The 41,927-nt window shown below is 55.0% G+C and carries 32 protein-coding genes and 2 tRNA genes; 14 read left to right on the top strand and 20 right to left on the bottom strand.

The window, feature by feature from the left end:
- On the top strand, nt 1–343 hold a 343-nt coding region (locus tag ACNKU7_RS04510), incomplete at its 5' end, for a transposase (protein ID WP_418295777.1).
- Between the two features lie 61 nt (nt 344–404).
- On the opposite strand, the gene ACNKU7_RS04515 is transcribed toward ACNKU7_RS04510, so the two are convergent.
- Complete coding sequence (locus tag ACNKU7_RS04515; protein ID WP_418295778.1) at nt 405–5,492, bottom strand: hypothetical protein; 5,088 nt, start codon at nt 5,490–5,492, stop codon at nt 405–407.
- A gap of 744 nt (nt 5,493–6,236) precedes the next feature.
- Here ACNKU7_RS04515 and ACNKU7_RS04520 point away from each other — a divergent pair.
- On the top strand, nt 6,237–8,378 hold the full coding sequence (locus ACNKU7_RS04520) for a M4 family metallopeptidase (RefSeq protein WP_418295779.1): 2,142 nt from the start codon (nt 6,237–6,239) through the stop codon (nt 8,376–8,378).
- A gap of 268 nt (nt 8,379–8,646) precedes the next feature.
- A complete protein-coding gene (locus ACNKU7_RS04525) occupies nt 8,647–10,149 on the top strand; it encodes a metallophosphoesterase family protein (protein ID WP_418295780.1) in 1,503 nt (500 codons plus the stop codon).
- Between the two features lie 81 nt (nt 10,150–10,230).
- Here ACNKU7_RS04525 and ACNKU7_RS04530 read toward each other — a convergent pair whose 3' ends face one another.
- Together ACNKU7_RS04530 and ACNKU7_RS04535 are read right to left on the bottom strand one after the other, a co-directional pair.
- Nucleotides 10,231–10,434 carry a hypothetical protein gene (locus ACNKU7_RS04530; RefSeq protein ID WP_418295781.1) on the bottom strand — a complete coding sequence of 68 codons (204 nt, stop codon included), beginning with the start codon at nt 10,432–10,434 and terminating at the stop codon, nt 10,231–10,233.
- 468 nt (nt 10,435–10,902) lie between these two features.
- A complete protein-coding gene (locus tag ACNKU7_RS04535; protein ID WP_418295782.1) occupies nt 10,903–12,096 on the bottom strand; it encodes an MFS transporter in 1,194 nt (397 codons plus the stop codon).
- Between the two features lie 93 nt (nt 12,097–12,189).
- Between ACNKU7_RS04535 and ACNKU7_RS04540 the strand changes: the two genes are divergently transcribed.
- Entirely contained in the window at nt 12,190–13,077 is an 888-nt protein-coding gene (locus ACNKU7_RS04540; RefSeq protein ID WP_418295783.1) for a LysR family transcriptional regulator, read from the top strand.
- A 123-nt stretch (nt 13,078–13,200) separates the two neighbouring features.
- On the opposite strand, the gene ACNKU7_RS04545 is transcribed toward ACNKU7_RS04540, so the two are convergent.
- Complete coding sequence (locus ACNKU7_RS04545; protein WP_418295784.1) at nt 13,201–13,779, bottom strand: hypothetical protein; 579 nt, start codon at nt 13,777–13,779, stop codon at nt 13,201–13,203.
- Nucleotides 13,776–14,846 (bottom strand): hypothetical protein, encoded by a 1,071-nt coding sequence (locus tag ACNKU7_RS04550; RefSeq protein WP_418295785.1) that lies wholly within the window; start codon nt 14,844–14,846, stop codon nt 13,776–13,778. Before ACNKU7_RS04550 ends, ACNKU7_RS04545 begins: the two co-directional genes overlap by 4 nt.
- 538 nt (nt 14,847–15,384) lie before the next feature.
- Between ACNKU7_RS04550 and ACNKU7_RS04555 the strand changes: the two genes are divergently transcribed.
- From ACNKU7_RS04555 to ACNKU7_RS04575, 5 genes are all read left to right on the top strand, one after another.
- Nucleotides 15,385–16,584, top strand: coding sequence for a zinc metalloprotease (locus ACNKU7_RS04555; protein WP_418295786.1), 1,200 nt, complete (start codon nt 15,385–15,387; stop codon nt 16,582–16,584).
- A 641-nt stretch (nt 16,585–17,225) separates the two neighbouring features.
- Nucleotides 17,226–17,729 (top strand): type VI secretion system amidase effector protein Tae4, encoded by a 504-nt coding sequence (locus ACNKU7_RS04560; protein ID WP_418295787.1) that lies wholly within the window; start codon nt 17,226–17,228, stop codon nt 17,727–17,729.
- Nucleotides 17,726–18,115 (top strand): hypothetical protein, encoded by a 390-nt coding sequence (locus tag ACNKU7_RS04565; protein WP_418295788.1) that lies wholly within the window; start codon nt 17,726–17,728, stop codon nt 18,113–18,115. The genes ACNKU7_RS04560 and ACNKU7_RS04565 overlap by 4 nt, the downstream gene beginning before the upstream one ends.
- Before the next feature lie 170 nt (nt 18,116–18,285).
- On the top strand, nt 18,286–18,579 hold the full coding sequence (locus ACNKU7_RS04570; RefSeq protein ID WP_418295789.1) for a hypothetical protein: 294 nt from the start codon (nt 18,286–18,288) through the stop codon (nt 18,577–18,579).
- Between the two features lie 477 nt (nt 18,580–19,056).
- Complete coding sequence (locus ACNKU7_RS04575) at nt 19,057–19,731, top strand: hypothetical protein (protein ID WP_418295790.1); 675 nt, start codon at nt 19,057–19,059, stop codon at nt 19,729–19,731.
- Here ACNKU7_RS04575 and ACNKU7_RS04580 read toward each other — a convergent pair whose 3' ends face one another.
- From ACNKU7_RS04580 to ACNKU7_RS04635, 12 genes are all read right to left on the bottom strand, one after another.
- Nucleotides 19,732–20,913, bottom strand: a complete 1,182-nt coding sequence (locus ACNKU7_RS04580; RefSeq protein ID WP_418295791.1) for a hypothetical protein — start codon at nt 20,911–20,913, stop codon at nt 19,732–19,734.
- Nucleotides 20,910–21,842: a serine/threonine-protein kinase gene (locus ACNKU7_RS04585; protein ID WP_418295792.1), complete on the bottom strand. Its 933-nt coding sequence runs from the start codon at nt 21,840–21,842 to the stop codon at nt 20,910–20,912. The genes ACNKU7_RS04580 and ACNKU7_RS04585 overlap by 4 nt, the downstream gene beginning before the upstream one ends.
- A gap of 164 nt (nt 21,843–22,006) precedes the next feature.
- Nucleotides 22,007–22,083, bottom strand: a tRNA-Pro gene (locus ACNKU7_RS04590).
- A 127-nt stretch (nt 22,084–22,210) separates the two neighbouring features.
- Nucleotides 22,211–22,576 carry a MerR family transcriptional regulator gene (locus ACNKU7_RS04595; protein WP_418295793.1) on the bottom strand — a complete coding sequence of 122 codons (366 nt, stop codon included), beginning with the start codon at nt 22,574–22,576 and terminating at the stop codon, nt 22,211–22,213.
- Nucleotides 22,557–22,862 carry an integration host factor subunit alpha gene (gene ihfA / locus ACNKU7_RS04600; protein ID WP_043315900.1) on the bottom strand — a complete coding sequence of 102 codons (306 nt, stop codon included), beginning with the start codon at nt 22,860–22,862 and terminating at the stop codon, nt 22,557–22,559. Before ihfA ends, ACNKU7_RS04595 begins: the two co-directional genes overlap by 20 nt.
- Before the next feature lie 129 nt (nt 22,863–22,991).
- On the bottom strand, nt 22,992–25,370 hold the full coding sequence (gene pheT, locus ACNKU7_RS04605) for a phenylalanine--tRNA ligase subunit beta (RefSeq protein WP_418295794.1): 2,379 nt from the start codon (nt 25,368–25,370) through the stop codon (nt 22,992–22,994).
- A 129-nt stretch (nt 25,371–25,499) separates the two neighbouring features.
- A complete protein-coding gene (pheS, locus tag ACNKU7_RS04610; protein ID WP_418295795.1) occupies nt 25,500–26,513 on the bottom strand; it encodes a phenylalanine--tRNA ligase subunit alpha in 1,014 nt (337 codons plus the stop codon).
- A gap of 199 nt (nt 26,514–26,712) precedes the next feature.
- Complete coding sequence (gene rplT / locus ACNKU7_RS04615; RefSeq protein WP_010131381.1) at nt 26,713–27,072, bottom strand: 50S ribosomal protein L20; 360 nt, start codon at nt 27,070–27,072, stop codon at nt 26,713–26,715.
- 33 nt (nt 27,073–27,105) lie between these two features.
- A complete protein-coding gene (gene rpmI / locus ACNKU7_RS04620; protein WP_248215837.1) occupies nt 27,106–27,300 on the bottom strand; it encodes a 50S ribosomal protein L35 in 195 nt (64 codons plus the stop codon).
- Between the two features lie 147 nt (nt 27,301–27,447).
- Nucleotides 27,448–27,975, bottom strand: a complete 528-nt coding sequence (gene infC / locus ACNKU7_RS04625) for a translation initiation factor IF-3 (protein ID WP_418295796.1) — start codon at nt 27,973–27,975, stop codon at nt 27,448–27,450.
- Between the two features lie 56 nt (nt 27,976–28,031).
- Complete coding sequence (gene thrS, locus ACNKU7_RS04630) at nt 28,032–29,966, bottom strand: threonine--tRNA ligase (RefSeq protein WP_418295797.1); 1,935 nt, start codon at nt 29,964–29,966, stop codon at nt 28,032–28,034.
- 133 nt (nt 29,967–30,099) lie between these two features.
- Nucleotides 30,100–30,176 (bottom strand) — tRNA-Val (locus ACNKU7_RS04635).
- Between the two features lie 215 nt (nt 30,177–30,391).
- Between ACNKU7_RS04635 and ACNKU7_RS04640 the strand changes: the two genes are divergently transcribed.
- A complete protein-coding gene (locus tag ACNKU7_RS04640; protein ID WP_418295798.1) occupies nt 30,392–30,604 on the top strand; it encodes a hypothetical protein in 213 nt (70 codons plus the stop codon).
- An 8-nt stretch (nt 30,605–30,612) separates the two neighbouring features.
- A complete protein-coding gene (locus ACNKU7_RS04645; RefSeq protein WP_418295799.1) occupies nt 30,613–31,605 on the top strand; it encodes a DMT family transporter in 993 nt (330 codons plus the stop codon).
- 103 nt (nt 31,606–31,708) lie between these two features.
- Here ACNKU7_RS04645 and ACNKU7_RS04650 read toward each other — a convergent pair whose 3' ends face one another.
- Nucleotides 31,709–31,948 carry a hypothetical protein gene (locus ACNKU7_RS04650; RefSeq protein ID WP_418295800.1) on the bottom strand — a complete coding sequence of 80 codons (240 nt, stop codon included), beginning with the start codon at nt 31,946–31,948 and terminating at the stop codon, nt 31,709–31,711.
- Nucleotides 31,949–31,981: 33 nt separating this feature from the next.
- On the opposite strand from ACNKU7_RS04650, the gene ACNKU7_RS04655 reads away from it, so the two are divergent.
- The 3 genes from ACNKU7_RS04655 to ACNKU7_RS04665 are packed head-to-tail and all read left to right on the top strand — an operon-like array spanning nt 31,982 to nt 38,223.
- Nucleotides 31,982–34,036 (top strand): hypothetical protein, encoded by a 2,055-nt coding sequence (locus ACNKU7_RS04655; RefSeq protein ID WP_418295801.1) that lies wholly within the window; start codon nt 31,982–31,984, stop codon nt 34,034–34,036.
- Nucleotides 34,037–34,073: 37 nt separating this feature from the next.
- Entirely contained in the window at nt 34,074–36,008 is a 1,935-nt protein-coding gene (locus ACNKU7_RS04660; RefSeq protein ID WP_418295802.1) for an NAD-binding protein, read from the top strand.
- Nucleotides 35,989–38,223, top strand: coding sequence for a tetratricopeptide repeat protein (locus ACNKU7_RS04665; protein WP_418295803.1), 2,235 nt, complete (start codon nt 35,989–35,991; stop codon nt 38,221–38,223). Before ACNKU7_RS04660 ends, ACNKU7_RS04665 begins: the two co-directional genes overlap by 20 nt.
- 85 nt (nt 38,224–38,308) lie before the next feature.
- On the opposite strand, the gene trhP is transcribed toward ACNKU7_RS04665, so the two are convergent.
- Together trhP and uvrB are read right to left on the bottom strand one after the other, a co-directional pair.
- On the bottom strand, nt 38,309–39,625 hold the full coding sequence (gene trhP / locus ACNKU7_RS04670) for a prephenate-dependent tRNA uridine(34) hydroxylase TrhP (protein WP_418295804.1): 1,317 nt from the start codon (nt 39,623–39,625) through the stop codon (nt 38,309–38,311).
- Nucleotides 39,626–39,684: 59 nt separating this feature from the next.
- The gene (uvrB, locus tag ACNKU7_RS04675) at nt 39,685–41,694 is read right to left on the bottom strand and encodes an excinuclease ABC subunit UvrB (protein ID WP_418295805.1); all 2,010 of its coding nucleotides are present in this window, start codon (nt 41,692–41,694) and stop codon (nt 39,685–39,687) included.
- Between the last annotated feature and the right edge of the window lie 233 nt (nt 41,695–41,927).

The raw sequence follows: 41,927 nt of genomic DNA on the forward strand, positions 1-41,927 counted from the left end.
GTTCTTGACCAACAACTTGAGGCTGTCAGCGGCCACCATTGCCGCCATTTATAAAGACCGCTGGAAAGTGGAGCTGTTCTTCAAGGCGATAAAGCAAAACCTCAAGATTAAAGCCTTTGTTGGTACTTCAAAGAATGCAGTTTTAACGCAGGTATGGATTGCCCTCATCGTGTACCTGCTGGTGTCATTTGCACGCCATAGCGCCAAGCAAGGTTGGACGGTACATCGGATGTTGAGGGTACTGCAGCTCAACTTGTTTGAGCGAAAGGCGCTGACAGAGATATTGAATCCGAGCCCACCGCCGAATCAAAAAGACCAGCCTCAAATGAGGCTGGTCTCATGACTGTCAAACTGTGGGACAGCAGTGCCCAAACGGGGCCCTTTTTTCTCATTCAATCGGAAGATTATTGAATGATCAGGTATGCCACCTGTTCGTCTGTGTGGGAGCGCTCCTGATTGGAAAAACGGTCCTCGTCCACCATCAGGGAAATGTTGTTGCTGGTGGTTACATCGGTCACGACCGCCCAGCTACCATCATTCCCATCCATGGCCGACTGGCTCAGGATCGTGGCCTGCGGCGCCGCAGGCCCATCATAGGCATAGCTTGCACCAGATCCCGGGCCGCGCACCGAGTCCGCACCAAGCCCCGCCACAAGCGCGCGGTCATTCACGGTTGCGCTGCCACCTTCCATCACCAGATAGGCAATGGTTTCATCAGCACGCAGTTTCTCAGAATCCTCACCCACGTGCTTGCCCAGATATATAGCTGCGGCGGATACCGGTGCAGTATGGCTGGAACCACGACTCCAGAATACGGACCAGCGGCTGTCATTGAATGAGGCGACCTGGCCGAATACTACGGGGTTGCTGTAGCTGTTGCGGGGCGTGAGAAGCTCCGCCTGCCAACTTCCCTTGCGATCAGTAACCGTGCTATTGAAGTACCCGGCCTCCATAGTGACGCCATGCTTGGCTTCGGTATATGTACCGGCTTCGACCACAACAAAGTGTACCGGCATCGTTACAGGGGCAGCGCTGGTGTCGGCGCGCTGCAAGCGGATATCAAACCGGTTACCGGCTACATTCCGTAAACGGACGACCACCGGCGGCGCATCGGCAGCATACTGCGGGGTGGTTACCACAACTGGTGCAATGTAGGCACGGGGCAAGGTCACCGAGAGCCAGGTATCGCTACCCACAGAAGGGAGCATTTCTGCATGTAGAAATGGATTACCCGGATCAGCGGCATCACTTGGATCGGTACCCTGCTGGAACTCCTCCAGATTACTGAGCCCATCGGCATCAAGATCAAGTACAGCATCGCCGGCGTCCAGCGGATTCAGGGCGTACTGCGCTTCCCAGCCGTCGGGCAGAGTATCGTTATCGTCGTCCAGATCCGCGTTATTGCCAACACCATCCCCATCACTGTCCAGCGCCTCGGAGTCATCGAGCGGGAAGGCATCAGCGCCATCGAAGATTCCATCAAGATCGCTGTCCGGATTGTCAGCAAGGGTTCCAAGGGTAAGCTCTTCGCTGTTACTCAGACCGTCACCATCGTGATCCAGGTTCTGGCTGCCATCATCAACCCGCGGGTCGTAACCCAGGGTCACTTCAAGGCCGTCGGGCAGGCCGTCACCATCAGAGTCAGCGTTAGTGGGATCGGTTTGCTGCTGATATTCGCTCAGATTGTCCAGGCCGTCGCCATCTGCATCACCACCCCCATCCGGGAAATTGGGGTCCAGTGCATACTGAAGCTCCCACCAGCTAGGCATGCCATCACCGTCTTCATCCGCATTGGGATTCTGCAGTGGATTAGTGCCAGCAAGAAATTCATAGCGGTTGCTGACACCGTCACCGTCAGGATCCTGGGCGGCATCACTGGCACTGTAGGGACTGAACCCATAGAGCTCTTCATAGGCATTCGGCATTCCGTCGAGATCGTCATCGCGGGAATACATCGCATCCAGGGGATAGCGGTCGTAACCGTCGGGGACCAGATCACCATCGGTATCAAAGTTCAGCGGATCAGTACCAAGCTCGAATTCCCGTAACGGGGTCAACTGGTCATCATCACCGAAATACAAGTCAAAGCCATCGGCCTGGTCATAGGGATTCAGGCCATACTGCGATTCCCACGCGTTCGGAATTCCGTCGCGATCACTATCGTACCGGTAAGCAGGATTTAACGGGGCAACATCATTCGGATCAATGACACTGTCATTGTCCGTATCGCTATTCGTCGGATCGGTACCCGCAGCAAACTCCTCAAAGTTATTCAGATAGTCCTTATCACAATTCTGCTGCGCATCAGCTGCAACATGATCCGATAAGCAGCCGGGGAATTCGGCCTCAAAAGCAGCTGGCAAGCCATCGCCATCCATGTCGACAGAATATTCTGCCTGTGCGGGCCACGGATCGTTACCATCGAGAATGCCATCCCCATCGGTATCCGGCAGGTCAACCCGCGTGCCTGCGGCGTATTCCAGCCTGTCGCTCAGGCCATCCTGATCAAGGTCATCCACATCGCTGGCCGGAAAATACGGCGAGAGACCATGACTCTCCTCCCACGCATCAGGCAGGTCATCCCCGTCGCTGTCGCGCGCACGGCTTGGATCCAGAGGCCACAGGTCAACGCCATCCGGGTAGGAGTCGTTGTCAGTGTCGGTGTGATTGGGGTTGGTACCGCTGATGAACTCCTGATAAGCAGTCAACCCGTCGCTGTCGAAGTCGCTGGCACCATCGTAAAGATCTTCGTCGTGTAGACCATAAAGCTGCTCCCACTCGCGCGGGATACCATCGCGGTCGTAATCCATCGAGTAGCGTGCGTCCACAGGGTAACGATCGACGAAATCATCCGTGCCATCATTGTCTGTGTCCGCGTCATACGCATCGGTGCCCAGCTTGTACTCGGCGAGATTGGCCAGACCATCACCATCCATATCACGATTGGCATCGCTCGGGTCGTAGGGATTAAGTCCATTCATGTCCTCCCAACGATCCGGCATCCCATCGCGATCTTCATCGTAACGGAACTCCCAATTGCGCGGCGCAACGTCATATCGGTCAGAAACACCATCGCCATCCGAGTCGATACTCATCGGATCAGTGCCAAGGGCAAATTCTTCCGCATTCGTGAGACTGTCGCCGTCCATGTCCCCAGTGGAATCACCCCATTCATAAGGATCGAGAATCGGGCTTGCAATTTCATAGGCGTCCGGCAGGCCATCACCGTCGGTATCATGCTGGTAGGCCGCATTGGCCGGGAAGCGGTCTTCACCGTCCGCCACACCATCACCGTCACTGTCGCGAGAATCAGGTCGAGTGCCGGCCAGGAATTCGGCCAGGTTAGTCAAGCCATCGGCATCCAGATCCTGCAAGGCATCGCCTGGGTACTGGTCGCTGAAGCTGTAACGCACTTCAAAATACAGTGGCATCCCATCGCGATCGTCGTCAATGGCCTTGCTCGGATCCATGGGCCACAAATCATAACCATCAGGAGCACCGTCAAAATCTGTATCCGGCCTCATTGGATCCGTGCCGGCATCAAACTCCTCCCAGTTGCGCAGCGCATCACCATCTGTGTCCGTAACACTGTCATCCGGGTTATCGTCCATAAGACCGTGCTGTTCCTCCCATTCCCGCGGCATGCCATCCCGGTCGTCATCACGGGTATAACGCGCATCTGTTGGATAGCGATCGTGGGCATCATCCAATCCGTCGCGATCAGTATCCGGTTGAGACGGATCGGTGCCGAGGACGAACTCCCGCAGATTGATGAGCCGATCACCATCGAGATCCTGCAGAGCGTCAACTGGATCCTGGTCAAAGAGTCCCCACTGCAGTTCCCATCTGAGGGGCATGCCATCCCGGTCCATATCGTCGGCAAACTCAGGATCCAATGGTGCAAAATCGTCAGCGTCGGGAACCCCGTCAAAATCTGAGTCCATGGCATCAGGCTTGGTGCCAGCAATAAACTCGGCGAGATTGCTCAAACTGTCTCCATCGAAATCCCCTTGGGCATCCTGAGGGTCAGCGGGATTGAGAAACGCTGGAAAAGCTAGTTCATATGCATTGGGCATGCCGTCACCATCCATGTCGTCTCGATACCGGGCGTCCAGGGGATGGGGATCCTCACCGTCAATGACGCCGTCCCCATCTGTATCAGGCCTGCTGGGATCTGTACCGGTCGCAAACTCCCGCCAGTCGGTCAAACCGTCGCTATCAAAATCGTCCCCTGAGTTGCGATATCGCAATTCCAACATGCCATACCGCCGCTGCCATTCGTCAGGCAGAGTATCGCCATCCCAGTCAAACGCCCAGGCGGGGTTCAGGGGCCAGCGGTCATCGAAATCAGGTATATCATCCGCATCAGTATCAAACAGTCGTGGACTCGTTCCCCAATGAAATTCATCCAGCGGTGTTATGCCGAGTGAATTAAGTTCTGTGGCGGCGTCATCGGGATTCAGCCCGTCGTAACCGTACGCAAACTCCCAACTGTCTGGCAAACCATCGCGGTCCTCGTCAAAGCCAAAAAGCGGGTTTAGTGGCCAGTGATCCTGATAAAAATCAATTGAAAAATCACCGTCGGTATCGTCGTTATTCGGATCAAGGCCCAGCTCAAACTCCCGCAACGGGGTCAGCAGATCCCAGTCTCCTGCTTCGCGGTTAATGGCATCAATCGGGTCTTCTGGAGAGAGGCCGTATTGCGTTTCCCACGCGTCCGGCAATCCGTCATCATCCTTGTCTGTCTTGTAGCGCGAGTCGGTAGGTGCAGTATCGAGACCGTCTTCCAGACCATCGCCGTCCGAATCGAACAGCTCCGGGTTGCTGCCGAGAGCAAATTCCTGCAGCGCGGTGAGACCATCACCATCTATATCACTACCAGCATCGGTGGCCTCACGCTCATTCAGAGAGGCATACATGTGCTCGAAGTTGTTAGGCAGGCCATCGCCATCGAAATCCCAAATATAGGCGGGATTGGTCGGCCAGAGATCGTCGTAATCCGGGACTTGGTCGCCATCGGTATCCCATTGGCGAATATGAGTACCGAGTGCAAACTCGTCCAGAGCAGACAGGTAATCATTATCCTCGTCTGAGTGGGCATCCAGTGCGTTAAACGGATCCAGCCCCCGACTTGTCTCCCATCGATCCGGAAGACCATCTTTGTCAGAATCCTGTGCATAGCGTGGGTCACTGGGCCACAAATCTTCGCCATCGTAAATGCGGTCACCATCGGACTCCGGGATATTCGGCAGGCTACCTGCAGTGAACTCCTCAAGGTTACTCAAGCCATCCCGATCGGGATCGAGCTTTGCATCTTCCGGTGAGTTTGGATCGAGTGCATACAAGATTTCCCAGTAATCCGGTATTCCGTCGCCATCGGAATCTGCGGTATACGCCGGGTTGGCTTGCGTGGATGTGTTGAGCACCAGCCCAAGCGCTGCACTGCCCAGCAGGAGGTGATGCTTCCCGCGTTTCTTACATGAAATCCCCATGAAATTCCTTATTCATTTCTGGAGTGTGTGTGAAGTTTCAGTATTACTGCGCACTGAAACAGGTGGATGCTTTATTTTTTATTCTTCCCTAATAAGAACCTTTAAGGAGCGATTTCATTATCCACATGAAATTCCTCGTTGGTTTACGACGGGAGGGACGGAAAAATTGTCGCGGATTTTATTCTGAAATTTGCCGAAGTTGCGGTACATGTAATTACTTGTAATTTCACATCGCGCTCAAGCCGCAACGATCAAGTGACCCTAGAGAAAAATTTTCAACCGACAATTAACACGGACGTACTATCCACACACAAAATACAGCGCCACCAACCCATGGGACGAGAGTACTATGTGACTTTGTGAGGCGGGACAGTCAGCGAGTTTTTGAGACTAATCGCTCAATACAATTTAAAAAAGACCTAACCTTTAGTCTCTTCATCACCGCTTAATTGTAAATGTGAGTACACGGAGTACTATCCAGACCGTTCGGCAACCCCGGACACCTCCGGTTTGAGAAAGCGGTGTGCACCTTAGCGGCGGGCAGTCTCACTTGCCATCATCCTTGCCTCGCTTGCGAGCTCCCTGCACTCCGGTTCGTCTTCTGCAGTCCTACCTTTCATGTCTTCGAAACCGAATGGCAGTGCGCACGCACGCGCCGTGCATTTGTATGGTGCGCACCGCAGAGGCGATCCCTCAGGAATTCGGCTTTCGGAACGCAAACAAAAAAATAAGGAACCATTTGCAATGACGCGTTTTCTAGGAATCACTTGCACCCTTGCACTGGCAATCAGTGCGCATGCGGCAGACCGCGTGCCGGCGACCCCGGATATGCTTTCCCCGCAGGCACTGGCCGCTACCAGTGGCACCGACATCGCACTTGAGGAGATCCGTTCACGCACCCTGCCAAACGGCAAGGTCATTACCCGGTATCGCCAGACCCACCAGGGCATCCCGGTATGGGGACAGACCGTCACCAGTTCTGGCCAGGGAGTATCCGCTCAGGTACAGGGCGACGTTCTGATGGGGCTGACACTGGATGTACCTTCGACCAAGCCAGCCATTGAGGCCTCCAACGCTATTCAGCGGGCAATGGGTCACAAGATCAACCAGCGCGCACAACAGGGGCAAATTAACGGTGCCCTATCAATGCCTGCGTTAAAGCTGGCAGCCAAGAACCAGACACAGCAGCTGTTCATTCATGTAGACAACCAGAACAACGCCCGGCTCGCCTACCTGGTCAGCTGGGTAGAGTATGGTGATGAGCCCTCGCGCCCCTTCTACTTTATCGACGCTCTCACTGGCGAAGTCATCGAGCACTGGGACGGACTCGCCCACCAGGATGCAACTGGCCCGGGCGGCAACCAGAAAACCGGTCGCTACGAATACGGTACAGACTATCCGGCGATGCAGGTCGACAGCAGCTGTCGCATGAATACGACCAACGTCGAAACCGTCAACATGAACCACGGCACCAGTGGTGGCAGCATCTTCTCGTTTACCTGTCCTTACAATGACTACAAAACGATTAACGGCGCCTACTCGCCACTGAACGATGCGCATTTCTTCGGCGGCGTGGTATTCGGCCTGTACAACGACTGGTACAACACCGCACCGCTGACACAGAAACTGCGTATGCGCGTGCACTACAGCAACAACTACGAAAACGCATTCTGGGATGGCAGCCAGATGACGTTCGGGGACGGCGGTAATACCTTCCACCCCCTGGTCAGCCTCGATGTTTCTGCTCATGAGGTCAGCCACGGTTTTACCGAGCAGAACTCCGGCCTGCAGTATTCCGCCCAGTCTGGCGGCATCAATGAGGCCTTCTCCGATATGGCCGGTGAGGCGGCTGAGTTCTATATGCGCGGCAGCAACGACTGGCTGGTAGGTGCCGATATCTACAAGGCCAATGGCGCCCTTCGCTATATGGAAGATCCCACACTGGACGGCAGCTCGATCGGCCACGCCTCCAATTACTTCTCCGGCATGGATGTGCACCACAGCTCCGGTGTGTTCAACCGCGCGTTTTACCTGATTGCCAATACCAATGGCTGGGACACCCGCAAGGCGTTCGATATCTTCGTGCTGGCGAACCAGATGTACTGGAACTCCACCTCCAACTACGTCAATGCCGCCTGTGGCGTGATGTCGGCAACAGAGGATCTCGCGTACGATCTAAACGCAGTCGCTACCGCGTTTAATACCGTAGGCGTTTCCACGTCCAGCTGCGGCGGTGGCGGCGGCAACCCGGGTGGCGGTGCACTGGAAAACGGCGTTACCGAGAGCAGCCTCTCCGGCAGCACCGGTGAAGAGCTCCACTACACCCTCGACGTGCCGGCCGGCGCCAGCAACCTGAGCTTCCGGATCTCCGGCGGCAGTGGTGATGCCGACCTCTACGTGCGCTTTGGAGCAGCACCAACCACCTCCTCCTACGACTGCCGTCCCTATATTGGTGGCAACAGCGAAACCTGCAATATCTCCAATGTGCAGGCCGGCACTTACTACGTGATGGTAAGGGCCTACAGCAGCTTCTCAGGCGTGAACCTGGTCGGCAGTTTTGATGAGGATACTGGCGGTGGCAGCGGCGACGGCTGGGTAGAGACCAACCTCTCCGGCAGCCGGAGTTCCTGGCAGCACTTCACCCTGGACGTGACATCCGGCATGTCGTCACTGAATGTCCAGATGTCTGGGGGCAGCGGCGATGCGGATCTGTATGTACGCTACGGTGCGCAACCGACGACCAGCAGCTACAACTGTCGCCCCTATACCTCGGGCAACAGTGAAAACTGCACGATCAGCAACCCGCAGTCAGGTACCTGGTATATCAGCATTCGCGGTTACCGCGCCTACTCCGGCGTAACCCTGGAGGCACAGGCCAATCCCTGACCCTCACTGTACACAGTAGGAATGGCGGCCATTGGCCGCCATTTTTCGTACCTCATCAAAAGCCTTCTATGTCCCGTCACATCACTTAGCACCCGTCCTGCCATTGACAGTGGCTTTCACCACTCACCTGCTGGATATGGCTGTAAAGCCTCGGTACGATAAGTCCAAACCATCGGTACCGCTCGGTGAAATGAACCGCGCCTGTCTTTCGAGCCGTTAGACAGCATGCCGTGAAAGAGAAAATAAATCTGACCAAAGGGAATTCGTCGTGAGAAACAACTATTCCGTTGAGGGGCTGGAAGCCGGCTGGAACCTCGCATTCTTTGACCCCACTACTACCTCCTTCAAGGTATGGCTGGGCGTGCTGAAGACAAACAGGAAGAAGAAAGACAACCTGCTGATAGAGATTCTTGATACCGAAGGCAAGCTCATACAAAGCATCAGCTCCGGCACGATACAGTGGCGCAGGCCATTCCAAGGGCATGAGCGCGGCTTTTACTCCCTGCTCACCATCAATGACCTGACACCCAATACCCGCTATCAAGTCCGGGTTACTGAGGCATTTACACAACCGGACAGCAATGCGCCCATCACCGATCCGGGCTCCGGTGAGCCAATGGTCGACACATTGATTGACGGTCAATGCAAAACCCTGCCTGTGAGCCTGCCGAATAATGCCGAGACACCCTTCTGTGTTCTGTTGGGCAGCTGCCTAAGCCAGAAATACGATGGCCACAGTGCCAGCAATGCGGTGCATGCGCTGTGTGACAAAGAAAGCGAAAAATACCACCCGGATATCTCAGTGCTGGCGGGCGACCAGGTTTACCTGGATCTCGGCATCCGGGGCATCTCCACCATCCCTGAAGAAATTTCCGAGTATGTAGGTGAAAAATACGCGGAAGCCTGGATGTCGCTGGAAGGCTTCTTGCGCAATTCCGCCTGCGTCAACCTGGCTGACGATCATGAATTCTGGAACAACTACCCCGATTTCAGCACCAACGAGGCCGTCTACCTCTACCCGCTGCGTGACAAGCAGGTACGCTCCGCGTTCACGGCTGCAGCGCTCGACGGGGTGCGAAATGTACAGCAGGTTAAGCCGGTAAGAATCATAAAGCTGGGTAATGACCTCTCCTTCTGCTTTGCCGACATGCGCTCGGATCGCACCATCAAACCTAGAAAGCTCATGAACGAGGATCACTTTTCGGAAGTGTTGAACTGGGCTGAACACCTAACCACGCCCGGCGTCCTCGCCATCCCCCAGGCGCTCTTTGTCGAGAAAGGTAATGGTTTTGACTACAACCTGCCGAACTTCAAGGATGATTATTCCCGCCTGTTGGCAGCACTGGCCAAAACCGGCAACGATATACTGATACTGACGGGCGACGTCCACTACGGCCGGGTAGCCAAGTCAAAACTTGGTAACGCCAACATCTATGAAGTGATTGCCTCCCCGCTCTCCAATATCCCCGGCTTCTCGGGTACGCTCGCGACAGCAACACCGCCCACAGAAATCCCCCGTTTCCCCCAGATCAGCGTTCCCGGGCTCCCAGGCAAAAGCAAGGTGACAACCATTGCAGAAATCGAAGAGGTTTCTGACCCCTTGGACTTTCGCTACCCGGATACGAGAACCCGCGAGCATTTTGCTACCCTTGGCTTCTCAAAAACCGAAGGCGCAGGAATTCAGGTCGACATAAACTATTGGGCCGTTCGAAAGTTCTACAAATCCGGATCTCCCAAGAAGCTGGAGAGCTGTACGATTTACCTAAAGTGAAACCAAAATCGAATAATCAGCGTCGATAATTGGCTGACGATCAGCCTCTACGCTTCCCAGAGCATAAATTAGAGATTCTGGTCAGAAGCTACAGCCGCGGGAGCTGTCCCACTCCCGCGCTGCTTTCCTGGTTTGTTGTTTGCTGTCAAAGCGATCGGCAGATTTTGCCCGGACATGAGCACCGCCTTTACGTAACAGCGGGTTTTGCGCAACCGGATTGCCCGGGGTGCGCCGTTCTTTTACGGAAATATTGATGGATATTTTCCGGTCCGCTTTTTTCTTCAATAACTTCTCCCTATAGAGTTGGTTAACCCTTGATACAGATGACCTGCTTGATTGCTGTAGAGAACCACTTTACAGGCATAACTGGCTCCTGGATTTCTCCACGTAAATCGTCAAATGCCTTTCAGAAAACCGGGAAGTAAAAAACAAAAAGCCCCGGCAATAGCCAGGGCTTCAGAGAGATCTGGCTTGAAAGGCGGTATCACCTTTCAAGCGCGAGCACATGAAAGGCGGTTCAGTAAGAACTCAAGTTGCTACTCTGTAATGACATTTCATGGCTCCTGTATTTGGTGTGTGAATTAAGCTGCGAAGGATATTGCCTGATTTATCTGTGTCAACACATTTTTATATTTCTTGAACCTCAGGCTTACCGGTTGCTGCAACCCACGCTGCTGCGCATATCCCATGTGGCGCTGCAAGAGATGGGGAGGTCGAATTGAGTCAGTTATACAATCGCCTCCCCTACCCGCGTCAGGTGCACTCGGCAACGGATACCGAATGGGCAGATTGCCGGCGGTCGAGAGAGCCCGAGAGCCGCGTTAATCCCAGAGCCATCAATACAATCAGTGCACCGATCCAGGGCGTATCCATCAGCGTCAGGTGTTCGATCACGGCGCCGCCCAGTACAGAACCGATCGCAATACCGATATTGAACGCGGCGATGTTCAGGCCAGATGCCACATCCACCGCCTGCGGTGTGTGCTTTTCTGCCAGCTGCACCACATACACCTGCAGGCCCGGCACATTGCCAAATGCGAATGCTCCCCACACCAGCACGGTCAGCACTGCGGCCACCGGGTTACCGGCCGTCCATGTAAACAGCATCAGCACCGCTGCCAGCGCGGTAAAGATAATACTCAACGCCGGTACCGGCCCACGGCGATCCGCCAGCTTTCCACCCCAGATATTGCCGACGGCAACCGACACACCGTATACCAGCATAATCAGCGCCACCGTGCCGGCGGCGAAACCGCTCACCTGCTGGAGAATCGGGGCAAGGTACGTAAACGCGGTAAAGGTACCGCCATAGCCCAGCGCGGTCATTGCGTACACCAGCAGCAAGCGCGGCTCGGTGAGGACCGCCAGTTGCTGCCGCAGGGTCGCCGGTGGTGACTGCTTCAGGTTTTTGGGCACCAGCAGCGCGCTGCCAACCAGTGCCATCAGGCCCAGCGCCGACACAATCAGGAAGGTCGCGCGCCAGCCAAAATGCTGGCCGATCCAGGTTCCCAGGGGCACGCCGGTCACCAGTGCCACCGTGAGGCCAGTGAACATCAATGCTATCGCGCCAGCCTCTTTGTCCTTGCTAACCAGACTGGTGGCAATCGTCGAGCCGATCGCGAAGAAGACACCGTGGGCCAGGCCCGTGAGCACCCGCGCTACTACCAGAGAGCTATAGCCCGGTGCCAACCAGGCGAGCAGATTACCGAGGGTGAACAGCGCCATCACGCTCAGCAATACCGTCTTGCGGTTCCAGCGCCCGGTGAGGGCCGTCAGCACCGGCGCACCGACCGCGACCCCAAGGGCATACAGGCTCACCAGCAAGCCCGCCGAGGGCAAGGTGACGCCTAGGTCATGGGCGATGGTGGGTACAAGTCCGACAATCACAAACTCGGTAGTGCCGATGGCAAAAGCGCTGAGCGCAAGCGCCAGCAGTGCAATGGGCATAGAGATTCCTCCGCAATAGTTCCAGTTGCGGCGGAGTATGTAGGCGGCTAACTTTTACAAAAACCGCAATAGAAGCAAAAGAGCTTTGCAGAAATGACAATAGTCTCCCGCACCGAAGACCTGGAAATCCTGCTCGCCGTCATCGACAGCGGCGGCTTTTCTGCCGCCGCAAGATTGCTGGATATCCAGGTGGCGCGGGTATCCCGTGCAGTGAGCCGGCTGGAATCGGAACTGGGCGCCACACTGCTGAACCGCACCACGCGCCGGCTCGAACTGACCGACGAGGGGCAGCAATTCGTCAGCGCCGTGCGGGAGGGCTTGCGCCAGCTGGCATCCGCCGAAGACGGCCTGCGCGCGCAACGGGGCCGGCCCAGTGGGCGCCTGCGGGTCGATGCGGTCACGCCCTTCCTGCTCCATCAACTGGTGCCACTGGTACCGGCTTTTCGTGCGACCTACCCGGATATCCAGCTGGAGCTGATGGCCAACGAGCGCATCATCGACCTGATCGAGCGCCGCACCGACCTTGCCATCCGCATTGGCGCTCTTGAGGATTCCAATCTCCACGCGAAACTGCTCGGGCACAGCCCACTGCATCTGGTGGCAAGCCCCGACTATCTGGCAAGCAATGGCAAACCCATGCAGATCGAAGATCTGGATCAACACACCTTCATTGGCTTCGCCGATGCACCCCACCTCAACATACTGCCGTTCAAACAACCACGAGCGATGCAGCCAAAAATTGCGTCCAGCAGTGGCGAAGCAATAAGACAAATCGCGCTGGCCGGTCAGGGCATCGCCCTGCTGTCGAATTTCATGATCCGCCAAGACATCGAGCAAGGCCGACTGATCCCGCTGCTGGGCAGCCAGTTACAAAGCCCCAATCCCAGGGAATCGGTACAGGCGGTGTATTACCGCAGCGATGCATTGCCGCCGCGGATTGCGGCTTTTCTGGAATTTATATCGAAGCGAATACGGCTGTGAAATCGATGTGCTTGCGCACAAGAAAACTTGGGGCTATTAAACCTAAGCGATATAAGTTGACCAAGCTGGATGAGTGGGTAATCAGGAGGTGGTGCAGGTGTTTCTACACCACCATCACCTCAGCTACTGCATGACGTAACAGCTGACTTTGTCGCCGGTGCTGACATTACCAGTTTTGCTATCGAAAACTTTTTCCACCGCCCGCATCACGGGCATTCCCATTTGCGCCCACTGCGTCAACACATCTTCAGATTGGGGACACTGGCTGATATCCGCCGCGTCACGTGTGGGCTCGAAAAAATGGATCATTTTTTCGCTAAATTGCGGCTGCCCAACATACCAAAGGGCCGCGCGACGCTCACCCGAATCGGTGGCAACAAGGTAAAGCTCATGATCTCCCGCACCTGTACCACTATCCACCAGCAGAAGGTCCTGCCACAGGCCGGCAAAGCGGGCATCCATATCGTAAGTCTGCTCGAAGGCTTTCGCCTGCGTTGGGCAGTCCGGGCTGTTAAAGACACGCAGGCGCCAGTCATACTCGCCTTCGACAACCTGGGCAGACAAGGCAGGCCAACTCGCGCAGTCGCCCGCTTGTGTGCCCGCCGCGGTATTTTCAAAAATCGGCTCAAAGGGCCCCGCCACAGAGGCATCACAAGCAGTCAGAGACAGCATTAATCCCAAGCTCAAAATTCTGATGGTCATTTTTTATTCTCAGCAACACTAGTTTTCAGCGTGACATACCGCACCACGCGGTAGTTTTTAACGTTTTCAGGGGTAGTGTCGATAAAGCTGCTGGCGCGACCGTAGAGCAACACATGGGATTTGGCTTTCACACCGCCATCCGGTGTCGTATACAGGGCCAGAGCCTTGCCATAGGCTGGGTCAATGGCCACATATTCGCCGTTAGACCTCTTCTGGGTGATCAGGATCCAATGGTCTCCCACCCAATCCTTCTTGTAATCCACATGGGCCAGCACCAGACCACCCTCCTTCAGGCAGGCATCAATCGAGTGTACCGCTTCCTGCGCCAACTCTTGGCCAATACCCGAGTCCTGACCGGTCATACCCAGTGCCTTCGCACCGCCGACAATCCACAGTATGTAGCTGCCCTTGGTAAAAGCGTTGGAGGATTTCAAGATGTTGTTGACGATGAGTGGAGTCAACTTGTCCGGCTGCTGGCCGGCAGGCCAGTACTTAGTACGGGAACCTAGATACGTAGCCGCCATTGTGAGGCTGGTCATGGCACAACCATAGCCGTGAATAGTACCACCGCCAAAGCCCAGCGGCTTCTTGCCCCAACGCTCATCACCCTGGCGGAAGGGGGTCACAGCCGGGGCGACAGCCGCACTATTTCCCTGTACTTCGTCCCCACTAAACAGATCCAGCAGGCTCCGCTCAAAAAAGCTGTACTGGTCGATTACCGACTGTGGAACCTGCTCATCCAGCCACTTCACGACACTCTGGAAATTCCAGCTCTGACTGCTGTTGGTGACCTGCTGTGGCGACTCGATATTGGCATTGAGTTTCTTCCAGGTCTTGCCGCCCGGATCCACCACCCTATCGGGGTAGTTAAAATGCAGCACCTTGCGCTGGAACGCCTCGATCGCATTCAGCGTCAAAGCGCCACAGTCGCCATCCACGGCCAGCGCTCCACTCCCGCCGTTCAGCACAGGGAAACGCCTGACGGCGCTGTTTAACAACTCCTGAACAACAATGACGTCGTTACGCCGATTCGCTGCCCGATGCCCTACTTTTGCACTAATACCCATAGCTTTTTAATCCGCTCCCTGGAAAAAACGGAAAATAACATGAACTTTATAAATCGTGTGTGACAGGCTTTTTCTTTTGTAGACCGAAACTGGTACACGAGTTCAAGTTAGCGCAAGTAGATCAATACCGGATGTAGCTTACTCGCTCTTTGAGGAAGACATTGCGTAAACAACGCAATCAACAGGCAGCAATAAAGGCACGATCGTACCAAACAGAAAATAAAATATCGCTACCGCGATCACCTCCCCGGGCGTCTGCTCGGGCGGTTAGAGTCATGCGAAGAGGCAGACATAAGGGCTCAGCCTATTTCCGTGTCGCCCTTTTCACTTGCGGACTTACCCATCACCGCCTCAAACAAATATCTCCAAGTCAGCTCACAATAGCGAGAATACTACAGCGCCTTGCGAAAATATTTTGGCGTAGGTTTCGCAACCATCTCATCCACACTGGAGTTAAATAGCCACACCGGACTAACCGCCATACAGAGGCGCCCCGATACTTCAACCTCAATAAAAACCAGATGAGACGAAACCAAAAATGAAAAACTTTTTACGACAAAAAACTATTATCTATCACACCTTGATTGCCATAGCTGCAACCTTAACGTCCCTTACAACCAATGCTTTAGTCATAAGAAAGCCCTATGTGGATGACTTTTTCCAATCACACCCAGGATTCGATTGGGGCCGTCAGGCAGGTAAAGTATCTGTAGATGTATGCTGGCAGAACGTAAATAACAAACCGAAAACAGGGGACTGGGGCCCTACGCACTATTCAACCGATGGAGCACTCCAGCACGCTCTGGATGAATGGAATTCCCACATGGGCAACACCGTGAAGCTGAATTATCGAAATAATTCATGCAAGAACATTAGCGGACTCACCGGGTATTACGTCAAGATTACTAACAACGGTACAAATTCACAGGACATGAAAACAAGCCATGACGGAGACCATGCAACAATCTATGTTTGTGACGTGAACAAAGGGGCTTATTGCGATTGGTGTGCCGACAGCAACGACTCAAACTGCATTGATGCACAAGGCTATTTTACCCACGAACTGGGGCATGTCCTTGGAGCGCGCGAAGAACATGATCGTACCGATGCAGCGTGCCCGGATTCTCCGCACACTGATAATGTTTTGCGCAATCTTACGCGCTATGTCACAAGCGATGATTCTTGTTACTCAACGATGTCGTATAAAACCAAAGATAAGGGCGAAAACAACACAAAAGAGAGATATGCATGGCGAACCATTACAACCAAGGATGCCAGGGGCATGCGGACCTTCTGGGGTAATCGCGCCAATGCCGCATGGGCAAATCGATCAGTGGTTACCGCGCCTAACGGAAATTTTGACATTTCAGTGGGCGAGGGAAACCATACCCTTGGCTATGGCGCACTGCAATATAGCACCTCCCTAAAACCCAGAAATGTCTCTTACCACGCCCTTTCTTTTAGTAGCGACGCCAATGACCGGCAGTTGCTCATAAACATCAGCGGAATCATTCCAATAGATTTCGACGCCCAGGCATTTCCTATTTGCATTCTCAGTAAGGAGGCCGATGATCGAGGGTTTCCAATCCTCGAGAGCTGCCAGACTCCGAACTCACATTCGCCCCAAATATCTTTTACCCTGACAATCCCGAGCGGAATAAAGATGGATTATTGGATAGAAGTGAACACCAGTGGCGCGAGCGACTATGACTTCAATGGTTCTTACCATGTCCAATAATGCCGTTTAACTCAGACGATATATTTCTAAATAGGTAAAAGGTTCCCAGACGCTAGTTGCAGTTCGACTTATCCTTTGTTGTGGTTGCTTCTTTGCAGCTTGTTTAACAGGAACGTTGTTGAGCTTCATCTGGTGAACCTTTGCACTATTTGGCAAACGACATTCGAGATTGCGAAATCTCCTTCCACCGTAAGACACTTAGCCCTCCCCCGCCTTCCATACCGGCTACAACCACAGCTCCGCAGGTTTCTCTGACTAAAAATACCTATTTTTCTAAAAAACGCGCACCTCGAACGCTCTCCTATTCATTACCGCTTGTGTCAGGTTTAGTGATGTACCACCCCGAGTGTTGCGGCCTTTAATGGGACTTGTGCTGGACAGAATACGGCTGCAAGGTCGCCATAATTGAGTGCTAGCAACCCAGGCAGGATCCTGCCTGCGGGAACCCCCTCTTACCGAAAATTTACCAACTTTATCGCACAAGTACCGCCACCTAAAATCTTCCTATTCAAGTTTGGCTACAACAAACTTAAAATGATTTATACGCCTATCTAACTCAAATGGCACTGGCGTCAAGCGACTAGCTTTCATATGACGTGGTAATTTTACCGCCTCACTTTAAATCTACATAAGGAAATGTAATGAAGCGCCCAAATATTGAGGACGCATGGAAATCATTCCAGGAGGTATATGCTGATATCGGGAAATCCGTACCTGCCGTAGGAACTAAAATTGGCGGCAAGGTCGATTACAACATCAATGTCGTTCCTCGCGGGCAAGGCCGCTTTGAAAATGCCTGCGCAATCCGCATGAGCTATGTACTCAATGAAAACGGGATTAAGATACCGTATATTAGTGGCCAGACTGTTTCCGGTGCCCAAGGCCGTTGGTATATTTACAAAGTTAAAACGATGATCGCCTATTTGAAAAAAATCTTTGGCGAGCCGGAACATACCTTTAAAGATCCCAATGAGATTTCCTTTACCACCCTGAAAGGTATCCTTGTATTTGAAGTTGACCAATGGAGTGACGCATCGGGTCACGCCACTATCTGGAATGGCAATGCCTGCTCCGACAAATGTTACTTTCCGATTTCCAAAAAGGCCTATTTATGGGAACTCAAAAGCAAACACTCCTCGTTTTGAGCCTCACCCTGCTCTCCGCCTGTGCTCAAGGCACTGCTTCGGGTGAACAGAACGATACCAAGGAGGCAAAAGACTTCCGTAAGTATGCCACTGCGATCTGCCTGGGAAGCTCCTTTAAGGAAGAGTCGGTGATAGCGGATGCCAATCGGTCGGCTAACGTCTATTTAGGAAATGTGGATCTCGCAGCGTACGAAACCGTGAGAACCCTGCTAAAGAGCTGGAAACCTAATGGCTTCACAACCAAGCAAGGCCCACAAGCCGCCATTGCCCGCTGTATTGAATTCTCTGAGTCAGACGCTGTTCACAATGTATTCAGGCAGTTCGACCCGTGCACCAGTGCGGATGCCTGGCTCGACCCGGAAGATTTCAAAGCGCAGTGTAAATAGCCGCGTAGTGACCTGAATAGCCAGGGGGAATCAACTTCTGGCTTAGCATACTGCCCGGAAACCGCTGATCCCTATCAACCACTCTTTTATCAATAAGCGATTTACTGCCGCTAGCGAGCATCGACACCCCGTAGAGCTGACCCCATTCACCGGCAATCCCCCGGAAGGTGATGCCAGAAGGAATTCCCTTCCAACTGCAAGACTACCTGGAACTGGTGGACTGGAGCGGCCGTTGCCTGCGTGAAGGTAAGCGCGGAGCTATTGATGGCCAACTGCCACCAATCCTCGAGCGCCTACAGATAGACCCCAGGCACTGGCTGTACCTCAACCGACACTTTGAGAGCCGCTTCAAAAGCCTGGTGGGAAGCGCCGAAGCTGTACGTGGAACATGCGATAAGCTTGGCAAGCGCTGGGCCCAAGGTATTCGAGACTGCGAGCGCCTCCTTTCACCGCCAACTACTTAGCCCACTTGCCCTTTCGAACCGTCGACCACAGCAACGCTGTATGCTTCCTGCGTCTGAAAAGCCCCTTTTGACGCAAAAAGCACACTCCGGACATCCTTCTGATCAAAACAACGCTTATCCTACGTAGAGATACCAACGGAAAGACCTCAGAGCCCGACACAATCAGTAAGTGGGTGCCCTTTCTATTAGCTCCTTAAGTTCCCTGTGCCTGGAAATACCGACTTGACGCCCAAAAGGCACCCGACAAAAACCCTTCTGATAAATTCAACCCTCATCAAGCATGTTGATCCCAATGGGTAGACCTCAGAGTTCGATATATCCAATAAGTGCGTGTTGTTTTTAGTGGGCCCAAGGAACAGATATTCGTTACCTGGAGTTTATTGCGATATTTCCCCGGAAAACATAGAATTGCAAGGACTTGCATTGAATTCATAACCGTTCAATCGTCATTCAGCTATCGAGTTAATGGTTAGGAACATGGAAAACTTCTTTGAATCCGAAAAAGATTTAGTTGCCGCCTATACGAACTCCCTTGCACGATCTAGAAGTAAATCCAACTCCTGGACCCAAGAATTTGATTGTGCCAATGGCATTGCAGATGTCGTCCTATTTAGCCTTAGAAAGGATTGGAAAAGGCAGTCAGGTTTAGGAGCGATTTCTCCGCGCTGGGCATTCGCGCTTTTTAGCCTACCTTACAGAAAACAGTTCTCTACAAGCTATCTTGCCGAGAGGTCGGGGGCGACCATACGCACAGTTACAAACATTTTAAAAGAGTTCGAAAATGCCGGTTACTGTCAAAGATCTAACAAGACATCTGAATTATGGATTAAGTATAAACAACCAACAATGACAACTAATAGAGTAGTTGCCATCGAAGCTAAGCTCAAAAACTGGCAGCGAGCATTAAAACAAGCTTATCGATATTTGGATTACGCAAACCAGTCATGGGTCTTACTAGACAAAAAACATAGTCCAGCTGCAATTAGAAATATTGAAGAGTTTAAGCGGTTAAATATCGGCCTCAAAATAATATCCACAGATCAAAAAATAGAAATAATTTGGACCCCAAGTCAACGCAGTCCAAAATCTAAGATATCAACCTGGCAAGCCAGTGCCAGCCTAACAAAGCTGGCACTACAAGAAATCTATTAGTTAAATAATATAGTCTCTCGCATATTTATTAATAGCGGAGAGCCATGGTTGGATATGATCACCACTGCCGTGCAACTCTAAATCTATTCTCGCTGATTCAATTTCTGAGTAGTAATGTTCAGCAGACCTTAACCAATTACGAAGCAAATCATAGCGGCCTGCAATATCGAGAGATGCCAATTCATCAACCTGCCTTGAAAAGTTTATAAAATAATCTTTATAAAGCCCCGGCTGATTAAATGTAGGCTCAGTTACTGCAGAGAAGGCAGCATCACCATAACAACTTGGTTGATATATATCAGCCCATAACCCCGGTATTTCCTCATTTACTTCCCTAGCCTGACTAAACTGAATCCAATTCAATAGACCCGGCACGTAAACTCTAGCTTTAGGCCCTCTACGACCATCATCAGAAACCAAAAATTTATCTAGTGAAAACATGCGTGTATTTTCAAATGAGCCACAAGTGATACTTACATCGCCCACCAAACCATACAACAAACTTTCAGTATTTGAATAACCAACTACAACGTCTAGCTCAGCCAGCTTTAGATCTTTTAGAAATCTCAAAGACTCGTAAATTAGGCTGGACTCCTGAATCTGTTTTCGGCCTCTATCACTATCAATAAATAAATAGACGCCCTCGATTTCAGGATAGCTGGTAATCCAATTAAGAAGCCTATTGCGATATTCCGCATCTAAAACCATGTGAGAGGTCAACGGAAGTGTCAAGTATACTGGCTGCTCCACCCTTGACGCCCTTATACACTGCAAAAAGGGAGCAACAGTGTATGCTTCCTGCTTAATCTCGTAATCAGTAACCATTTGACCATAATAGCGCGCAGGAATGACTATACGATCAAATCCCTGGAGCAGCTGGAAATTTACACACCTCTCTGCCGAATCAAACGCATGGGTAGTAAAATCTATGGTCGAAAAGCCACCACTTACAACCTCCGGAAAAAAATCATAGCTTTGGAGTTTGTTTTTCTGGGAACTTGGCAAATAAAACTGTGGATCGAAAAATGATGTACGCTTTATCTCAGCATCTAAATTTTCAATTTGGTGAATAGGTTGATGAACAGGACTCAATATCAAGCCATCACCAACATCATCCTCGGAATAAGAGTCAATGTTCCAATTGGCGTTATGCCCAACTTGATGGTACAACTTTATTGTCATAGTAATTCCCTTAAATCATTGAAAAGCCGCTCGGGACGCCTATAACGCTGATACGGCTCTTTTTCCATTAGTTTTTCGACGATAAGTGAAAGTCCATTTGAAACATTAGCGATAGAATTAAGTGGCGGTGGAGCGATACTCACAACATTCGCAAGAACCTCTTCCCAAGAAATTTCATCCCGGGTAACAAACGGGTTCTGACCAGAGAGCAAAGTGTAAGCAAGCACGCCTATGCTGAACATGTCGCTTTTATATGAAATATCTAACTTTTGATTTTTTGCTTGCTCGGGGCTAGCAAATGCAGGTGTACACGGCCCTATATTAGCTATTGTTGCTGTGACCCCTTTTGCCCCAGACTCCCGCAATAAGCCCAGATCTATAATTACGATCCCCCCATTATCTCTGACCAATATATTGTCAGGCTTAATATCTCTGTGTACGTACTTTTGCCCCCCGGACCAAAGTACATTTAGACCAGAGACGAGATCGATGAGCAATTTTATTACGGCTGATTCTGTCTTAAAGCTATCCAAGCATTCAGACAATGGGCGTCCTACAATTTTTTCTTCTATTGTCACATACAGCTTGCGAGACAAAGGTTCATCTTTGCTTGGGTCAAAGGTAAGTAGCTCGAAATGGCAAAGAGTCGGGTAATAAGGTGAAGATATTTCTTTGAGAACCGAAATTTCTTGTTGGGATCTAGCAACTGCAGATGGGTTTGAACCATCCCCAACTTTAACTACCACATCGCCCCAATCGGACCAACAGCAGAATTCTGACACATTTTCTTCAGACCTCGGACGCTCAAAATCCCGAAACCGGCAGAAATAAACAACTCGCTGCCCAGACTCTTTTGCCGTACCCCAAATTTCAATACCCGGATAATGAGCAACTAATATTTCACGCAGAAAATCGCTGTCGCGAGGCATATCCAATCCCTAGAATGCACAAAGACAATCAATTTAACCGTTTGATACACAGTGCACAAGGGCTGGTAATAGTCGAGTAAAAGCCTACTAAAATGGCACTCATGATAAACAAAAAAGCCCGCTCAAGGCGGGCTTTTAAGTCGTTGAGGACTCAACGTAAATAATGGTCGGAGTGGCCGGATTTGAACCGACGACCACCACACCCCCAGTGTGGTGCGCTACCAGGCTGCGCTACACTCCGACAGGAGGAAATCAAGCTGCGTGAAAATCACCTAAGTGCTTGATTTATAAGGGGCATCGCTTGGCGATGAGGCGCAAATAATACCGGGTTACCGGTGGATTGCAAGCCTGAATTTTTACTTTTTGAATCAGGCGTCAGCTTCCAGCAGCTCCAGTACACCTTCCAGCTCGGCGATCATCTGCGGGATCACCTGCTGCAACTGTACCGTCTGCACTTTTTCCGAGGGGCCGGTTTCCATCTGCAGGCGTGCGCCGCCGATGGTGTAGCCTTCCTCGTACAGCAGTGCGCGGATCTGGCGGATCAGGATGACGTCCTGGTGCTGGTAATAGCGTCGGTTTCCACGGCGCTTTACCGGGCTGAGCTGCGGGAATTCCTGTTCCCAGTAGCGCAGTACATGCGGCTTCACTGCACACAGCTCGCTGACTTCACCGATGGTGAAATAGCGCTTGCCCGGGATTACCGGGAGTTCGCTGTTATGACTCGCTTCCAGCATCTTCTTCTACTCGTGCCTTGAGTTTTTGTCCCGGCTTGAAGGTAACTACCCTTCTTGCGGAAATAGGGATTTCTTCGCCAGTCTTGGGATTCCTTCCCGGACGCTGGCTTTTGTCACGCAGGTCAAAATTGCCAAAACCCGACAGCTTTACCTGCTCGTTATTTTCCAGCGCGTTGCGGATTTCCTCGAAGAAATATTCAACGATTTCTTTCGCTTCACGCTTGTTGAAACCCAGCTCTTCATACAGCTTTTCGGCGAGCCCGGCCTTGGTCAGTGCCTCTGTCATTGGTTCCTGCCCAACAGATTCAGAGGCGTCGACTCCGGTTGTAAGCCTGATACCGCGGCGGCTTTAACCCGGTAGCAGACGCTCTCGGGATGCGCTCGTCAACCTGCACATCCCGAGGGTCTGGTGGGATTAACGCAGGCTGGCGTTATATTTTTGTTCTAACTCACGGACTACCGCATCGACTGCGGCATTGATTTCTTCGTCGTTAAGGGTGCGCGAGGGATGCTGAAAGGTCAAGCCCATGGCCACACTTTTTCTATTAAAATCAATGCCTTTGCCCTGATAGACGTCAAAAACGTTGAAGTCCGTCAAATATTCGCCGGCTGCTTCAACCGCGACCTTGAGCAAATCGCCCACCGGGGTCTCTGCATCCGCCAGGATGGCGAGGTCGCGGCGCACTTCCGGGAACTTGGACAGCGGCTTGAACGCGGGCAGCAAGGACTGGCCCAGGGCATCCTGGCTCAGTTCGAACAGGAATGCGGCCTTCGGCAGGTCGTAGGTCTTCTGCAGGGTCGGGTGCAGCGCGCCCACAAAACCTACTTCTTCACCGTTGCGCAGTACCTGAGCGCACTGGCCCGGGTGCAGGGCGGGATGCTTGGCGGCGATGAAGGTGAACTCCGCTTCGGCATCGTAGTGCGCCAGCAGCGCTTCCACATCGGCCTTGATGTCGTAGAAGTCCACCACATCCTTGGTACCGGCCCAGCCTTCTGGCTGGCGGGTGCCGTAGATCAGGCCCGCAATCATGCGCTCCTGCTTGAGCCCTTCCGCCGCCGGCACAAAACGCAGGCCGGTTTCAAACAGGCGCACGCGATCCTGCTGGCGGTTCAGGTTGTACTGCAGCGCCTTGACCAGACCCGCCATCAGGGTGGTACGCATTACCGCGAGGTCGCTGCTGATCGGGTTCTGCAGCGCCACCGGCTCGGCTTCCGGGTCAAACTTGGCGGAAGACTCGCGATCGATAAAGCTGAAGGTGATCGCTTCCTGGTAGCCGCGCGCCAGCAGGGTCTGCTCAAGGCGGTTCTGGGCCACGTCGGCTTCTTCGCGCGGCACGATATCCAGTGCGGCGGTGAGGCTGATGCTGGGGATGCGGTTGTAGCCGTATACCCGCGCCAGCTCTTCCAGCAGGTCGGACTCGATGGCGATGTCGAAGCGGAAGCTCGGCACCAGGAAGGTCCAGCCCTCTGCGTTCTCAGACAGCTTCTCGAGGCCGAGACGGGTAATGATCTCGACGATCTCGTCGTCGGCCATATCGATCCCCAGGCCATTCTTCACCCGCGCGCGGCGCAGGGTAATGCGGCGCTCGGCCGGCATGGCTTCGGTGGCTTCGCGCAGGTGTACCGGGCCCGGCTCACCGCCGACGATGTCCAGCAGCAGCTGGGTGGCGCGTTCGATGGCCTTTTCCTGCAGGCGGTAGTCCACGCCGCGCTCGAAGCGGTGGGAGGAATCGGTATGCAGGCCGTAGGAACGGGCCTTGCCGGCAATCGCCAGCGGCGCGAAGAAGGCGCTCTCGAGGAAGATATTGCGGGTGCCTTCGGTGACGGAGGAATCCAGGCCGCCCATGATGCCGGCGATGGCCAGCGGCGCCTTGTCGTCAGCGATGACCAGGGTACCGGCCTGCAGCTCCACTTCCTGCGCGTCCAGCAGGGTCAGCTTCTCGCCCTGCTCTGCCATGCGCACCTTGATGCCGCCATTCAGCTTGTCGAGGTCGAAGGCGTGCATCGGCTGGCCGAGTTCCAGCAGTACGTAGTTGGTGACATCCACGACCGGGTCGATGGAGCGCACACCGCTGCGGCGCAGGCGCTCGGCCATCCACAGCGGGGTGGTGGCGGTAATGTCGATATTGCGAATTACGCGGCCCACGTAACGGGGGCAGGCTTCTTCCGCCATCAGGGATACCGGCAGGCTGTCTTCGATCTTGGCCGCTACTGGCTCCACCACCGGGCCCTGTACCGCGCAGCGGTTCAGCACACCCACTTCGCGGGCGATACCGGCCACACCCAGGCAGTCGGAACGGTTCGGGGTCAGGTCGACCTCGATGGTGCTGTCGTCCAGCTGCAGGTATTCGCGCAGGTCGGTTCCGGTGGGTGCATCGGCGGGCAGCTCCCAGATACCGTCATTGTCGTCACCCAGTTCCAGTTCGGTCTGGGCACACAGCATGCCGAAGCTCTCGACGCCGCGCAGCTTGGCTTTCTTGATTTTGAAGTCGCCCGGCAGCACCGCACCAACGGTGGCGAACGGGATCTTGATGCCGACGCGGGCATTGGGTGCGCCACACACGACCTGCATTTCGCCGTCCGGGTGGCCCTTCACTTTACATACGCGCAGCTTGTCGGCGTCCGGGTGCTGTTCGCAGCCCACGATCTCGCCTACCACCACGCCAGAGAATTCACCGGCTACGGCTTCAACGGCGTCTACTTCCAGGCCGGCCATGGTGATCTGATCGGCCAGCTCTTGTGCTGTCAGGCTCGGGTTTACCCACTCCCGCAACCAGGCATTGCTGAATTTCATAATCTTTCTCTAATTCTGAATTCTGTTTCGCGCTGAGCGCTGTTCGCCGGGCAGATATTTGCTCCTGCAAAATCTGCATTTCAGCCATCCATGGCGGTCACTGCCAGGCTCCTACCAATTGGATTCGGGTTAGAACTGCTTGAGGAAGCGCAGGTCGTTGTCGAAGAACAGGCGCAGGTCGTTCACGCCGTAGCGCAGCATGGCCATGCGCTCTACCCCGAGGCCGAAGGCGAAGCCGGAGTATTTTTCGCTGTCAATATCGCAGGAGGCGAAAACGTTCGGGTGCACCATGCCGCAGCCGAGAATTTCCAGCCAGCCGGTGCCGGAGCACACGCGGCAGCCATTACCACCACAGTTGGTGCACTGGATGTCGGCCTCAGCGGAGGGCTCGGTGAACGGGAAGTAGGACGGGCGGAAACGCACCGGCACGTCGGCTTCGAAGAAGGCTTTCAGGAACTGGTCGATGCAGCCCTTCAGGTGCGCGAAGCTCACGCCCTCATCGATCACCAGGCCTTCCACCTGATGGAACATCGGCGAGTGGGTCACGTCGGAGTCGCAGCGGTATACGCGGCCCGGGCAGATGATGCGCAGTGGCGGCTTCTTGTTCTCCATGGTGCGGATCTGCACGGAGGAGGTGTGGGTGCGCAGCACGGTGGACGGATCGATATAGAAAGTGTCGTGCATGGCGCGCGCCGGGTGGTGCGCCGGAATGTTCAGGGCTTCAAAGTTGTAGTAGTCGCCCTCGACTTCCGGGCCCTGTTCGACGGAGAAGCCCAGGCGCTGGAAGATCTCTTCAATGCGGCGCAGGGTGCGGGTGATCGGGTGTGCATTGCCCTGCTCTTCGCCGCGGCCAGCCAGGGTGATGTCGATGGTTTCGCTGGCGAGTTTTTCTTCGATCGCGGCGGTTTCCATCGCTTCGCGGCGGATCTTGATCGCCGACTCAACCTGCTGCTTGGCTTCGTTGATCTTGGCCCCTGCTGCCGGGCGCTCTTCGGCCGACAGCTTGCCGAGGCCTTTCAAAAGCGCGGTGAGGTGACCTTTCTTGCCCAGGTAATCTACCCGCACCTGATCCAGAGCTGCCAGGTCGTTCGCCTGGCCTACCAGCGCCAGCGCCTGTTCCGTGAGGGACTGCAAGTCTTGCATTGAAACCTTCTCGTTCTTTTCGATGATTTGCGTTTAGCGTTCGCTTGTTGCGTGTATTCCCGCCAGTGATACTGGAGCGATATCCGGGCCGGAACTTTACCAAAATTCGATAAAAAAATAGGGAAGAGCCATTACAGCCCTTCCCTATTTTTAAAGCATAAATCCACCCCGGGGGGCAGATTCATTCTGCAGGCGCTAATTAAGCTGCCAGGGCTGCCTTGGCTTTTTCAACTACGGCAGCAAAAGCGGCTTTATCGTATACCGCCAGATCAGCCAGAACACGGCGATCCAGAGCGATATCCGCCTTTTTCAGGCCAGCAATCAGTCGGCTGTAGCTCAGGCCTTCAGCGCGGGACTGGGCGTTGATACGCGTGATCCACAGTGCGCGGAAGTTACGCTTCTTAACGCGACGGTCGCGGTAAGCGTACTGACCAGCTTTGATGACTGCCTGCTTGGCAACACGGAATACACGTGAACGTGCACCGTAGTAACCTTTAGCCTGCTTCAAAATTTTCTTGTGACTACGACGCGCCACTACACCACGTTTTACACGGGCCATAACTCTATCCTCTTAAACCTTCAGTGGTGCCAATTACTTGGCGCGCAGCATACGATCGACCAGGGTGGCATCAGACTTATTCATAAGCTGGGTGCCGCGCAGCTGACGCTTACGCTTGGTGGTCATCTTGGTGAGGATGTGGCTCTTGTTAGCGTGCTTGTGCTTGTAGCCAGACGCAGTCTTTTTGAAGCGCTTGGCAGCGCCACTGTGTACTTTTGCTTTCGGCATTTTGTACTCCAAATATTAAAAGGTTGCCCGCAAGCAGGCTCCTACGTTGATATTGGCTGACCCAAAAAAGGGACAGCTTACGGGAGTGAGAAGGCAGCCGTCGCCCGATCACTTCCCGAAAAGAAGACCCAGGGTTAACCCTGCGCCTTACTTTTTCTTCTTGCTGGGAGCGATGACCATGATCATCTGGCGACCTTCCATTTTTGGCCGCTGCTCCACAACACCCAGCTCCTCGAGATCTTTCTCGATGCGCTGCATCATTTCCATGCCCAGTTCCTGGTGCGCCATTTCACGACCGCGGAAGCGGAGGGAAACCTTGGCCTTGTCACCGTCTTCGAGGAAGCGGGTCAGGTTGCGCAGCTTGATCTTGTAGTCGCCGATATCAGTACCGGGACGGAATTTCATTTCCTTGATCTGCTGCTGCTTTTGTTTCTTCTTAGCCGCATTTTTGGCCTTTTTGGCCTCAAAAATGTGCTTCCCGTAGTCCATGATCTTACAGACTATGGGATCCGAGTCCGGAGCAATTTCCACGAGATCCAGGCTGGCTTTCTGCGCGGCTTCTAGCGCCTCTTCCAGAGAAACAATACCTACCTGCTCACCATCCGCACCGATCAGTCGCAGTTGAGAAGCCTCGATCTGATCGTTAATGCGGGCCTTTTTGGACCGTCCTTTCATATCTCGATTAATAACACTCGTCTCCGGTTACCCAATAAAAATGCCATTGGGGGCGCTTATGCTTGCGCGCCCACAATAGACGAACGGCCGCGGCGATTCACATCCTCGCGGAGGAGATCAAGGAATGACTCATACGTCATGGTTCCGAGATCCTCACCGCTGCGTGTCCGCACGGCGACCGTCTGGTTTTCCACTTCCTTATCGCCGATGACCAGCAGATAAGGGACACGCTGAAGCGTGTGCTCGCGGATTTTAAAGCCGATCTTCTCGTTTCTCAAGTCAGCGGCAGCACGGAACCCTTCCGCACCCAGCTGATCCTGCAGATTTCGGCAATATTCGGCCTGGCGGTCGGTGATATTCAACACCGCCACCTGCTGCGGCGCCAACCACGCGGGGAAGGCACCTTCGTAATGTTCGATCAGGATCCCCATGAAGCGCTCGAACGACCCGAGAGTCGCACGGTGCAGCATGACCGGGGTCTGGCGCGAGCCATCTTCCGCCACGTACTGCGCATCCAGGCGGCCCGGCATGGAGAAGTCCACCTGAATGGTGCCGCACTGCCATACACGGCCGAGACAGTCTTTCAGGGAGAACTCGATCTTGGGCCCGTAGAAGGCGCCCTCGCCCGGCAGCTCTTCCCACGGCAGATCCGCCGCGTTCAGGGCATCGGCCAGTGCCTTTTCCGCCTTGTCCCAGCTCTCGTCGGAACCGACGCGCTGCTCAGGGCGGGTGGACAGGCGGTAGATCACCTCTTCGAAGCCAAAGTCTTTATAGACCGCGTGCAGCAGGTCCATGAACTCGGATACTTCAGACTGGATCTGGTCTTCGGTACAGAAGATGTGACCATCATCCTGCACAAAGCCGCGCACGCGCATCAGGCCGTGCAGGGAGCCGGAGGGCTCGCTGCGGTGGCAGGAACCAAATTCCGCCAGGCGCAGCGGCAGGTCGCGGTAGCTGCGCAGGCCCTGGTTGAACACCTGTACGTGACAGGGGCAGTTCATGGGCTTGATGGCAAACTGGCGATCTTCACTGGTCAGGGTGAACATGTCGTCGCCGAATTTGTCGGCGTGACCGGATTTCTGCCACAGGGAGAAGTCCACCAGCTGCGGGGTCTTGATCTCTTTATAGCCGCGCTCGCGCTGGCGCTGGCGCATGTACTGCTCAACGGTGCTGTAGACAGTCCAGCCGTTGGGGTGCCAGAACACCATGCCCGGGGCCTCTTCCTGAATATGGAACAGGTCGAACTTCTTCGCCAGCTTGCGGTGGTCGCGCTTTTCCGCTTCTTCGATACGGTGCAGGTAGGCCTTGAGCTCTTTCTTGTTCGCCCAGGCAGTACCGTATACACGGGTCAGCATTTCGTTCTTGGCATCGCCACGCCAGTAGGCGCCGGCAACCTTGGTCAGCTTGAAGGCCTTCAGCTTGCCGGTGGACGGCACGTGCGGGCCGCGGCACAGGTCTTCAAAGTCGCCCTGGCGATACAGGGAGATGTCTTCGTTGGTCGGGATACTGGCGATGATCTCCGCCTTGTACTCCTCGCCCATTTCGCGAAAGTACTTCACCGCTTCATCGCGCGGCAACAGACGGCGACTGACCGGGATGTCCTGCTTGGCCAGTTCTTCCATACGCTGTTCGATCTTCTCGAGATCTTCCGGAGTGAACTGACGCTCGTAGGCGAAATCGTAATAGAAGCCGTCTTCGATTACCGGGCCGATAGTGACCTGGGCACCGGGATACAGCTGCTTGACCGCCTGGGCCAGCAGGTGCGCGGTGGAGTGACGGATGACTTCCAGCCCTTCCGGCTGGCGGTCGGTCACGATCGCGAGCTCTACGTCGTGATCGATTACAAAACTGGTATCCACCTCTTTTCCGTCCACCACGCCAGCAAGCGCAGCTTTGGCGAGACCGGCGCCGATATCATTGGCGACGTCAAACACGGAAACAGGGTTGGAGAATTCGCGACGGGAACCGTCTGGGAGGGTGACAACAGGCATTGCACTTCCTTATCTATCAGTGGCGATCCCTACGAAAGACCGCATGATTCACATGGGTGATGGCGGGCCGGGGCCCGAAGCGAGTTATTTCAGCCTAGTAGATACAACCTGGGGGAAACAACTCGCGGGAAAATGGTAGACCCGAGCAGACTCGAACTGCTGACCTCTGCCATGTCAAGGCAGCGCTCTAACCAACTGAGCTACGGGTCTAAAGACTGGCAACCGGGTGTGCACCCCGCTGCAGAGGACGCGAACTTTAGCACCGCCCTCCGGGTAATTCAACAACTCGAAAAGAGTTTTTTTGCGACGCTCATTTTGCCGGCAAATCCCGGCGAAAATAGAGTCAAACTGGCCTCATGCGCATCAAATTGATGTCATTTTCAACACAGCTTCGCGCCAGGTGCGACACAAAGAGGGGTCAGCGCGTGACCGCACTCAGCCACCTCCACCACAAGATCTATCACGACCCGGAAATCTCACCGGCCACTTTCATCCCAGCCATCCCAGCAGAGCTGGTAATGACCGACCAGCCGCTTAAGCCGGCCATGATGGGCATTGCCCTGCCCGCCCAGCTTGCGCTGGCACACACAACCCTTATCATCTGCGCCGGAAAAATGGATTTCCCCCTCACGCCCTAAGGATTTTCGTGGAACACACCGCCCCGCAGCCGGGATCAGCCTGGCAGAACGGCTATTTGCTGGCCTTCGTTGCCGCCGCACTTTTCTCCATCAAAGCCATTTTCATCAAGCTCGCCTATCGCCACGGCGTTGATGTGGAAACTTTTATATTGCTGCGCATGATGCTGGCACTGCCGTTTTACCTGGCTATTATTTTCAGCCTGCAGCAACGCAGCCAGTGGCAACCGCTGGACAAGCGCACGCTGTTACTGGTGATTGTGCTCGGGCTCTGCAGTTACTATCTTGCGAGCTATCTGGACCTGCACGGGCTGCGTTATATCAGCGCCAACTTCGAGCGCATGATCCTTTACCTCTACCCCACCCTGGTACTGGTAATGGGCTGGGCCTTCCTGCGCCGCCCGTTTTATCCCCGTCAATTGCTGTGCATCCTGGGCGCCTATTGCGGGATCCTGCTGATTTTTTGGCAGGATCGCAATTTCAGTACCGGGGTGCCGGTACCGGATACCATTCCGCTTGATGCAACCAGCTGGGGGGCGCTGCTGACGTTCGCCGGCGCGATTTCATTTGCTGTTTACGTCACCTTCAGCGAAGGGGTTATCAAAAAACTCGGGAGCCGCCAGTTCACCGCCGTGAGCATGCTGGCAGCGAGCGCGGCCATCGCAATCCACTTCCTCCTGCAGGGACACTGGGCACGGCTGCTGCAACCCTGGCCCGTGTACGGCTATGCGCTGACTGTCGCATTCCTGTGCACGGTACTGCCCTCCTTGATGATGAGTGCGGCTATCGGCAAGATCGGCTCAGCCACTACCGGCGCCATCGGCACCAGCGGCCCGGTCATCACCCTGATCAGCGCGGCACTGGTTCTTGGCGAACCTGTTAACTCCATGCACCTGGTTGGAATGGCCATCATTTTGGGCAGCCTGCTGCTACTGAAAAATACGCGGGCCGCACGCTCTCCAGCACCCATTACCGCCGCCACGCCGAGAACAGAAAAGGGCTGACGCGCAGCCTCTAAAGAGCACAGACAAGGGCGCGCAAACCGCGCGCCCGCCTCCAGTCCTGGCCGGACACCAACCGGGCCCAGCTGTCAAAACTGCCTTCCTTTTAGTAGTTATCTGCGCGCGTAATGGTTTGTAAGCAGAGGGCCGTAGACAAACAATTAAGACTAAAGTACAAACTAACTCCGGAATTACGCAGTTTTAGCGCCTTTTTTTGACTTTTGGCGCAGGCAACCTCCAAAGCAGCACCTTTTTCAACAAATAAAACTAAATAGACGACAAGAACCTTTCGACCGGCTGCATTCCAAAATCTTGCTGATGTTCCGTTGTATGCATGGATACGCATGCTTCCGGTCCCAATTACGGGACGGCGGTGATCATGGACATGAATTTAGTGACTGCTCGCGCAGCACTTGCAATTGCTAGCGTTATTTTCGGAATCTACTCGACCTCGGTAACGGCGGCTCCCGCGGTGGCCGGATCAAACTCCTCCAACGGTAAAGTTTTCGGTATCTGTTTTGACGACCTCGACGGCGATGGCCAGGCGGATCCACGTATATCCGCAAGTATTGATGGCGGCACTTCACCAGTAGCCCTGGCTTTTTACCTGGATCCACTCGGCCTCACCGGAGGCACCAGCGAAAATGCCCGCAAGCTTTTTGTCGCGGATGAAAAAGGGCAGATCAAAGCCTTTAACTGGCCATCGTCCACCACTGACGACAGCTGCGACTTCAGCCCGAGCCCCGACAGCCGCTACCAGTACAACACCGCGAGCGCCCCCAGTGGCCCGGCGAGCCCCAATGGCCTGAACGTGACCCGGGGCAAACAGCTGCTGGTGCTGGATTCTGTGCCGGGCAACACTTCCGCCAAACTCTGGAGTTTTGACCTGCGTGAGGGGGCCCTGCGCTCACCGCGCCTGATCGACCCGGATATCCAGGTGGATCAGGCGGGCACCCTGGTATCGGCGCAGCTGGTTGAAGAGAGCCTGATACTTCCGAACGGCGATTTGCTGGTGGCTGCCGCCGAGCCGGCAGCCATCCTGAAATATGATGCAGCCTGTATTGGCGGCACTGCGCCTTGCGCCGCGACCACACTGATCGGCGCGGACAACCTGTCCGGCACACCATCCGGTATTGCCCTGGCGCCGGCTCCCCTGACCTCAAAACTGCTGGTCAGTGTCACCGACGGGGCTATTGAAGTCTTCGACCTGTCGCCGGTTTCCAGTGGCGGCAGCCCATTGAAGCAGTCAACGCCGCTTATCAGCGGGCTCAGCCACGGCCGCTTCAAGATCAAGACGCTGCGCACGGTTTCCGGGGTCAATTACCAGACTTACGCCGGAGACCTGTACCTGTCCGGGCGCAACAACGGCCAGATCATCCAGATGAACCTGCTGGACGAAAACGGTGTGCTTACCGCACCCCGGGACAGCTTCGGGAATTACCTGTACCAGACCATCAGCAGCGTCCAGTTCCCGGTAGGTCTCGCCACAACCGAAGTCAACACCGCCAGTGCCACTGAGTGCACCCGGGAATCGGGCTGCAACATTACACCCATCATCAACCACCGTATTTTTTCGACCAACTTTTTGGATGGCGCAATCGGCGAACAGTACGAAGTGTTTCCGGATCCGCGGGAAGTCTGTGGTGGCACCGAGATCAGTGCCTGCCCTGTGGAGGGTGAACCAGGCTACGACCCCGCGTGCGACAACTCACTTTCGCTGCAACAGCTGAACCCGGAATACGAAGACATCCGCATCCCAGGTTACCTCTGCGGTGCCCCCAACATTGTGGTGATTGATGTGGACTCCACCATCGAGCTCACCAATGAGGTCATCGAGCACACCGTGGAATACAGCAATATTTCCGACGACCTCAACTGCCTCGGTGCCGATCGAAACCTGCAGCCCGTGGTGGCCTGGGCCACCAAGAGCGGCGAAGACGCCGTGGTGGAAGGCCGCTGGGCCGTGGACATGACCAACGGATGCGGAAGCGTTCGCCAGCTCACCCGGGAATACTCCTTTTTCATCTCGGGAATTCGCTACCTGGTCGACGAAAACATCATCCTCCCGCCGAAAAAAGGCCAGCAAAAATCGGCAGATCCGTTTATCGATATCGTGGCCAGTGAAGTCCAGAGCCTTCAGGCAACCTTTGTCGAAGCACAGAACTCCGCCAGTGGCACATGTGTCGTCGATCCCGACGGAACACTCGCGAGCACCCTGTCTGAACTGGGCATCAGATACGGGCGCGGCCAGTACCGTTTCGCGCAGGAACTGGCGCTGGAACTGGCCAATCTCATTGAGGGAGATGATGCGCTGATCAACCCCAAGAATCTGGGCTGCACGGAAAATTACCGCGGCGAGATTCAGTCCCGCGCCAAACACCTTTGGTACAACATCAATTCCAAAGTTCTCGGCAAAACCTGGGGCAGTTACTAAAAAAACGCGCCCCCCGGGACACGCTGGAGAAGCAGGGATGCACAAAGAAAAAACGGTAACTTTTGGGCAGTGGATCAGAAGGCATGAATGGGCTGTCGTTTCTGTTCTGACGGTCATCACCTTCGTCATGGGGTGCGTGGGCTACTACCACGTCATGCACTTCGAGGATCAGGGTGGGGACTTTACGTACTGGGATATATTTTACAGTGCATTCAAGCTGTTCATTTTCGATGCCCAGGATGCGACACCCGGCTGGCCGCTGTACTTGCAGGTTGCCAGGATTATCGCTCCTTTCCTGCTGATCTATGCCGCAGTCAAGGCGATATGGCTCCAGGTGGGCGAACATGTGGCGCTGGCCACCCTGCGGTTCAAGAGCAACCCGCTGATCGTGGTTATTGGCATTGGCGAAACAGGCTACCGACTGGCCCGGGAGTATCTGCAGACATCCGCCTGTGATGTGGTGATCATCGACCAGAACCGATATAACCCACTGGTTGCCGAGCTGAAGAGCCTCGGCGCCATCGTGGTGTTTGGAAATGCCATCGACCCCGCCATGCTCGCGCGCGCAAGAGTGCATCTTGCGCGCGATATTTTTGTATTTACCGGCGACGAACACACCAACATCATCATCGCCAAGCATATTCACCGGCAGGTGCGGGATCTGCGGCGCAGCGGCAAGCGCAGCAAGGCCACCGCAACCGGCGCAGCCAGCCCATCGTCTCCCCAGCCTTCTCGCCTCCCGGCCGGATATTCCGGAATTCGCTGCCATATTGAAGTGGACTCACCCGAACTCTACGAACTGTTTCAGGATCACCCTTTCTTCAACCTGATCGAAGACCACTTCAAGGTAAAGATATTCAATCGTCGCGAGGGGGTGGCACGAAATATTTTCAACCTCTGTGCACCCGACCTGTATTACCGCCCGCAATCGCCAGAAGATCACCCGATCAATGTCCTGTTTCTGGGATTCAGCCCGCTGATTCAGGAGCTGTTACTGCAGCTGGCACTGACGGCGCATTACGCCGATCTTCGACGCCCGCACGCCAGCGTCATCTGCAATGACGAAAACCGGGCCGAGGTGGAAAGCTTCTACCATCGCTACCCGAACATTGAAAAAGTGGTCGCCCTGCAGTTCGCCTACAAAAATCCCATGGGCTTGCTGCCCGATGACTGGATCAAGCTGCAATCCGAGCAGCACTTTCACATTTGTTACTCGGCATTGAATGAGGACGTAGACAGCATACTCGTGGCCAAGCGACTGAATCGCCTGCAGACCTTCGCGTCACTGCCTACCCTCAACTTCGTCGTGTGCCTGAACCAGCAGACCTGGATTGCGGATGTCATCGATGATGACTTTGTGCCCATCACCCGCGACAAGCGCGCATTGCCGGCAAGCAAGCCAATCGAATTTTTTGAGACGCTGGACAGTACCATCACCATCGATATTGTGGTCAATGATTCCCTGGATACTTTGGCGCGGGCCATTCACGACTCGTACGTTGCCAGTCAGCGTGAAGCCGGGCTGGATTTCAGCGACAACCAGTCCATTATCCCCTGGGAGGATCTGCCACCCCACAAGCGACTGGCCAACCAGCGCGCCGCCGCGCACCTGGATGTAAAACTGCGGGTCGCGGGAATGGCCCGCACCAGCATGAGCACGACAGCAGTGCCGCGCCCCCTGCCCGCCTCCAAACAGGAGATCGAAATCCTGTCGAAAATAGAGCACCGGCGCTGGATGGCCGACAAGCTCCTTTGCGGCTATGTCTACGGCCCCAAGCGGGATGATGCACGCATGCTGCACCCGGACCTGAAGCCCTGGGAAGAGCTGTCAGAAGCCGACCGCGAGAAAGACCGACACAATATCCACCAGATCCCCGCGTTGCTCGCCATGCTCGGGGAGACTGTCATCAGGACCGATGACCGTGAGGAAGACACAGAACAGGAGTTCACCGATGTTGCCCAGGTTACCTGACGCGAAGTACAAGGCATTTATCAGCTATAGCCACGCCGATGAAAAGTGGGCCAAATGGCTGCACAAGTCCCTGGAAACCTATGTAGTGCACAAGCGCCTTGTGGGCCTGGAGACCGAAGCCGGTACAGTACCGGCAAAACTCGCCCCGGTTTTCCGCGACCGGGATGAGCTCGCCAGCGCCACCGACTTGAGCAGCACCATCAACCAGGCGCTGGCACAATCGTCAGCTCTGCTCGTCATCTGCTCGCCGTCTTCCGCCAAATCCCACTGGGTCAATGAAGAAATTCTCGCGTTCAAGCGCATGGGTGGGGAGCACAGGATTTTTTGCCTGATCGCAGCCGGTGAGCCCTATGCCTCCTCCGGGGATGGCAGCGGCCCGGAAGAATGCTTTCCCGCAGCGGTGCGCTACCAGCTGGGTGAAGACGGTGAGCTGTCCAGCAATGAAGCCGAGCCAATTGCCAGCGACGTGCGCCCGGGCAAAGATGGACGGGAAAACGCCAAGCTGAAGCTGATTGCGGGTTTGCTCGGGGTCGGCTTCGATGACCTGCGCCAGCGCGAGGCCCAGCGACGCCAGCGGCGCATGGCCCTGATCGCCTCCGCCTCCGTCGCCGGCATGGTCGTGACCAGCGGCCTCGCCGCGGCGGCCTTACTGGCGCGCAACGAGGCCGAGGAACAGCGGCGCATCGCCATCGTCGAGGCCGAAAAGGCCCGCCAGACCACGGACTTCCTCGTGCAACTGTTCTCCGTATCGGATCCCGGGGAAGCGCGGGGCAATACCATCACCGCGCGGGAGATCCTCGACAAGGCGGCGCGCCGGATCGAAAACGAACTGGCCAACCAACCGGAAATCCAGGCCGCCCTTACCGGTACCATTGGCGAGGTATACACCAGTCTTGGCCTGTACCAGCAGGCCATTCCCCTGCTTGAGACCTCCCTGCAGAACCGTCGGGCTCTGGAAGGCATTTCCACCCCCGAGCTGACCGAAAGCCTCAACCGCATCGCGCACGTGGCTACCGAGCAGGCGGAATACCCGAGAGCCGAACAGCTCTATCTCGAATCGATCGAGCTACTGCAAGGCAGTGCGGCAAAGGATGAACTTGCGGAAAGCTATGCCGGTCTTGCCGAGCTGTACTTTCGCATGGGCAAGTACGAAAAGGCGCAGCCGCTATTACAGGATGTACTGAGCCTGCGCGCACAGTTCTTCGGCCCGGAAACACCCGAGGTGGCGGATGCCACGGAAGAGCTGGGGCTGAGCCATTTTGACCTCGGCAACCTCGAAGAAGCGGAAAAGCTTCTGACCCAGGCATTGAACCTGCGGCGAAAAATATACCGCGACTCAATCCACCCGGATCTGGCCGAGAACCTCAACAACCTCGCCTCACTGTATTACCGGCAGGGCGAACTGGAAAAGGCCCGCGATCTGTTTACCGAATCCCTGACGATGTCCAGGAAACTACTGGGCGATGTACACCCGGATCTGGCCGGCATTTACAACAACCTTGCCTTTCTCCATCACGACCGGCAGGAGCTCGAAACGGCCGAAACCATGTACCGGGAAGCACTGAATCAGCAGCAGAAGATTTACGGAGAGGAGCACCCGAAGGTGGCGCGCTCCTATAACAATCTTGCCTATCTGGTACACGACCGCGGACAGGAACAGCAAGCCCTGGAGATGGTTGAGAAAGCCCTGCAGATCGCCCGCGCAACGCTGGGCGAACACCACAAGGATGTGGCCACATACAGTGCAACACTGGGGCGCTGGCTCGGCGACAGCGGCAACTACGCCCGTTCTATTGCGCTTTTGCGGGAGTCACTGCAGCTGAAAAGTGAATTTCTTGAGGACGAGCACCCCAGCCTGCTGGTTACCAAGTTTGACCTGACCGAATCGCTGCTTGGTGCGGAGGAGCTGGACGAGGCACAGCAGCTCGCGTACGCCACCTATAACTTCCTGCTGAATTCCCAAAACAGCGAGTCCTGGCTAGCGCTGACCGCAGAGGGTCTTTACGGCGAATTGCTCAGCCGCACCGGCCAGCTTGAGCAGGGAGAGTCACTGCTGCTGGACAGTTATACCGGTCTCAGCAAGGATGAAAGTGTGCGCCCGGTATTCGTAAAAAAAGCGCTGCAGCGACTGGTGGCTCACTATCGCCGCACCGGCGTGGATACAAAAGTGAAAGAACTGGAAGCGGAGCTGTTGGCCTTCTCGGACGCGCACTGATCCGGCCTGAATTTGCGGTACTGCGAGCAGCTCCCCCACCCGCCAACACGGACGGGGGAGTGCATCGGCTTCAGGATGTACCCGGTCAGCTTACGTCCCGCATCAGCATGGCAAAACGCGCAGAGCCTTCGGTCAGCGGCACCGGCATCGGGATACGTACTTTATGCCCGGATCCTGGCGCCACCTCGATGTTTTCCCCCGTGGAACTTTGCATATCCTGCAAATGGAAACGGTGGTTACCCTCCGGGGTGATCAGCTCCAGCAGGTCACCGCGCTCGAAACGATTCTTCACATCCAGCTCGACCCAGTTGCCATCGGCTGATACGACCTCAGCCACAAACTGCTGGTTGAGGTTGCTGGATGCGCCTTTTTCGTAGTTCTGGAACTCACTCGGTACGTGCCGGCGATAGAAACCTTCGGTATAACCGCGGTTGGCCAGATGCTCGAGACTTTTCATCAGACCGAAATCAAACTCACGACCCGCTACTGCATCATCGATCGCCTGACGATAAACCTGCGCCGTACGCGCCACGTAATAGTGTGATTTGGTCCGACCCTCGATCTTGAGCGAATGAATACCCATATCCACCAGGCGCTTTACGTGCTGGACCGCGCGTAAATCCTTGGAATTCATGATGTAGGTGCCATGCTCATCTTCATACACCGGGATCAGCTCATCCGGGCGGTTCTTCTCCCGCAGCAGCATCGGCTCGGGGTGCACCGGCACCGCCTCACCACCCTGCGGCTCCACATGCTTTACCACGAGGTCGCCAGTTTCGGTTTCCGTTGCTTCCTGCGCACTGTATTCCCAGCGACACGCATTGGTGCAGGCACCCTGGTTGGAATCACGATGATTGATGTAACCGGACAGCAGGCAACGGCCTGAATACGCCATGCACAGAGCACCGTGTACGAACACCTCCAGCTCCATTTCCGGGCAGCGCTGGCGGATTTCTTCGATCTCGTCGAGGGACAACTCCCGTGACAGGATCACCCGCTCCAGCCCCTGCCGCTGCCAGAACCTGACCGTGGCCCAGTTCACCGCATTGGCCTGTACCGACAGGTGTACCGGCATATCCGGGAAGTGCTCCCGCACCAGCATGATCAAGCCCGGATCCGACATGATCAGTGCGTCCGGCTTCATCGCGACCACTGGTTCCATATCGCGGATGTAGCTGCGCAGTTTGTCGTTGTGTGGCGCCACGTTACTGGCGACATACACTTTCTTGCCGAGGCTGTGGGCCTCTTCAATCGCCGACGCGAGGTTTTCAACCTTGTTGAACTCGTTGTTGCGCACTCGCAGGCTATAACGCGGCTGACCGACATAAACCGCATCTGCACCATAGGCAAATGCGTAGCGCATGCTTTTCAGCGTGCCGGCAGGAGAAAGCAGTTCCACCATTAGGGTTACCTCAGATACGAGGCCCGTTACAGGGCCAAAAGAACAACAGCCAACCCGGTTCAGTTCTGCTCTTTCAGGCGCGTAATTTCATCCCGCAACTTGGCGGCAGCCTCGAACTCCAGGTTCTTGGCGTGATTATACATTTGCTTTTCGAGCTCTTCGATTCTCGCCCAACGCTGCTTGTCCGACAGTGGCTTCTGATCTGCGCGGTAATCCCCGCCCTTCTCCGCCACCTTGCGACGCCCACGCGCCGGCACGCCCGGCGCAATCGCCCCTTCCATAATATCGGCGACGCTTTTGCGAATGCCCTTCGGGGTGATGCCATGTTCCACATTGTGCGCCATCTGTTTTTCACGGCGGCGCTCGGTCTCATCAAGGGCGCGGCGCATGGAGTCTGTAATGCGGTCTGCGTACAGGATCGCACGCCCCTCCAGGTTACGCGCGGCACGCCCGATGGTCTGGATCAGGGATCGGTCGGAACGCAGGAAGCCCTCTTTGTCGGCATCGAAGATAGCCACCAGCGACACTTCCGGCATATCCAGGCCTTCCCGCAGCAGGTTGATCCCGACCAGTACATCGAATTCTCCTATCCGCAGGTCGCGGATAATCTCCACCCGCTCAACCGTATCGATATCCGAGTGCAGATAGCGCACCCGCACCCCATTTTCCCGCAGGTAATCGGTCAGATCCTCCGCCATCCGCTTGGTGAGCACTGTGATAAGTACCCGCTGGTCTGCATCTACACAGCGGTGAATTTCAGACAGGGTATCGTCCACCTGAGTCCCGGCCGGGCGCACTTCCACCACCGGATCCACCAGCCCCGTAGGCCGTACAACCTGCTCGACGACCGCGCCCGCATGCTCACCCTCGTACTTCCCGGGAGTCGCGGAAACAAAAATGGTTTGCGGTGATAACCTCTCCCACTCTTCAAACTTGAGTGGCCGGTTATCCAGGGCCGACGGCAGGCGAAAACCGTATTCAACGAGTGTCTCCTTGCGCGAGCGGTCGCCGCGATACATGCCGCCAATCTGGGGCACGGTAACGTGACTCTCATCGATAAACAGGAGCGCCTCTGCCGGCAGGTAATCAAACAGCGTGGGCGGCGGCTGGCCCGGGCCACGACCGGACAGGTAGCGGGAATAGTTTTCCACCCCGTTGCAGTAGCCGAGCTCCTGCATCATTTCCAGATCGTACCGGGTGCGCTGTTCCAGCCTCTGGGCTTCGACCAGTTTGTTGTTGTCCCGCAGTTGCTTCAGCCTGTCCTGCAGCTCGTCCTTGATCTCATCGATGGCCTTGACGATGGTTTCACGGGGCGTGACATAGTGGGACTTGGGGAAAATGGTGATCCGCGGAACCTTTTTCAGTACCTCGCCAGTCAGCGGATCAAACAGGGTGATCTCTTCGATCTCCTCGTCAAACAGGGATAGGCGTACCGCCTCAAGGTCCGAATCGGCCGGATAAATATCGATGATATCCCCGCGCACGCGGTAGGTTGCGCGACGGAAATCGGCATCGTTGCGGGTATACTGCAGCTCAGCCAGCCGGCGAAGAATGGTGCGCTGGTCGACGATATCGCCGCGATCCAGGTGCAACACCATTTTCAGGTACTTGTCCGGGTCGCCAAGGCCGTAAATCGCCGAGACCGTGGCCACCACGATGACGTCCTTGCGCTCAATCAGCGCTTTGGTGGCCGAAAGCCGCATCTGCTCGATATGTTCGTTGACCGACGCGTCCTTCTCGATAAACGTATCAGAAGATGGGACATAGGCCTCTGGCTGGTAGTAGTCGTAATACGAGACGAAATACTCCACCGCATTTTTGGGAAAAAATTCCTTCAATTCCCCATATAACTGCGCTGCCAGCGTCTTGTTGTGCGCCATAACGATCGCCGGCCGCTGCAGGCGCTCGATGACATTGGCCATGGTGAATGTCTTACCCGAGCCCGTCACGCCCAGGAGAGTCTGGTGCGCCAGGCCATCCTCTATACCTTCTACCAGCGCTTCAATCGCGGCTGGCTGGTCACCTGCAGGCGCATATTTACTGACTACCTGAAACGGGCGTGATTCCATATCTTTCCACCAAAGAATTCATTGAAGGCGTGTTCGCAACGAGGATCGAAATTGTAGGCGCTCAACCAATGGCACGACAAATCCTGACTTAAGCGACACCATAACGGCGAGAAAATAAACACTGAAAAATCAATGAGTTAATTTTGAATAAAGGGGTTGACCTGCTACGAGGCGCTATATAAGATACGCGCCATCTGAACGGGACGTCACCAACCACCGCTCAGATGTAGTTC

Origin of the sequence: Microbulbifer weihaiensis, from assembly GCF_048323715.1 — a bacterium.
In the GTDB taxonomy this organism is placed as follows: Bacteria; Pseudomonadota; Gammaproteobacteria; order Pseudomonadales; family Cellvibrionaceae; genus Microbulbifer.

Bases quoted from the DNA above. Each gene is read 5' to 3' on its own strand.
- ACNKU7_RS04515 (WP_418295778.1), bottom strand. From the start codon at position 5,492: ATGGGGATTTCATGTAAGAAACGCGGGAAGCATCACCTCCTGCTGGGC.
- ACNKU7_RS04520 (WP_418295779.1), top strand. From the start codon at position 6,237: ATGACGCGTTTTCTAGGAATCACTTGCACCCTTGCACTGGCAATCAGT.
- ACNKU7_RS04535 (WP_418295782.1), bottom strand. From the start codon at position 12,096: ATGCCCATTGCACTGCTGGCGCTTGCGCTCAGCGCTTTTGCCATCGGC.
- ACNKU7_RS04540 (WP_418295783.1), top strand. From the start codon at position 12,190: ATGACAATAGTCTCCCGCACCGAAGACCTGGAAATCCTGCTCGCCGTC.
- ACNKU7_RS04545 (WP_418295784.1), bottom strand. From the start codon at position 13,779: ATGACCATCAGAATTTTGAGCTTGGGATTAATGCTGTCTCTGACTGCT.
- ACNKU7_RS04550 (WP_418295785.1), bottom strand. From the start codon at position 14,846: ATGGGTATTAGTGCAAAAGTAGGGCATCGGGCAGCGAATCGGCGTAAC.
- ACNKU7_RS04555 (WP_418295786.1), top strand. From the start codon at position 15,385: ATGAAAAACTTTTTACGACAAAAAACTATTATCTATCACACCTTGATT.
- ACNKU7_RS04560 (WP_418295787.1), top strand. From the start codon at position 17,226: ATGAAGCGCCCAAATATTGAGGACGCATGGAAATCATTCCAGGAGGTA.
- ACNKU7_RS04570 (WP_418295789.1), top strand. From the start codon at position 18,286: ATGCCAGAAGGAATTCCCTTCCAACTGCAAGACTACCTGGAACTGGTG.
- ACNKU7_RS04575 (WP_418295790.1), top strand. From the start codon at position 19,057: ATGGAAAACTTCTTTGAATCCGAAAAAGATTTAGTTGCCGCCTATACG.
- ACNKU7_RS04580 (WP_418295791.1), bottom strand. From the start codon at position 20,913: ATGACAATAAAGTTGTACCATCAAGTTGGGCATAACGCCAATTGGAAC.
- ACNKU7_RS04585 (WP_418295792.1), bottom strand. From the start codon at position 21,842: ATGCCTCGCGACAGCGATTTTCTGCGTGAAATATTAGTTGCTCATTAT.
- ACNKU7_RS04595 (WP_418295793.1), bottom strand. From the start codon at position 22,576: ATGCTGGAAGCGAGTCATAACAGCGAACTCCCGGTAATCCCGGGCAAG.
- ihfA (WP_043315900.1), bottom strand. From the start codon at position 22,862: ATGACAGAGGCACTGACCAAGGCCGGGCTCGCCGAAAAGCTGTATGAA.
- pheT (WP_418295794.1), bottom strand. From the start codon at position 25,370: ATGAAATTCAGCAATGCCTGGTTGCGGGAGTGGGTAAACCCGAGCCTG.
- pheS (WP_418295795.1), bottom strand. From the start codon at position 26,513: ATGCAAGACTTGCAGTCCCTCACGGAACAGGCGCTGGCGCTGGTAGGC.
- rplT (WP_010131381.1), bottom strand. From the start codon at position 27,072: ATGGCCCGTGTAAAACGTGGTGTAGTGGCGCGTCGTAGTCACAAGAAA.
- rpmI (WP_248215837.1), bottom strand. From the start codon at position 27,300: ATGCCGAAAGCAAAAGTACACAGTGGCGCTGCCAAGCGCTTCAAAAAG.
- infC (WP_418295796.1), bottom strand. From the start codon at position 27,975: ATGAAAGGACGGTCCAAAAAGGCCCGCATTAACGATCAGATCGAGGCT.
- thrS (WP_418295797.1), bottom strand. From the start codon at position 29,966: ATGCCTGTTGTCACCCTCCCAGACGGTTCCCGTCGCGAATTCTCCAAC.
- ACNKU7_RS04650 (WP_418295800.1), bottom strand. From the start codon at position 31,948: ATGCGTATCCATGCATACAACGGAACATCAGCAAGATTTTGGAATGCA.
- ACNKU7_RS04655 (WP_418295801.1), top strand. From the start codon at position 31,982: ATGGACATGAATTTAGTGACTGCTCGCGCAGCACTTGCAATTGCTAGC.
- ACNKU7_RS04660 (WP_418295802.1), top strand. From the start codon at position 34,074: ATGCACAAAGAAAAAACGGTAACTTTTGGGCAGTGGATCAGAAGGCAT.
- ACNKU7_RS04665 (WP_418295803.1), top strand. From the start codon at position 35,989: ATGTTGCCCAGGTTACCTGACGCGAAGTACAAGGCATTTATCAGCTAT.
- trhP (WP_418295804.1), bottom strand. From the start codon at position 39,625: ATGGTGGAACTGCTTTCTCCTGCCGGCACGCTGAAAAGCATGCGCTAC.
- uvrB (WP_418295805.1), bottom strand. From the start codon at position 41,694: ATGGAATCACGCCCGTTTCAGGTAGTCAGTAAATATGCGCCTGCAGGT.